The following is a 54,399-nucleotide window of genomic DNA, read 5'->3' on the forward strand; positions in this document are numbered from 1 at the left end:
ACTTCGCAATCACCACCGCACCGGAGGTCTCACTACGTGATCAAGCTGCCGCGCCGACCGTCACCAACGTCCTGGCCGGTTACACCTAGGCCGCCCCGGCCTGCTCGGCCTGCAGGGCCCGGACGACGACCTCGCGCCGCTCGGGCGGCAGGTCCTTCAACTGCCCGGCCAGCCGGTTCATCCGCCGGCCGACCGCCCGCCGGGTGCCCACGCCCGGGGTGGGCTGCAGCTGCCGGACCAGCGCGGTCATGTCCTCCCCCGTCGAACCGTCGGAGTGCCCGTTGGCGGCCAGCTCCTGCTCGGCCGCCGCGGTCGCCGCGTCCTTCTCCTCGCTCATCCCGATCGGGCCGACCCGGCGGCCGTTCAGGAACTGGGCGATCACCGGCTCGTCGGAGGTGAGCATCAGCTCGCGCGGGCCGAAACCGACCAGCCGGCGCTGGAACAGCATCCCCACGTTGTCCGGCACCGTGCGGGCCAGGTTGATGTTGTGGGTGACGATCAGGATCGTCGTGTCGAGCCGGGCGTTGATGTCGATCAGCAGCTGCGACAGGTACGCGGTGCGCACCGGGTCCAGCCCCGAGTCGGGCTCGTCGCAGAGCAGGATCTCCGGCTCCAGCACGAGGGCCCGGGCCAGGCCGGCGCGCTTCTTCATCCCGCCCGAGATCTCCCCCGGCAGCTTCTCCTCCGCGCCCTCGAGCCCGACCAGCGCCATCCGGTCCATCACGATGTCGCGGATCTGCCGCTCGCTCTTGCGGGTGTGCTCGCGCAGGGGGAACGCCACGTTGTCGTAGACGGTCATCGACCCGAACAGCGCACCGTCCTGGAACAGCACCCCGAAGTGCTTGCGCACCTCGTACAGGTCGTGCCGCGAGCAGGAGACGGTGTCCACCCCGGCGACCACGCACCGGCCGCGTTCGGGGCGCAGCAGCCCGACCATGCACTTCAGGAAGACGGACTTCCCCGTGCCCGACGGGCCGAGCAGGGCGCTGACCTCCCCGGGCGGCAGCGTGAAGCTGACGTCGCTCCAGATCTCGTGCCGGCCGAAGGATTTCGTCATCCCCTCGACCTCGACCTCGACTCCCATGGTGCTCCTCCTTGAGCGGCGTGCGGCGGGTTACCTGCTGAGTGCGGTGAGTAGATCGGCGGCGTCGGGGCGGCCGCCCCCCTGGGGCGCGCTGATCCGGTAGCGGGTGCCGCCGGCCCCGACGTAGTCCCCCGTCGCCGGGTCGTACCGGGTGGTGGTGACCTTGGCCGGCGCCTTGAAGACCAGCCCGCACCCGGCGGCGGTGGCCGAACGCCCGTCCCCGTTCGGGCACGGCGAGTTCCGCGCTCCGCGCACGGCGAGCTGGCTGGTCGCCGGCTCCTTGCACCAGGCGTCGGCGATGGACTTCGGGGTGCTGGTGTCCGAGCCGGGCCGGTGCGGTTTCACGAAGCCCTTCCGGCAGCCCTTCGGGTCCTGGATGTTGAGCCGGAAGTTCAGGTTCCCGCCGAGCTTGCCGGGCCCGGAGCCGGTCGACAGCAGGGAGGCGTAGGTGGCCGGCAGCAGCACCAGCAACTGCCGGACCCCCGCGTCGTACACCGTCAGAACCTGGCCGGTGGAGCCCAGATTGGCCAGCACCAGCGGCAGTGTGGGGTGCAGCCCCTGGACGACGTCGCTCAGCTCGTCGATCACCGCCGGGCCCTGGGCGATCAGGGCGCGCAGGTCGCCGTCGCTGAGTTTGAGCGTCCGGGTCAGCAGGGCCAGGTTCTTCGACGTGGCGACCACGTCGGGGGCGATGGCGAGCTGGGTGGCCAGCACCGGGCCCAGGTTGTCGATCAGCGCCTTGGTGACGTCGAGGTTGTCGGTGGCGGTCGTCATGAGCGCGCTGCCGCTGTCGATCAGGGTGCCGATGTCGTCCTCCCGCCCGCCGAAGGCGGCGGCGACCTCGTCGACGGTCCGGCTCAGCTGTTTCGGGTCGACCGACTCGATCAGGGCGTTGGCGTCGGCCAGCACCGCGCCGGCCTCGATGGGCACGGCGTCCGGAGCCGCCGGGACGACGTCGCCCGCCTCGAGCAGGCCGGGCCGCCCCTTCGCGTCGGTCGGCGGTGCGAGGTCGACGAACTGCTCGCCGATCGCGTTCATGCTGTGCACGCGGGCCACCACGTCGGAGGGCACGTCAGCCGAGCGGTCCACGGACATCCGGACCACGACTCCGTGACCGCCGAGGTCGATCCCCCGCACCTTGCCGACCGTGACCCCGCGGTACGTGACCAGCGAGATCCCGCTCAGACCGCCGGTTCTGGGCAGGGTGGTGGTCACTTCGTAGCGACCCCACCCGACCAGCTGGAGCACCTGGGCGTAGCGCAGCGCCACCACCGACACCGTGATCGCAGCGACCACGGCGAAGATGGTCAGCTGGAGCCGGACCGTGCGCGAACCGGCCATCAGGTCCCCTCCCGGGTCGTGGGCGCGAACAGCTGGGTGGTGCTCGGGGTCGCGTCGCCGCTACCGTTCGCCCCGCGCACGGCGACGGTCGACGACCCTCCGGCTCCCGTCCTCGCGCCGCCGCTGAAGTTGTTCAGCAGGGTGCGGGTCTTGACGTCGACCTCGGGGTAGATGTTCTGGTAATCGCCGAAGACGGAGCGTTTGATCATGCTGGTCGGGTAGATCAGCGTGGGCAGCATGTCGAGCGCGGGCACGATGTCGTCGCCGGCGTCGGCGACCCCTTTCAACGCCGGGACCAGCCGCCGGACCTCGCGCACCAGCCCGTCCTGGTTGGCGGCCAGTACCGGGGTGAGGACCGTGTTCAGGTCCGTGACGGTCGTCAAGGTCTTGGTCAGCTGCGGCAGCTGGGCCTGCAGGGCCGCCAGGCCCGGGGCGAGCGCGGGCAGCGCCCGGCGCACCGTCGTCCCCTCGGCCGCCAGTGTGGCGCCGAGCCCGTCGAGCTGGCTGAGCAGCTTGTCGATCCGGCCGCGCTGGTCGTTCAGCTCGGCGGTCACCCGTTGGAGGCGTTCGAGCAGCCGCCGGATCTCGGGGCCGCGCCCGTCGAGCGCGTAGTTGAGTTCCGTGGTGATGGTGCGGATCTGGCCCAGGCCGCCGCCGTTGAGCAGCGTCGACAGGGCGATCAGCAGGTCCTCGGTCTCCGGATAGGCGCCCGTGTGGGCGAGCGGGATCGTGCTGCCGGGGGTCAGTCTCGGCATCGCGGCCGGGTCGGCCCCCCGGGCCGGGGTGGGGGCGAGCAGCTCGAGGTACTGGGCGCCCAGCAGGCTCTTGGTCGCGACCCGCGCCTGCGCGTCGGCCGGCAGGGACACGTCGGGCTGCAACCGCACGGTGAGTTCGGCGTTCCAGCCCTCGAGCCGGATGGCGGTGACCGCGCCGACGGTGACGTCGGCGACCTTCACCTCGGCGTTGCGGACCAGGTTGTGCACGTCGCTCATCTGCACCTGGATCTCGTACCCGTCGCCGCCGCTGCCGGCCGCGAAGGGCAGTCCGCCTGAACAGCCGGTGAGCACGAGGGCGCAGACCACGGCGGTGAGGGCCTTCATCGCGTCATCAGCTCCTTCAGGTCCCCGGTGACGGCGGCCTTCCGGGCGCTCGGCGTGGAGGTGTCCAGGAACGGGAACAGCTTCAGCAGGGCGTCGCACAGCGCGGAACCCGTCACCCGCGAGACCAGGAAGCAGACCACCTGTTTCGGCCCCTCCAGGTAGGGGAACGCCAGACCGGCCGTCGTGGCCTTGCTCTTCGGGTCGTACATCGCCAGCGTGTTCGACAGCGACACCGGCGACGTCTGCAGCGTGTCGGCGATGTCCTGCCGCCGGTCGACCAGCAGCCGGCTGGTGACCTGGAGCTGTTCGATGTTCTTCTGCAGCAGCGGCCCGTCCTCCGCCAGGTACGACTTCAGCTGCGGCATCACATCGTTCAGGTCCTTCAGGGCCCCGGACAGGTCGCGGCGGTTGGCGGCCAGCAGCGCGGTCAGGGTGTCCATCTGCCGGGCGAACAGCGTGATCTGGGCGTCGCTCTCCTTCAGCGTGGCGGTGAACTGCGCGAGATTGCTCACGGTGCCGTAGATGTCGCCGCGGTTGCGGGCCAGGACGTCGAGCGCCTGGGACAGCTCCTCGATGGTGCCGTTGATCGACTTGCCCCGGCCGTCGAGGTTCTTCGACGTCACGTCGACGGCCCGGCCCAGCGGCCCGCTGCCGTCGGCGGAGTCGGGGCCGAGGTCCTTCGCGAAGTTGTCCAGGGCCTGTTTCAGCTCGTCCCACTCCACGGGGACCGACGTGCGCTTCGAGCCGATCACCGTGTCGTCCTGCAGCACCGGACCTTTCGTCCAGGCCGGGGTGAGCTGGACGTACCGGCTCGACACCAGGCTGGGCGCGACGAGCACGGCGTCCGCGTCCGCGGGTGCCTTCACCCCGCCGTCCAGCGTCATCCGCACGTGCACACCGTCCGGTTCGGGGGTGATCGCGTCCACCGTGCCGACCCGGACGCCGAGCACCCGGACCTCGTCGCCCGGGTACAGCCCGACCGCCCGGGTGAAGACGGCGGTGAACTGCGTGCCCCGGTGAGCCCAACGCCCGGCGCCGACGAGGAGGGCGACGACGAGCGAGGTCACCAGGAGGACGGCCACGATCTGGCGTGGCTGCGCGGCGCGCGTCACGGGTTGCCCGCCGTCTGCGGGAAACCCGCCGGCGTCAGGTTGCCCACGTAGGCCAGGAAGAACGGGCCGTTGCCGACCGCCTCGCCCAGCGACCGGATGAAGGGGCCGAGCCGTTGCAGGCTCAGGTCCAGGTCGGCCCGTCGCTTGTTCACCAGGGCGAGCGTCTTCGACAGCTGCTTGAGCGCCGGGTGCAGCCGGGTCCGGCCCTCCTGGACCAGCAGCTGGAGCTGGTCGACCGCGGAACTGAGGTCGGTGAACAGGTTCTCGACCGCCTGCCGCTGCTGGAGCACGGTCCGCAGCAGGGTGTTCCCGTCGTCCACGAGGGCGATCAACGCGTCCCGGCGCTCGGCCAGCACCTGGGTCAGGTTCTGGGTGCGCTGCAGCAGGGTGGTCAGCTGCTCGTCGCGCGAGGCGATCGTGTCGGACAGCCGGCGGATGCCGTCCAGCGCCGCCGCGAAACTCTCCGGGGTCCGGGCGAACACGTCGGTCCCGGTGTCGAGCGCGTCGGCCACCTTCCCGGTGTCGATGTCGCGCACGTTGGTGGTCAGGTCGGCCAGCGTGCGGGTGATGTCGTAGGGGGACGTCGTCCGGTCCCGCGGGATGCGCGCCCCGGACCTGAGCGGGGCCGAACCCTCCGAGGAGAGCGCGACGTACTTGCGCCCGAGGACGGTCGCCGTCTTGATCGCGGCCCGGCTGCGGTTGCGCAGCGGCAGGTCGTCGTCGACCCGCATGGTGACGAGAACCGTGGCCCCCTCGAGCCGCACGCCGGTGACGCTGCCGACCGTCGTCCCGGCCATCCGCACCTCGTCACCCGGCGCCAGCCCCCCGGCCTCCCCGAACACGGCCTGCAGCTGGTCCGTGCCGAACCGGCTGATGATCGTGCTGGAGTTGAGCGCGACGGCCAGCAGCACGAGGACGGCGACGCTGCCGACGACGCCCAGCCGGAGGTGGTCCCGCTCCCTCACTCCTTGCACCTCGGCTGGTCGAGCACCTGCATCGGCACGGTGACCGTCGGGCCCAGCTCGTCGAAGGTGAGCCCCAGACCGCACATCCAGAAGTTGTAGAAGGTGCCGTACGACCCGGCGCCCGACATCCGCAGGTAGGCCTTCGGCAGCTCCTGCATCATGCCGTCGAGCCTCGTGCTGTTGGCGGGCTTGTTCACCGTGGCGGTGACCCGGCGCAGCTGATCGGCGGCGTCCATGAGCGGCGGGCGCAGCGCCGAGAGCAGGTCGGTGGCCTGGGCGGCCACGGCGTCGGTGTCGCGCAGCCCCTTCGCCAGGACCTTGCGGTCCGCGTTCATGGCGGCCACCAGCCGGTGCGCACTGTCCAGGGACGCGGCCAGGGTGCCCTGCCCGTCGTCCAGCGAGGCGATCCCGGCCGACAGGTTGTCGATCACCTCGCCGATCACCTCGTCCCGGTCGGCGATCGCGGCGGTGAAGCTCGCGACGTCCTCCAACAGCATCAGCACCGTGCTGCCCTCCCCCTGCAGCACCTGGATGAACTCGGTCGACAGCCGGTTCACCTGCTCGGGCGAGAGGCCCTGCAGCAGGGGCTGGAAGCTGCCGAACAACTGGTCGAGGTCGAGCGCCGGCTGGGTGCGCGCGACCGGGATGGTGGCACCGGGAGCCAGCGCAGCACCCGGGGGCGCGGCGTCCGGCTGGTACAGCGAGAGGTACCGGCGGCCGGTCAGGTCTTTGTACCGGACGGCGACGTTGGTGCTCGCGGTCAGCGCCACGCTGCGGTCGATCGCGAACCGCACCAGCGCCTGGCCGGAGTCGGTGACGTGCACGGAGTCCACCCGGCCGATCGGCACCCCGGCGATGCGCGCCTCGCTGCCCGGGGTCAGCCCGGACACGTCGGTGAAGACCGCCGAGTACTCCTCGGTGTCACCCGGCAGATTGTTGGAGAGTGTGCTCCACGTGCCGTAGGCCAGCACCGCGGCCACGACGAAGAAGACGACCATGCTCAGCACGGCACCGCGGCTCGCGGTCGAGCGCGGCCTCACGGGGTGATCCCGTCGTCGAAACGCAGCGGCCCGATGGGGTTGTCGTACCCGCGGTTGGGCAGCCCGTAGCAGTTCGGACCGGTGTCGATGCCGACCTTCGGCAGGTCCTCGGGGTACTTGTACGGCTCGATCCGCGGCAGCAGGCTGACCTGGCTGACCACGCCCGGGTACTTCAGGAAGGCGGGCAGCGCCTGCCGGTCCATCTTCGCCGCGCCGCGGATGAAGCACTCCATCATCGGCGCGTAGCGGTTGAGCGTCGCCGTGGGCCGGTCCAGGTTCTTCGTCGCGCTGCCCAGCGGTCCCGAGGCGTCGACGGCCAGCGCCGTGGTGTCGCCGGTGGCCACCTGCAGCTCCCTCAGGAACGTCCCGATGGCCGGCTGCCGGCTCGTCAGCGTGCCGCTCGTGGTCCGGAAGTCGTCGAGGGCGTCGACCAGGTCGGGGTAGGCCCTGCGGTAGCTGGGGATCAGTTTCGTGGCCAGCGTGACGTCCTGCTCGGCCTGGTCGAGGCTGGGTTCGATGCCGGCCAGGAACCTGTCGGCGTCATCGAGGCTCCGCCCGAGCTTCTGCCCGCGGCCGTCGAGCCCACCGGCCACCGCGGTCAGCGCGGCGTTCACCTTCTGCGGCTGCACCGTGTCGAGCAGGTCGACGATGTTCTCGAACACCTCGTTCGACTCCACCGGCCGACCGGTCGGGCGCAACGTCGAGCCCTCCACCACGTGCTGCGCCGACGGCCGGGCCGGCAGTTCGAGCTCGACGTACTTGGCCCCGAAGATGGTGGTCGGCTTCAGTTCGACGAGCGTGTTGTCCGGGACCTCCTCGGCCCGCCCGGAGTCGATCCCGAGGGTGATGTCGGCCGTGTCGCCCGAGGCGCTGATCTCCCGCACGGTGCCGACCTTGACCCCGAGAATGCGCACCGGGGCGCCGGTCTCGAGCAGCAGGCCGGCCCGCTGGGTGCGCAGGTGGACGACGATCTCGTCGCTGAACGCGCCTCGGTAGCCCGCGTACACACAGATCACCACGAGCACGGTCAGGGCGGCCATCAGAGCCCCGATGACCCGGTCCGTCTGCCGGATCCGGCGGTCGGCCGTCTCCATCCCGCTCATCCCGCTCATCCCGCTCATCCCGCTCATCCCGAGATCTCGATCACCGAGTGCCCGTACAGGGAGACCGTCAGCAGCAGGTCGATCACCATGACGACGATCAGCGACGTGCGTACCGCCCGGCCGACGGCCACCCCCACGCCGACCGGACCACCGGACGCGTTGTAGCCGTAGTAGCTGTGGATCAGGATGATCGCCACGGCCATCACGGTCAGCTTGACCATCGAGATGAGGATGTCGGACGGGGCGAGGAAGACCTGGAAGTAGTGGTCGTACGTGCCGTCCGGCTGTCCGTTGATGGTCGTGGTGACGAACTTGGTCGAGGCGTAGGTCATGATCAGGGCCAGCGTGTACAGCGGTATGACGGCGATCAGCCCGGCCACGATCCGGGTCGAGACCAGGTAGGCGACGGGCCGCACCGCCATCGTCTCGAGCGCGTCGACCTCCTCGGAGACCCGCATCGCCCCCAGCTGGGCGGTGAAACCCCCGCCCACGGTGGCGATCAGCGCGATCGCCGCGATCAGCGGCGCTCCCTCGCGGGTGTTGATGTAGGCCGAGGTGAACCCCGACAGGGCGGCCACGCCGACCGTGGACAGCTGCGAGTAGCCCTGCAGGCCGATCTCGAACCCGATGGCGATGGTCAGGAACGAGATGATCACGATCGTGCCGCCGATCGCGGCCAGGGCCCCGCTCCCCAGGCTGACCTCGCCCAGCAGCCGCCGGATCTCGCCCGGGTAGTTCCGGATCGCGAACGGGATCTGCAGCACGGCCTCGCGGTGGAACCGGGCCTGCCGGCCCATCGATTCCAGCGTGCCCAGTGGACGACGCAGCGGCCGGCGCAAGGGGTTGGCCATGGCGCTACCGGAACTGCAGGTAGACGGCGCTGATGAGCGCGTTGAGCACGAAGAGCAGCACGAAGGCGTAGACGACGGTCTGGTTCACCGCTTCGCCCAGACCCTTGGGACCGCCCCCGGCGATCAGCCCGCGGTGACAGGCGACCAGGGCCGCGGCCATCCCGAACAGGGCGGCCTTGAACTCGCTGATCAGGAAGTCGGTGCCCGTGGTCAGCAGGGTCAGGTTGGCCACGTACTGCCCCGGCGAGGCCCCCTGCACCACGACCGAGAAGAAGTAGCCGCTGGCCAGCCCGACGACACAGACCACGGCGGTCAGGGCGACGGCCACCACCGTGCCGGCCACCACCCGGGGCACCACCAGCCGGTGGATCGGATCGATGCCGAGCACCTCCATGGCGTCGATCTCCTCGCGGATCCGGCGGGCCCCGAGGTCGGCGCACATGGCCGTGGCCCCGGCCCCCGCCACGACGAGAACGCTGCACAGCGGCCCGATCTCGCGGACCACGGCCAGTCCGGCCCCGGCCCCCGCCAGGTCGGTCGCGCCGAGTTGGATGAGCAGCTGGTTGATCAGGAACACCGTGATCGCGCAGAACGGGATGGTCAGCAGGATTGTCGGCACCAGCGTGACCCCGACCAGGAACGTCAGCTGGGAGACCAGCTCGTTCCACTGGAACGGACGGCGGAACAGCGCCGCCCCCGTGCGCAGCGCCGTGTCGAAGAAGCTGCCGACCGGCGTGACGGCGGCCCGCGCGAGTTCCCTGGGCTGCAGGGCCATCACACGCCCCGCAGGTCGGCGACGCGCCAGTCACCACCGGCCCGCTGCATGGTCACGCGGACCCGGCTGAGATCGAGACTCTGCTGGGCGAGGCTCTTCTCGCCCGCCTTCCCACCCGCCTTCCCGCCGGTCTTCTCGCTGGTCTTCTCGGGCAGCGCCGACGTCGTCTGGTTGACGAACAGCAGGACGACCACCGTGTCGCCGGAGCGGGTGACCACCGACGATCCGGTCACGGCGGCCGAGGTGACGACCTGCCGCTCGGTGGCCACCGGGGCGACGGTGCCGGTGGCGACGCCGTCGAACTGGGTGGCGAACGAGCCCGTCAGGTACGTCCGGGCCCGGGCGAAATCCGCGTCCAGGTGCCGGTAGTCGTAGGAGAGCACGGCCGGGACGGCGGCCCGCGCGGCCCGGGTGGCGGCCGCCGACTCGCGGTCGGCCTGGCTGGCCGATCGCAGGGCCAGGCCCTGGACGGCGGCCAGCACCACGAGCGCGAGTGTCACCAGGGCGAGAACGGGGGTGAGCCGGCCGCGGCCGGCGGGCGCCGGTCCACGCTCGTCGGCCTCGTCCCGGGTGTCGTCGTCCTCGTCATCGACGTAGTCCTCGAGGTCGTGCTCCAGGTCCAGGCTCATCCGTACTCCCCTCCTAGGAAACGAATTCCAGGTCGGAGACGAGCCACCGGTCGCCGACGTGCGACATCCGCGCGCTCATCCGGTAGTGCCGTACGGCCGGGGCCGCGGAGGCCGAGGTGACGGTGGCGTCGGCGGCCAGCAGGACCACGGCGGAGTCGGCGTCGATGCTGCTGATCCCACTCTCGACGATCACACCCTGCGACGTGACGTCCTGGGCGGTGAGCACCTGCTGCAGGGCCCCGGAGGACTGGGCGATGTCCGAGGCGAACGGTTCCGCCGCCCCGAGCCGCAGCCTCTCCAGGCTGGCGGCGGCGGTGCCCTTGGACACCGTGGTCAGGGCCAGGACCTCCTGCCGGGCGGCCGCGACGGCGGCCGCACTGTCCGCGGCCCGGCCGTCGTGCTCGCGGGACCGCCAGGTGGCCCAGCCGGAGAAGCCGGCCGCGCACAGGGCCACGACCATCAGTGCCGCCGGAACGGCCGCCGGGCGACGCACTGTCGTCAGGCGTGTCGGAATGTTCATACGACAAGGCCCCTTTCCGAAGTCGTCGTCGGCCCCGGCGCGTCGACGCTACGAGCATCCGGCGGCCCCGGTCAAGGTATGAACCGAATTCGGATTCTAAGAATTGCCCGCGAGCCGGGGCTCTTGCGCTGGCCACCGCCCTGACGCGATATTGAACCTAGAACCTGAGTTCAGTATCTGGTCGTGATCCGGCGGTGTCGGCAGAGGGAGTCGGTGTGGAGGAGAGCCTGCGCTCCGCGGCCGCCGAACTCCTGCTCGAGGCCTACCGGACCGGCGTCCCCGTGGCCCCGCTGGTGCAGACCCACCCCGGGCTCGACCTCGACGACAGCTACGCGATCCAGGTGCTGCAGGCCCGGGCCTGGGTGGCCGGCGGGGCACGGGTGGCCGGGCACAAGGTCGGCCTCACGTCGGCCGCCATGCAGCGCCAGATGGGCGTCGACCAGCCGGACTTCGGGCACCTGCTCGACAGCATGTTCCACTCCGAGCACCTCCCGATCCCGACGTCGCACTTCCTGCAACCCCGGGTCGAGCCCGAGGTCGCCTTCGTGCTCGGCCGCCCGCTGTCGGGCCCGGGCGTGACCGCCGCCGAGGCCGTCGCCGCCGTCGACCACGTCCTGCCCGCGCTGGAGATCATCGACTCCCGGATCCGGGACTGGCGGATCGGGCTGCTCGACACCATCGCCGACAACGCCTCCTCGGGCGGCGTCGTCCTCGGCAGCACGCCGGTCCCCCTCGGCGCGGTCGACCTGCGGCTGTCCGGCTGCGTCCTGCGGGTGGACGGCGCGGTGGCCGGCACCGGGGCGGGGGGTGCCGTCCTCGGGTCGCCGGTCACGTCGCTGGTCTGGCTGGCCAACACCCTGGGTGCGCGCGGGGTCTCGCTCGAGCCGGGCCACGTCGTCCTGCCCGGCTCGATCACCGCGTCGGTGGCCGTACGCCCGGGCTCGACCGTCACCGCCACCTTCGGCGGGCTCGGCAGCGTCACCGCGAACTTCAGTCCCGACCCAGATCCTGTGGAGGCAGCATGAGTACGGCCGTCGCGGCCATCGTGGGGTCCGGCAACATCGGCACGGACCTGATGGTCAAGCTGCAGCGCACGGACGCCCTCGACCTGCGGTACATGGTCGGCGTCGACCCCGACAGCGACGGGTTGCGCCGGGCCCGGGCCGCCGGGGTGGAGGCCAGCCCCGAGGGGGTGGACTGGCTGTTGCGACAGGACCCGTTGCCGGACATCGTGTTCGAGGCGACCAGCGCCTACGCGCACCGGGCCAACGCCCCCCGCTACGCCGAGGCCGGGATCACCGCGGTCGACCTGACGCCCGCCGCCATCGGCCCGTACGTGTGCCCACCGGTGAACCTCGAGTTCCAGCTCGACGCGCCCAACCTCAACATGATCACCTGTGGTGGCCAGGCCACGGCGCCGATGGTGCACGCGGTGAGCAGCGTCGTCCCGGTGCTCTACGCCGAGATCGTCGCGTCCATCGCCTCCCGCTCGGCCGGCCCGGGCACCCGGGCCAACATCGACGAGTTCACCCGGACGACGTCCACCGGGCTGGAGGTGGTCGGCGGCGCCGACCGGGGCAAGGCGATCATCATCCTGAACCCGGTCGAACCGCCGATGATCATGCGCAACACCGTCTTCTGCGCGATCCCGGCCGAGGCGGCGGCCCCCGGCGACCTGCAGGATGCGGTCACCGCCTCGATCGGGGCCATGGTCGACCGGGTCCGCGAGTACGTGCCCGGCTACACGTTGCGCGCCGACCCGCAGTACGACGAGGCCCGCGACGTCTGGAACGGGATGGCCCGGGTGGCCGTCTTCCTCGAGGTCCGCGGCCGCGGCGACTACCTGCCCGACTACGCGGGCAACCTCGACATCATCACGGCGTCGGCCGCCCGGGTCGGGGAGCTGATCGCCACGCATCGGACCACGGCGAGGACGGGAGTAGTCGGATGAGCGGGACGCCGGAACTGCGGATCACCGACTCCACGCTGCGGGACGGGTCGCACGCCATGCGGCACCAGTTCACCGAGGAACAGGTCCGGGCCATCGTGCACGCCCTGGACCGTTCCGGGGTGCAGGTGATCGAGGTGGCCCACGGCGACGGCCTCGGCGGCTCGAGCTTCAACTACGGGTTCTCGAAGGTCGACGAGTTCCAGCTGATCGCGGCGGCCGTGGAGGAGGCCCACCAGGCCAAGATCGCGGTCCTCATGCTGCCCGGGGTCGGCACCGTCGAGCACCTGAACCGGGCCTGGGACTGCGGCGCCCGGGTGGCCCGGATCGCCACCCACTGCACCGAGGCCGACACCGCCGTCCAGCACTTCGGGGCCGCGCGGGCCAAGGGCTTCGAGACGGTCGGCTTCCTGATGCTGTCGCACCGCACCACGCCCGAGAACCTGGCCCGGCAGGCCCGGATCATGGTGGACGCGGGCGCCCAGTGCGTCTACGTGGTCGACTCGGCCGGGGCCCTCGTCCTCGGGGACGCGCAGGCCCGGATCCAGGCCGTGCTCGACGAGGTCGCCACCGAGGCCCAGGTGGGATTCCACGGCCACCAGAACCTCTCGCTGGGCGTCGCGAACTCGGTGCTGGCCTACCAGACCGGCGCCCGGCAGATCGACGGCGCACTGTGCGCGCTCGGCGCGGGGGCCGGCAACTCGCCGACCGAGGTGCTGGCCGCCACCTTCGACCGGCTCGGCATCCCGACCGGCGTCGACGTGCAGGAGGTGCTGGCGGCCGCCGAGGACGTCGTGCGCCCGACGATCCCGCGGCTGCCGTTCATGGACCGGGCCTCGATCGTGCAGGGCTACGCCGGGGTGTACTCCAGCTTCCTGCTGCACGCCGAGCGGGCCGCCGAACGGTACGGGGTGCCGGCCCACGAGATCCTCCAGCGGGTCGGCGAGGCCGGGTACGTCGGCGGCCAGGAGGACATGATCATCGACGTGGCGCTCCAGCTGGTCCAGGAACGCGAGCACGGGGTGCTGTCGAGCAGCGGCGCCCGATGAGCGCGCCGATCGCCGACGCCGTGGGGCTGGCCCTCGGCCCCGACGGCCTGATCACCGAATACCTCACCGCGGCAGCCGAACTGGCGCCGGACGTCGCACTGCCGCCGGAGGTGGCGACAGTCACCCCGAGCCTGGCCTTCCTGCTCGGCGACCCGCTGCGCGGGCCGGGGGTGACGTCGGCGGGTGCGCTGGCCGGCGTCCGCTCGGTGCACGGGGCCCTGACGGTGCAGGACGACGGGGGCCGGGTCCGCGGCTTCCTCACCGGCCCGGTGGGCGTGGCGACCGACCGACCAGGGGGCCTCGACCTCACGCTGGAAGGCGTGCTCGTGGTCGTGGACGGCGCGGTGGTCGACTCGGCCACCGGGGCCGCGGTGCTCGGGCACCCGGCCCGGGCGCTGGCCGCCGCGGCGAACGCCCTGGGCCCGCAGGGGGTGACCCTGGAGCGCGGCTGGCTGGTGCTGACCGGGGGGCTGACGGCGCCGGTCCCGGTCCGCCCGGGGGCCGTGATCGCCTGCGAGTACACGCATCTGGGCGCCCTCGGGGTGCGGGCCGGCGCCTAGACCTGGTGCTCCAGCTCCTCCATCCGCGGCACGAGCAGGTCGATGAACCGGTCGACCACCTGGTACACCTGCGGCATCACGCCGCCCTGGTAGACGACCTGGGTGACCATCGAGTTGATGATCGACCAGAGCATGATCGACACGTCCTGCGCCTCGTCGGGCGGCCACAGGTCGAACTCGGCGGCCAGCGACTCGTGCGCGACCTGGTTGAACCGCACCAGCAGGGCCCGTGCGTTGGCGTCACCGCTGGCCTGCAGCAGTACGTGCACCTTGAAGAACTGCGGCTGCGCCGCGAAGGCCCGCAGCACGGCGTGCACGCGATGCCGGACCCGCTCGGCCGGCGCCAGCCGGGAACTGCGCCGGGGGCGGGCCTTCTCGAACGCGGCCCACTCCCCCAGCACCGCCGCGTAGAGGTGCTCCTTCGACGAGAAGTACCGGTACAACGTCCCGAGGGCGACACCAGCGTCGGCCGCCACGTCCCGGATCTGGATCCGCTCGTACTCCTGCTCCTCCAACGCCCCCAACGCCGCCCGCACGATCTGCTCACGCCGCGCCAGCTGCCACGCGGGCAGGCCGTCCACGGACACCCCGTTGGACGTCTGGCTGGTCGTCTGACTCGAGGCCTGGTCGACCACGGCGCTCACCCTCTCCGGCCGGGCGGGACGACGGCGGGCCCGCCGTCGCCGTGGAACGTGAGGCCGCGTTGCGCCATCTCCCGCACCAGGTCCGGGACGTCGAACGGGGGCCCGTGCGCCGCGGCCAGCCGGTCGGCCTCGGCGACGAAGGCGGCCACCCCGATCGCATCGATCGCGGCGAACGGGCCGCCCAGCGCGAGCGGGAACCCCACGCCGAGGGTGGCCCCGAGGTCGCCGTCCCGGGCCGAGGTGAGCACGCCGTCGGCGAACGCGCGGGTTCCCTCGACCAGCTGCGCGTACAGGATGCGGGTGCCCACGTCGTCGAGCGCGGGTTGCTCGGCGGCGCGCGGGAAGAGCTCGGCCAGGCCGGGCCAGAGCACGGCCTCGCCGTCCGGCCCGTAGTCGTAGAACCCGTGGCCGCTCGTGCGCCCGTGCCGGCCCCGTTCCACGAGCAGCCCCACCGGGCCGGGCTCCGGCGCGGGCCGCCCCTCGTCGAGGGCCCGTTGCCGCGCGGCGTGCACGCTGACGTCCAGGCCGATCGAGTCGGAGATGGCCAGGGCCCCCATCGGCATCCCGACTCGCCGCGCGCCCTCCTCGACCAGGGCCGGGTCCACCCCGGCGGTGACCATCCGCAGGCTCTCGGTGATGAACGAGCCGATGAACCGTGAGGTGAAGAAGCCGGGAGCGTCGTTGACGACGATGGGGGTCTTGCCCAGGGCCCGGGCCAGGTCGAGCGCGGCCGCGAGCGTGTCGTCGGAGGTGCGCCGACCGCAGATGATCTCCACGAGCGGCATGCGCTCGGCCGGGGAGAAGAAGTGCATCCCGAGGAACCGCTCCGGGCGGCGGCTGAACTCGGCCAGACCGGTGATCGGCATGGCGCTGGTGTTGCTGGCCAGGACGGCGTCGGCCGGCAACACCTGCTCGACCCGGCCGATCACGTCGCGCTTCACGGCCCGGTCCTCGAAGACCGCCTCGATCACCAGAGGCAGTCCGGCCAGGTCGGCGTAGGAGTCGGTGGCCGTGACCCGGGCCAGGACGGCGTCGGCCTCCGCCGCGGGGCGCCGCCCCTTGAGCACATCCCGCCGCAGGCGGGACTCGACGTACCCGCGCCCCCGCTGGGCCGCGGCGTCGTCACGATCGAGGAGGACGACGTCCAGCCCGGCCTGCGCGGCGACCAGCGCCAGCCCGGCGCCCATGGTGCCCGCCCCCAGAATGCCCAGACTGCTCATGGCTGGTCCCGCGGCGTCCCGGCGGCCGGGAACGACACCGTCGCCTCGCCCGGCATCAGCACCTCACCGGCCGCGTTCGCACCGGTCAGCTCCAGGTCGACGACGACCCGGTCGCCGTCGTGGTGCACGGCGGTCACCGCCCCCGAGAAGGTGAGGGTCTCGCCGGCCACGGCCGATCCGCGGTTGCGGGACCCGAACCGGACCAGTCGCGCCGACGGCCCGGCCCAGTCGGTGACGACGCGGGCCAGCCAGGCGGTCTGCAGGGCGCCCTGGACCAGGACGCCGGGATGCCCCTCGACGTCGACCGCCCAGCCGCGGTCGTAGTGGATGCGGTGGCCGTTGTAGACGGCCGCGCTGAAGAAGAACAGCTGCTCCGGGCCGGGGGTCACCGTGAGGACGGGCAGGCGGTCCCCGGGGCGGAGGTCGGCGACCCGGACGTGCTCGCGCTCGCGTTCCGGCCCAGGGGCGGTCACGGCAGGGCCAGGACGGTGTCGGTCGCGCGGGCCAGCAGGGCGCCGTCCCCTCGGGTGTAGACCGTCTCGGCCACGACGACCACGAAGGCCCCCGAGCGGCCGGCCTTCTGCTCGACCGAGCGGATGCGACGCACCGCCGTCACCTGGTCGCCGGGGTGGGCCGGCTCGCCGAACTCCCACGACTCACCCCCGGCCATCAGGCGCGGGGTGTGCGGCAGGGGCACCGTGCCGAGGAAACCGGCGGGGACGCCGTCCGGGCGCAGCTGCTCGACGTCGACCACCCCGAGCACGGCCACCGGCAGGAAGAGGGGCGGGGCGACGATGTCGCGGTACCCGTGCCGGCCGGCGAACTCGGCGTCGAAGTAGAGCGGGTTGCGGTCGCCGACCGCGGCGGCCCAGCGCTGGAACTCGCGCGCGATCACCGGACCGCTGCGCCGCGAGACGACCGTGCCGACGGTGGCGCGAGCCGCATCGGGGACGAGCTCGGGCGCGGCGACGGCGGCCGCACCCTTGATGTCCACGGCGTCGAGCGTAATAGAATCGGAGTCTTACTTCAATGAGCCCAAATGCGCTTATCCAGCGCGAACAATGGAGGGTCACATGGCCGAGGCGTACCTGGTGGGCGCCGTCCGGACCCCGGTGGGACGACGGGGTGGCGGGCTGGCCGCCGTGCACCCGGCCGACCTCGGCGCGCACGTGCTGACCGAGCTGATGGCCCGCACCGGGCTGGACCCGGCCGCGGTGGACGACGTCGTGTTCGGCTGCGTCGACACCGTGGGACCCCAGGCGGGCGACATCGCGCGCACCGCCTGGCTGGCCGCCGGGCTGCCCGAGGAGGTGCCCGGCGTCACGGTCGACCGGCAGTGCGGTTCGTCGCAGCAGGCCGTGCATTTCGCGGCCCAGGCGATCCTGAGCGGCACGTCGGACCTGGTGGTCGCCGGCGGCGTGCAGAACATGTCCCAGATCCCGATCGCGTTCGCCATGACCGCGGCGGAACCGCTCGGCTTCACCGACCCCTTCAGCGGCTCGGTCGGCTGGCGGCGCCGCTACGGCGACCAGGAGATCTCCCAGTTCCGGGCCGCCGAGCTGATCGCCCAGAAGTGGGGGCTGTCCCGGGAGCGGATGGAGGCCTTCGCCCTGGAGAGCCACCGGCGCGCGCTGCGCGCGATCGACGAGGGCCGGTTCGCCCGCGAGACCGCACCCCTCGGCGACGTGACGGTCGACGAGGGCCCGCGCCGGGACACGACGCTCGAGCGGATGGCGGGGCTGAAGACCCTGCGCCCGGGCGGCCGCCTCACCGCGGCCCTGGCCAGCCAGCTGTCCGATGCGGCCAGCGCCGTCCTGGTCGCCTCCGAGCGCGCGGTGCGCGAGCACGGCTTGAGACCGCGGGCCCGCATCCACCACCTGAGTGCGCGCGCCGCCGACCCCGTCTACATGCTGACCGGTCCCATCCCGGCCACGGAGTACGCGCTGCGCCGGGCGGGGTTGACGCTCGACGAGATCGATCTGGTCGAGATCAACGAGGCGTTCGCGAGCGTCGTCCTGGCCTGGGCCGACGAGACCGGGGCCGACCTGGAGCGGGTGAACGTCAACGGTGGCGCGATCGCCCTCGGGCACCCGATCGGCGCCACCGGCACCCGGCTGATGACGACGCTGCTGCACGAGCTCGAACGCACCGGCGGGCGGTACGGGCTGCAGACGATGTGCGAGGGCGGTGGTCAGGCCAACGTGACGATCATCGAGCGGCTCTGAGCGTCACCCGAGGAGTTCGGTCACCGCGAACACGTCGTCCGGGTCGCGCCCCGCGAAGTAGGGGTCGAGCTGGACGGCCAGTTCCTCGGCCGTCCAGAGCTCGCCCGCGGCGGTGAACCGGCGCGCGACCGTAGGCGGCGCGAGGTGGGCGACCCCCCCGCCGTGCACCACGAACACCTGGCCGTTCACGGCCTCGGCGGCCGGCGAGGCCAGGTAGGCCACGAACGGCGCCACGTGTTCGACGGACAGCGGGTCGACGCCGGCGGCCGGCGGGTCACCGAAGACCCCGGCCGTCATCGCGGTCCGGGCCCGCGGGCAGATGACGTTGGCGCGCACGCCGTACCGGGACAGCCCGCGCGCGGCCGCCACGGTCAGGGCGGCGATCCCGGCCTTGGCCGCCGCGTAGTTCGGCTGGCCGGGCGCCCCGAACAGCCAGGCCTCCGAGGCGGTGTTCACCAGCCGGCCGTAGACGGGCGCCCCCGACAGCTTGGACCGGTCGCGCCAGTAGGCCGCAGCCGCCCGCGAGACCACGAAGTGCCCGCGCAGGTGCACCCGGACCACGGAGTCCCACTCGTCGTCCGACATGCCGAACAGCATCCGGTCGCGCACGAAACCCGCGTTGTTGACCACCACGTCGAGCCGGCCGTGCCCCTCGACGGCCGCGGTCACGAGGTCGTGCGCGACCTGCGTTTCCGCCACGTCGCCGAGCACGGTGCGGACCTTGACGCCCAGCGCCTCGGCCTCCTGGGCGACGTCGGCCAGGGCGGGCGACACGTCGCCGAGCACCAGGTCCGCCCCGGCGGCGGCCAGGGCCAGCGCCTCGGCCCGCCCGAGTCCGGCCGCCGCGCCGGTCACCACCGCCACGCGCCCGTCCAGCCCGACGTCGGCCATCCGGCACCTCCGCAATTAGAACCGAGTTCAGAAAGTAGCACGGCCGGGGTTCCGCAGATCAGGAACGCGTTCTATTTTCTTGGCAGGAGACATCTGCCGTCCCGAGGAGACCGCCGTGCCCCAGCCCGTGATCGTCAGCGCCGTCCGCTCCCCGATCGGCCGCCGTCGCGGCCACCTCGCCGGCCTGCATCCCGCGCAGCTGCTCGGCGCCGTCCAGCGGGCCGGCGTCGAACGGGCGGGCCTCGACCCGGTGGACGTCGAGCAGGTCGCGGGCGGCTGCGTGACCCAGTTCGGTGAGCAGTCGCTGAACATCACCCGCACGGCCTGGCTGTCCGCCGGGCTGCCGTACACCACGGGCGCCACCACCCTCGACAGCCAGTGCGGTTCGGCCCAGCAGGCCACGCATCTCATCGCCGGGTTGATCGCGGCCGGGGCCATCGAGGCCGGGATGGGCTGCGGCGTCGAGATGATGAGCCGGGTCGGGCTGGGCGCCAACGTCGGTGGCGCCACCCGCTACCCCGACGACTGGGACATCGACATGCCCGACCAGTACCGGGCCGCCGAGCGGATCGCGCGGCACCGCAACCTGTCCCGGGCGGACCTGGACGCGTTCGGCGTCCGGTCCCAGACCCTGGCCGCCACCGCCTGGGCCGAGGGCCGGTTCGACCGCGAGATCGTCCCGCTCGACGCCCCGGAACTGGACGCCGAGGGGCAGGTGGTCGGCAAGCGCCGGGTCGAGCGCGACCAGGGGCTGCGCGAGACGACGCTCGAGGGGCTGGCCGCACTGAAACCCGTTCTGGAGGAAGGCTTCCACACCGCGGGCACGTCGTCCCAGATCTCCGACGGGGCGGCGGCCGTGGTGCTGATGGACGCCGACGCCGCCCAGGCCCGGGGCATCCGGCCGCGGGCCCGGATCGTCGCCCAGGCGCTCGTCGGCGCCGAGCCGTACTTCCACCTCGACGGGCCCGTGCAGTCCACGGAGCGGGTGCTGGCCAAGGCCGGGATGAGCGTCGGCGACATCGACGTCTTCGAGGTGAACGAGGCGTTCGCCTCGGTCGTGCTGTCGTGGATGGCGGTGCACCGGCCCGACCCCGACCGGGTCAACGTCAACGGCGGCGCGATCGCGCTCGGGCACCCGGTGGGCAGCACCGGGGCCCGGCTGATCACCACGGCCCTGCACGAACTGGAACGTCGCGACGCCGAGACCGCCCTGATCAGCATGTGCGCGGGCGGCGCCCTGTCGACCGCGACGATCATCCAGCGGCTGTAGGTATCGCCCAAGATCATCGCTGGAGCGTCACTTCGTCGGGTCAGACCCGACTTTCTGCGCCTTCTGCGGTGATCTTGGTCCGGCAAGGATCGGCCCGGACGCGAGCACGACCAGGCACACCGCGAAGCAGGTGGCGGCGTAGGCGCGACCCTCGATCGGCACCCTGGACCAGGCGTGCAGCCAGAGCCCGGCGAACACGACCAGGTAGACGACTCCGGCCGTCACGGGGAACGGGTCCGGCTCGGCCACCGCGACCGGGTGCGCACGTCGGTCGGCCACGACGGTCAGCACCGCCGCGACCAGCAGCACCGCGGGGATCGCCCACAGGGCAACGGCCTCCGCGACCGGTGACGGGTCGGGTAGGCGCGAGACGACGCCGTAGGGCAGCGCGGGCAGGGTCATGAGCACCGGGGCCAGCACGCCGACGGCCACGACCCGGACGGCGAACGGGCCGCGGGCCGGGCGGGCCAGCAGCCGGTCGGTCAGCACGGCCACCCCGAACGGCGAGGCGGCGGCGAACACGGCCAGGCTGCTCAGCGGGACGTCGCCCAGCAGCGGCGTGTTCGTCGGCGCGTCCGGGTTCCAGGCCCACCAGTGCAGCCGGGGGCCGATCATGTCGAACACCTCGTAGAAGGCGTGGAACACGACGGCCACGCAGGCGGCGCCCGTGAGCGTCCCGTGCCGGGCGAGCAGCCCCGTCCGCTGGACCAGGGCGTAGGCCAGGTAGGTCAGGGCGGGGTACAGCGCCAGGATGTAGAGCGGCAGCCGGTCGTGCAGGAACTGCACGGTGAACACGTTGTGCACGAAGATCAGCCCGACCTCGCCGTCCAGCCCGAACCGGTCGGGGAAGTACAACGGCGGTTCCAGCACCAGCACGTACACCACGCTCGCGCACCACAGGCCCAGGTTCGTCGGGTCGCCGAGCCGCCGCCACCGGCGCACCGCGTGGGCGAGCGTGAGCAGGGCACCGACCACCATCAGCGCTTCGACCACGGGCATCGTGCCGTCGGCCGGGTCGAGCGGCGAGCGGACCGAGACCCAGGCCGACGAACAGTCCAGACCGCCCAGCGCCCGGGCGGTCTCGACGTACCCGGGCGTGCACCCGCTCACGCGCGCGTGCCGGTGTAGTAGCGGTGGACCTCCCAGCCCTCGTCATAGCGGCGCAACCACTCGTCGGCGAACCTGGGCGTCGCCTCCCGGGCCGGCTTGTGGTGCGGCACCTGGGAGCGCAGGAGGCGGTAGGCCATCACCAGCATCTCCGCGTTGGACGCCGGGGCGAACGGGGACGGCGGGTGGATGCCGACGCGGTCGCGCCACGAGGCCGGCAGGGGCAGCCGGTTGACGACCTCCTCGCGGCGCACGCCGTCGGGTGAGACCTCGGCGTACTCGGCCCAACGGTCCTCCCGCGGCACGTGCTTCACGAAGCCGCGCAGGATGTCGCGGTAGACGCCCATCACGTGCCGGAACACCTGCCGGACGATCGTGGTCCGGTAGTACGGGTTGGGCACCACGGCGTCGCACACGATCAGGGCCGAGCTGCGGTGCTCGACCTCCTCGACGAAATGCCACAGGAACAGCGAGGCCACCCGCTCGTCCCCGGGGCGGAACAGCTGGTCCTCGTGGTCGAGCATGACCTTGAAGATGGGCGTGAAGGTGGCCTCCAGGTCGGCCGTGTAGGCCAGGCACCACTTCAGCGGTTTCGTGGCCACCAGGTGGTCGTACGAGGCCACGGCCTCGTCGAGCGTCTCCTGCAGGCCCGGGTGGCGGCGGATCAGACAGGCCACGTGCTTGCGGTGGTTGTTGGCGTGCTGCGCCTCCTGGCGCAGGAACGCCTCGGCCTCCGCGGCGGCCGCCGGGTCGGTGATCAGCGGCATCGCCTCGCGGGTGGTGGCCACGATGAACTTCTCGAAGGCTACGGCGATGAAGCTGATCGCGTTGGCCATCATCCCGAACTTGGGCCGCTCGGGCAGCCACTGGAACGGGATCGTCTCGTCGAAGCCGAAGTTGATCTTCCTGATCTGCAGGTCCGTCATGGCTCGCCCTCCCGGCGCCGCGAGGATTCCAGCTGCGGATTCGACACCTGTCGATGAGGATTGACACGTGTCAAAGCACTTTCTAGAGTCTGTTTCAGTCGTTGTCCAGCCCTGGGAGCCCGCCGCATGAGACTCGAGCAGCTCGACCGCCGCCGTCCCGGCCAGGGCGACCGCCGGCGCGAGGCGTTGCTCCAGGCGATGGACGAACTGCTGCGCGAGAAGGACTTCCCCGAGATCGCGGTCGGCGAGGTCACGCAGCGGGCGGGCGTGACCCGCTCCGCCTTCTACTTCTACTTCGAGAGCACCGCGGCCTGCGTGGCCGCTCTCGGCGCGGCGATCTACGTCGACGCGATCGCCGCCACCGGCCACCTGAGCGACCACACGCTGCCGCCGGCCCGCCGCCTCACCATGCTGATGGACGAGCTGCTGGCCTCCATCGTCGAGCACCACTACCTGTACCGGGCCACGCTCGAGGCGGCCCGCCGCAGCCCGGCCATCCGCGAGCTGTGGGACGGCTACCTGGAGTCGTTCGTGACCCCGGTCGCCGCGTTCGTCCGGGCCGAACGCCGGGCCGGGGCCGCCCCGGCCGGGCCCGACGCGACCCTCCTGGCCCGGCTCCTGCTGGACCTGAGCGACCGGGCGCTGGAGTCGGTCGACGCGGGCGACCCGGCCGGCACCCGGCGCACCGCGGACGCACTGGCCACCGTCTGGCTGCGCACCGTCTACGGCACCACCGACCAGATCCGCCGCCGCCCACCGACCGCTTGACCGGACTGAAATCCGATTTCAGAATCGTTGCGAACGACCAGATCTGCCGCCCCAGTCAGGGAGGACCGCCGTGGCCGCCGTTTTCGTCATCGTCGACCGGGACAAGTGCACCGGCCTCGGCATCTGCGAGTCACTCGACGACCAGCGTTTCGAGATCGCCGACGACGGGTCGCTGATCGTCCACGACGACGAGGGGAGCGAGACCGACCGCCCCCTCCTGGAGGAGTGCGTGGCCTCCTGCCCGACCGGGGCCCTCCGGCTGGCCGAGAGCCGGCCGTGAACACTCTGCTGGTGGTCGGCGGGTCGCTGGCCGGGTTGCGCGGCGTCCAGGCCGCGCGAGCCGACGGCTTCGACGGCCGCCTTCTGCTCGTCGGGGCGGAACCCCACCTGCCCTACGACCGTCCCCCGCTGTCCAAGGAGTTCCTCGCCCTGCACGGGACGACGCGCTACTTCACCGAGGAGGCGCACCTGCGCGACGACCTGGGTGTGGAGCTGCGCCTCGGCGTCCCCGCCCGCGCCCTCGACCCCGTGCGCCGCACGGTGCAGGTCGGTGACGAGGACCTGCCCTACGACGCCCTGCTGATCGCGACCGGCTCGGCCCCCCGGCCACTGCCCCGGATCGAGCCGCGCGACGGCGTCCTGACCCTGCGCACGCTCGACGACGCCCACCGGCTGCGCACCCGGCTCACCCGCGACGCCCGGGTCGTGATCGCCGGGGCCGGCTTCATCGGCTCCGAGATCGCCTCCGCCGCCCGGGCGCACGGCGCCCGGGTGACCGTGGTGGAGGCCTCGGCCACCCCGTTGGAGCGGGCCGCCGGGCCGGAGGTCGGAGGCGCCCTGGCCGGCCTGCACCGCCGGCACGGCACCGACCTGCGGCTGGGCACCACGGTCACGGCCGTGCACGGCACCGGCCGGGTCGAGGGCGTGCGGCTCAGCGACGGCACGGAGCTGGCCGCCGACGTCCTGGTCGTGGGCATCGGCGCGGCCCCGGCGACCGGCTGGCTGCTGGGCTCCGGCGTCCGGCTGCACGCCGACGGCGGGGTGGTGTGCGACGGGTACCTGCAGACCACGGTTCCGGGGGTGTACGCGGCCGGGGACGTCGTGCACTGGCCGAACCCGCTGATGGACCTGCCCCTGATGCGGTGCGAGAACTGGACCGCGGCGGCCGAGCAGGGCGCCGCGGCGGCGCGCAACGCCGTCCGGACCCAGGGCCGCGCCGAGGTGCGCACGCCCTTCGAGACCGTGCCGTACGTGTGGAGCGACTGGTACGGCCAGCGCATCCAGTTCGTCGGGCGCCCCGCCGACGACTGCCGCGTCGTGCTCGGCGACCTGGACGGGCCGACGTTCCTCGCGTTGTACCGCGCGGGCGAGCGCGTCGTCGGGGCCGTCGCCCTGAACCAACCCGGGAAGATCATGAAGTACCGGCGGCTGATCGCCGGGCGCGGCACCTGGGCCGCGGCGCTCGACCTGTACCCGACGGCCGCCTGATGGTGACCTCGCGCAGCGCCGTCCTGCGGGCGCCCGACGCGCCGTACCTGCTCGAGGACGTCGAGCTCGACGCGCCCGGGCCCGACGAGGCCCTGGTCCGGGTCGTGGCCTGCGGCATCTGCCACACCGACGACTTCGGCCGCAGCGGGCTGCTCGGCGAGCACTTCCTGCCGGCCGTGCTCGGGCACGAGGCGTCGGGGGTCGTCGAGGAGGTCGGGCCGGGGGTGACCCACGTCCGGCCGGGTGACCACGTCGTCCTGACGTTCGATGCGTGCGGCACCTGCACCGCCTGCGTGAGCGCGAACCCCACCTGCTGTTCGGAGTTCGAGCTGCGCAACCTGACCGGCGCCCGGCCCGACGGCAGCCAGGCGGCCCGCGACGGCACGGGCGCACCGCTGACCAGCCGCTGGTTCGGGCAGTCGGCGTTCGGCCAGTACGCCGTGGCCACGGCCCGCAACCTGGTCACCGTGCCCGACGACGTCCCGCTGGAACTGCTCGGTCCGCTGGGCTGCGGCATCCAGACCGGGGCGGGCACGGTGCTCAACGTGCTGCGGCCGGGCCCCGGGTGCAGCATCGCCGTGTTCGGCACCGGCGCGGTCGGGCTGTCGGCGGTGATGGCGGCCAAGCTGGCCGGGGCCGACGAGATCGTCGCGGTCGACATCCGGCCGCAGCGGCGGGAACTCGCGCTCGAGCTCGGCGCGACGCGGGTGGTCGACGGCGGCGACCCGGCTCTCGCGGTGGCCGTGCGGGGTGACGGGCCGGGGCTGGACTGCACGTTCGACACCACCGGGCTGGCTGCGGTGATGACCGCGGCCGTCGAGGTGCTGCGCCGGCCCGGGACCGCCGCGCTGGCCGGGGCGGGGTTGGAGCTCCTGACCGTGCACCCGGCGTTCCTGGCCGGCAAGACGGTCACCTACGTGTACGAAGGCGGTGGGCTGCCCAGGGTCCTCATCCCGCAGCTGGTCGAGTGGTGGCGGGCCGGGCGGTTCCCGTTCGACCGGCTGGTGCGCACCTACCCGTTGGCCGCGATCAACGAGGCCGAGGCCGACGCGCAGGCCGGTCGCACCGTCAAACCCGTACTGCTCATGCCCCCGGTCACGCCTCCAGGCGAGGGGTGAGCAGGTCGAGGAACGCGTCGACCACCTCGTGCACACGGGTCACCGGGCCGCCCTGGTAGAGCACCTGCGTGATCATCGAGTTGATGATCGACCAGAGCATGATGGCCACGTCGTGCGCCTCGGCGTCGTCGAGCATGTCGAACTCCGCCGCGAGCGAGTCCTCCGCGACCTGGGCGAACTGGGTCAGCAGCTCGCGGGCGTTGGCATCACCGCTGGCCTGCAGCAGCACGTAGACCTTGAAGAACTGCGGCTGCCGGTGCAGGGCCCGGATGACCGCGTGCACGCGCTTACGCACCCGCTCGGCCGGGGCGGCCTTGGAGCGGCTCGGGCGGGCCCGGTCGAACGCGGCCCACTCCCCCAGCACCGCCGCGTACAGGTGCTCCTTCGACGAGAAGTACCGGTACAACGTCCCGAGGGCGACACCGGCGTCGGCCGCCACGTCCCGGATCTGGATCCGCTCGTACTCCTGCTCCTCCAACGCCCCCAACGCCGCCCGCACGATCTGCTCACGCCGCGCCAGCTGCCACGCGGGCAGACCCTCGACCGACACACCGCCCGCGCTCGTGCGCTCATCCTGTTCAGACATCGGGAAGACGCTACTCGATCCTTGCCGGACGGGCCCGCGCCTGGCACGCTAACCAGAACGTGTTTCAGTTTTTCTGGCCGCGAGGGAGCGTGTCCGTGGAGCCATGGTCGGACGAGGTCGACGTGCTCGTCATCGGGGCCGGGATGGCGGGGACGGCGGCCGCCCTGGAAGCCGCCCGCGGCGGGGCCCGCGTGCTCGTCCTCGACCGGGGCGGGCGGCTCACCTGCACCAGCGCCATGTCGGGCGGGCACTTCTACCTGGGCGGTGGCACCCCGGTGCAGGAGGCCACCGGCTGGAGCGACACCCCCGAGGCGATGGCCGCCTACCTGCGGGCCATGTCGCCCGAGTGCGACCCGGAGAAGATCCGGCTCTACGCCGAGGGCAGCGTCGAGCACTTCACCTGGCTCGAGGGCCTCGGCTTCGCGTTCGAACGGTCCTTCTACCCGCACAAGGCCGTCGTCCAGCCCGGCACCCAGGGCCTGATGTTCACCGGCAACGAGAAGTGCTGGCCGTTCCGCGACCTCGCCCGGCCCGCGCCGCGCGGCCACAAACCCCCCGTGGAGGGCGATCTCGGGGGTGGCGGCCTGGTCGTCGGGCTGGCCCTGGACCGGTTGGCCGACCTCGGGGTCGAGGTCCGGTACGACACCGGAGCGACCGGGCTCGCGGTGGACGACGGGGGCCGGGTGGTCGGGGCCCGCTGGCAACGCTTCGCGGAGACCGGGGCGGTCCGAGCGGGCGCCGTCGTCCTGGCCGCCGGTGGTTTCGTACTGAACCCCGACATGGTCCGCGAGCACGCACCGCGGCTGGAGGCGCTGTTCCGGCGCGGCCTGCCGCTCGGCAACACCTACGACGACGGGCTGGGCATCCGGCTGGGCGAGTCGGTGGGCGGGGTGGCCGACCACATGGAGGGCGCCTTCTTCACGGGCCCCTTCTACCCGCCCGAGGACAGCCTGAAGGGGATCGTCGTGAACGCGCTCGGCGAGCGCTTCGTCGCCGAGGACGTCTACCACTCGCGGATGTCGTCGTTCGTCTTCGACCAGCCCGGGCAGACCGCCTACCTGATCTTCGACTCCTCGACGATGGTCGAGCCGGCCTACGGGTTCCAGCCGCTGATCGACGGCTGGGACACGGTCCAGGAGATGGAGCAGGGGCTGGGCATCCCCACGGGCCGCCTGGTCGCGACCCTCGCGGCCTACAACGCGGCCGCGGTGACCGGCGACGACCCGCAGCTGCACAAGGCCACCGAGTACGTCGTCCCGCTCGACCGGGGCCCGTGGGGGGCCTACGACCTGACGCCGGGCGCCTGCTTCTACGCCGGGTTCAGCTGCGGTGGGCTGCGGGTGGACGTCGACGGGCGGCTGCTGCGGGCGGACGGCACGACGGTCGAGGGCGTGTACGCGGCCGGTGCCTGCGCCTCGAACATCGCCGTGGACGGGCGGGGCTACTCGTCGGGGACGCAGTTGGGCGAGGCATCGTTCTTCGGGCGCCGGGCCGGGCGGCACGCGGCGCGGGCCACCCTCAGCGCAGGTACGCGGTGAGCGCCTCGATCAGGCCCCGGCGGGCGACCTCCAGGTCGACGTACGAGCCGAGGTACTGCTCCTCGTGCAGGCCCCGGACCGCGCTGGGCAGGAACGCGCGCACCCCCTGCAGCCGCGCCTCGTCGACGTCCAGCCCCTCGAACGCACCGCGGACGGCCAGCTCCCACTTGGCGTCCCAGCCCGCGAGAGCCGCCGCGGTGAGCGGATATTCGGCCTCCAGCGCGGGCCGTGACCGGGGCAGCGCCATCCGTAGGTTGTGGGTGGCGCGCAGGGCGGCCCTGTCCATCGCGTCCCAGATCAGCCCGAACACGGCCTCGACCCGGTCGGGCAGCTCGACCGCCGTCTCGGGCACCGGCAGCAGGTCCCAGCCGCGCGCGGCGATGCTCTCGATCACGGCGGCCCACAACGCGTCGCTGTCGCCGAACTGGTGCTGCACCGTGCCCCAGGTCAGACCCGCCTCACGGGCGACCCGGTTGGCGCTGACCGCATCGGGCCCGCCCTCGGCGAGGCAGCGGACGGCGGTCCGCAGCAGGGTCTCGCGGGTCTGCTGGCCGCGCCGGTTCAGCCGGGTGCCCTTGGCGTTCACCGCTGACGGCTGCACGGCGCTGTTCTCGGTCACCAGCACAGGTTTTCATGTCCGGCTCCAAATCGCTCGGAGGTCCCGTGGACAGCGTTGACGTACTCGTGGTCGGCTCGGGTGGGGCAGCCCTGACCGCGGCCGCGTTGGCCGCGCACGCCGGGCTGCGGACCCTGGTCCTGGAACGCACCGGGCTGGTGGGCGGCACGTCCGCCTACTCCGGCGGGGCCTGCTGGCTGCCCGGGACGCGGGTGCAGCGCCGGGCCGGCGTCGCCGACTCCACGGAGTCGGCCCGCGAATACCTCGGGGCCGTGCTGCACGGGCCCGACCCCGTGCGGCTGGAGGCGTTCCTGGCCCACGCGCCCGAACTCGTGACCCGCCTGGAGGACGACCTCGGCATCGGCTTCGAGTGGCTGCCCTTCCCCGAGTACTACGACGCGCCGGGCCGGGTGCCGGGCGGCCGGTCGATCCAGCCGGTGTCGGTGCCCCGGGCCGATCTGCCCGCCGAGGTGGCGGCGCTGGTCCGGCCGCCGGTCGAGCGGGACCGGGCCGGGCGGCCGGGCCGCGCCACCCTGACCGGGGGCCAGGCGCTGGTCGCGCACCTCTTGAGGCGACTGCTGGCGGACGGCGGGCGCGTGGCCACCGGGCACCGCGTCACCGGGCTGCTGGTCGAGTCCGGCCGGGTGACCGGCGTGGTGGCCGAGACCGTCGCGGGTGCCGTGGACCTGCGCGCGGAGCACGGTGTCGTTCTGGCCTGCGGAGGTTTCGAGGGGCACCGGGCGCTGCGTCAGGCCTACGGTGTGCCGGGCGACGCGGCCTGGTCGATGGCCCCGGTCGGCACCAACACGGGGGAACCGCTGCTGGCCGCCGTGCGGGCCGGGGCCGCCACCGCCGGTCTCGACCAGGCCTGGCTGTGTCCCGGGCTGCTGCAACCCGACGGGCGCGGATCGTTCACGCTCGGCTTCCGCGGCGGCGTGATGGTCGACGCGCAGGGCCGCCGGTACGCCAACGAGGCCCTCCCCTACGACCGGTTCGGCCGGGCGATGGCCGCCGATCCGGCCCGGCGGCACTCCTGGCTGGTCTTCGACTCCCGCGAGGGCGGCGGGCTGCCCGCGCTGGCCATGCCCGAGGGCGACGTGGCCGACCACCTGGCCGCGGGCACCCGGGTCTGCGCCGACTCGATCGAGAAGCTGGCGTCGACGATGCGCGTGCCGGGGGCCACGCTGCAGGCGACCGTCGAGCGCTTCAACCGTTTGGCCACCGCGGGCCACGATGACGACTTCGGGCGGGGCGTCGACGAGTACGACCGGTTCTTCGCCCCCGTCGGGTTCGCCCCGCTGGACGAACCGCCCTACTACGCCGCCCGTTTCGTGCTCTCCGACCTGGGCACCAAGGGCGGGCTGGTCACGGACGCCGCGGGTCGGGTGCTGCGCGGCGACGGGTCGGCGCTGCCCGGGTTGTACGCGACGGGCAACACCGCCGCCAACCTGGTCGGCGACCGCTACCCGGCTCCCGGCGTCCCGCTGGGCACCGGCATGGTGTTCGGTTCGCTCGCGGTGCTCGACATCGCGAAAGGAGGCACCGCATGAGCGCTGATCAGCCTCGCGAGGGGCGCATCCCGGACGGGAGTTCCTTCCTGCCCGGCGGTTTCCGGTTCAGCGACGTCCCGACGGAGGAGATCGACCGGCTGGAGGCGGAACTCGTGCCGCTGGCCGACAGCGTCCGGGCCCTGGTCGACGCGACCATCCGCAGCACCGTCGACCTGGACGAGATCCGGCGCGCCCGGGCCGAGGTGGACGCGGTCACAGCCCGGCTGCGGGCCGCGCAGATGGAGGGCCCGGCCGGCGTCCACTTCAACGCCGAGGGCAAGGCCTGGCACTGGGGCAACGCGGCCGTGGGCGCCCGCAACGCCGTCGCCCCGCCGATGCCCGTGCGCCGCGACCCCGACGGTGTGACCCGTGCCGACGTCGAGCTGGGGGCCGCCTACGAGGGGCCGCCCGGCAAGGTGCACGGCGGCGTCACGGCGCTGCTGCTGGACCACCTGATGGGCGTGACCGCCAGCGACGGCAGCCGCCCGACGATGACCGGCACCCTCACGATCCGGTACGAGCGGGCCACCCCGCTGGGCACCGTGCACCTCGAGGGACGGATCCGCGGCGAGGAGGGCGTCAAGGTGTTCGTCGAGGCGCTGGTGCTGGACGACGAGGCTCGGGTCTGCGTCCGCGCCGAGGGCGTGTTCGTCGTCCCGCGGTGGGCCCGCCAGTTCGCCGGGCTGCCCGAGGAGTCAGGAGACTAGGTCGTCCTCGGGGCGCAGGGCGGCCAGGTTGGCGGCCACCTCGCGGCGCCAGTTCTCGTTGGCGCGCGTCGTGTCGACCTCGAACTCGAACCGGTCGGTCATCGCCGGGGTGACCTCGGCGCGGTCGACGTAGAACTGCTGGTACCAGCGGCGCAGCTGGTAGACCGGGCCGTCCTGCTCGCACAGCAGCGGGTTCTCGACCGGCGCCTTGTTCAGCCAGATGTGCACGTCCTGCAGGAAGCCCTGGCCGAACATGGTGGTGAACCGCTGCGCGATGTAGTCGGCGGTCTTCTCGTCGAGGCCGCGGGCCTTGCGGACCGACAGCCCGTACTGCAGCTTGAACGAGTTGTGCGACGTGGGCACGTGGCAGTTGATCAGCACGACGTCGGTGCTGAACCCCTTGTACTCGCTGGTCAGCCAGTTGACCATGTACGACGGCCCGAAGTAGGTGGCGACCGACTTGAGGATGCTGTTCTCGTCGCCGTAGCCCTCGCCCGCCTTGTCGGGGCGGCCCTGCGACTCCATGAACTGCGAGGCGGTCTGCCCCTCGAAGACGTTGCGGAACGTGGTCGGGAACGCGAAGTGCACGTAGAAGAAGTGGGCCATGTCCACGACGTTGTCGATGATCTCACGGCAGTGCGCGGTGGGGACGTCGAGCACCGTCCACGTCCAGTCGGTCCACTCATCGGTGCCGATGCCTTCGAGCACCGGGGGGAGCTCGTCGAAGTCGGCCGGGCCGCCCTCGGCGTCGTGCCAGACCATCACCTGCCCGTTGCGCACGACCGTGGGGTAGGTGCGGGTTCGGGCCCGGGGCGGGACGCGCCGCGCGTACGGGATGGCCTTGCACTTCCCGTCACCGCCCCACCGCCAGTCGTGGAACGGGCAGGCGATCTCGTCGCCCTTGACGGTGCCCTGGGTCAGGTCGCCACCCATGTGCCGGCAGTACCCGTCGAGCACGTTGAGAGCGCCCTCGCCGTCCTGCCAGACCACGAGCTTGCCGCCGAACGCCTCGACGGCGTGCGGCTTCCCGTCGGCGAAGTCGCGCTCGAGGCCCAGGCAGTGCCAGCCGCGCGCGTACCGCTCGGGCGTGAACGCACGGTCGAGCTCCCGGACCTCCGCCATGACGACTCCCTAGGATCATTGAGGTAACTATGACAATGTAGCTCCCAGCACCTGACATCTCCACCCGTCGGGGGCGAAAACGCTGTGCTACCAACGGAGGGAGCCACCATGCGGCATGGCATCGTGCTGTTCGCCAGCGACCGGGGCATCACCCCCGCCGACGCGGCGCGGGCCGCGGAGGACGCCGGCTTCGACACCTTCTACGTCCCGGAGCACACCCACATCCCGGTTCGACGGGAGGCCGCCCACCCGGGCACGGGCGGGGCCGAACTGCCCGACGACCGCTACTCGCGCACGCTCGACCCGTGGGTCGCACTGGCCACCGCGGCACAGGCCACGACCCGGATCGGGCTGGCCACGGCGGTCGCGCTGCCGGTCGAGTCCGACCCGATCACGCTGGCCAAGACGATCGCCACGCTCGACCACCTGTCCGGCGGGCGGGTCACGCTCGGCGCCGGTTTCGGCTGGAACACCGACGAACTCGCCGACCACCACGTGCCGGCCGCCGGGCGGCGCGAGGCACTGCGCGAGTACGTCGAGGCGATGCGCGCCCTGTGGACCCAGGAGGTGGCGGCCTACGACGGCGAGTACGTCTCGTTCGGCCCGTCGTGGGCGTACCCGAAACCCGTCCAGGCGCACGTCCCGCTGGTGATCGGCGCGGGCGGCGGCCCGAAGACCTTCGCGTGGATCGCCCGGTCCGCCGACGGCTGGATGACGACCCCGGTCGAGACCGACCTGGCGCCCAAGGTGTCGGCGCTGCGGACGGCCTGGGCCGAGGCGGGGCGCGAGGGTGATCCGGCCGTGCACGTGCTGGCCACGTCGGGCCCGCGCCCGGAGCTGCTCGCGGGCTGGCGGGAAGCCGGTGTGACGGAGGCGATGTGGGGCCTGCCCGACAGGCCGGCCGACGAGATCCCCGCGTTCCTCGAGCGACTGGCCGGCAAGTTGGGTCTTGCAAGAAATCAGATCACGTTCTAGTTTAGACACGTGTCCAGTCACGTGTCGGAGTTGACGCGGCGGCGGGCGGGTGACCGCCCCGAGCGCGTCGAGCGGTTCTGCCGCGCGGCGGTCGAGGAGCTCGAACGCGTGGGACACGACCGGCTGACCATCCGCGCGGTCGCGGCCCGGGCCGGGGTCTCCCCCGCCAGTGCCTACACCTGGTTCGCCTCCAAGGACCACCTGTTCGCGCACCTGTTTCACAAGCTGCTGGCGGAAGCACCGACCATCCTCCTCACCGGAACGACTGCGCGCACACGACTCTCGGAGACCATCCACCAGTTGTCCGGGCTGATCGCCGGAGCACCCGCGGTCAGCGCCGCGGCGACGCAGAGCCTGCTCGGTGCCGACCCGGAGGTCGCACGGCTGCGCCCGCAGATCGGCGCCGTGTTCCTCGGCCGGTTCGCGGCCGCCCTGGGCGAGGGTGGCGACCCGCGCGTCCTGGACGCCGTGGCCTTCGCGTTCTTCGGTGCCCTGCTCCAGGCCGGGATGGGTGAACTCGAGTACGCCGGGATCGGGCCGCGGCTCGACGGCGTGCTGGCCGTGCTGCTGGACGGTGACGCGTGAACGTCTCGACCCGGGCGCTGACGTTCGATCCGTGGGACCACGCCCAGATGGACGACCCCTACCCCACCTACGCCCGGCTGCGGGCCGAACAACCGCTGTACCACAACGCGGAGCACGACTTCTGGGTCCTGAGCCGGCACGCCGACGTCAGCGAGTCACTTCGCTCCGACGGGGTGTTCAGCAACGCCATGGGGGTCTCGCTGGACGCCAGCGCGTGGGGCCCCGAGGCGCACACGGTCATGTCCTTCCTGGCCATGGATCCGCCCCGGCACATGCGGCTGCGCGGTCTGGTCTCGAAGAGCTTCACGCCCAAGCGGGTCGCCATGCTCGAACCCCAGGTCCAGGCGCTGACCGAGCGGTACCTCGACGAGGTGCTCCCCCGGTCGGGAACGGCCGAGCTCGAGTGGATCGAGTCCTTCGCGGGCCGACTGCCGATGGACGTGATCTCCGAACTGGTCGGCGTCCCGGAGTCCGACCGGGCCGAGCTGCGCCGCCTGGCCGACCTGCTCGTGCTGCGCGAGGACGGCCTGCGCGACGTACCGCCCGCCGGCCTCCAGGCGGCCTTCGACCTCTTCACCTACTACGGCGACCACGTGGCGCACCGCCGCCGCCACCCGGGCGACGACCTGACGTCGGCGTTGCTGAGCGCCGAGGCGGACGGCGACCGGATGAGCACCGAGGAGATCGTCGCGTTCCTGTTCCTCATGGTGGTGGCCGGCAACGAGACGACCACGAAGTTGCTGGGCAACGCGCTGTTCCACCTGAGCGCCAGCCCCGCCCAGCGGGACCGGGTGTTCGCCGAGGGCGGCTCCGGCCCGGATGCCGGCCCCGCCCTCGTGCGGCCCTGGATCGAGGAGACCCTGCGCTACGACAACTCGACCCAGCTCGTCGCCCGGCACCTGCTGGCCGACGTGAGCCTGCACGGGGTCACCGCACCCGCGGGCGCGCGCCTGCTGCTGGCCTACGGCTCGGCCAACCGGGACGCCACCGTCTTCCCCGACCCCGACGTCTACGACCTCGACCGGCCCCGCGAACAGCTCGCTCGACTGCTGAGTTTCGGCGGGGGGCGGCACTTCTGCCTCGGTTCGAATCTGGCCCGGCTCGAGGCCCGGGTCGCGCTCACGGAACTGGTGCGCCGGGTGCGGTCGGTCGAGGTGCACCCGCAACGCTGCGTCCGTTTCTACTCCTCCAACGTGCGCGGCTTCGCCTCCGTCCCGATCACGGTGGAGGCCCGATGAGCGAGCGGCCGGCCCGCCGTCCCGCGGTGGTGACCGGGGCGTCGTCCGGCATCGGTGCGGCCACCGCCCAAACGTTGGCGGCGACCGGGTACCCGGTCGCACTGGGCGCCCGGCGTATCGAGCGGTGCCAGGAGGTGGCGGCGAGGATCCACGCACACGGCGGGGAGGCCGTCGTCCACCCCCTGGACCTCACCGACCCGGCCTCGGTCGAGGCGTTCGCCCAGGCCGTCACCGACGATCTGGGGACGGTCGAGGTGGTGGTCTCGAACGCGGGCCGGGTGGCGCCCGGGGTCGTGCACGAGGTGGACGCCGCCACGTTCGCCGCCGAGCTGGACCTGAACCTACTCGGCGCCCACCGGCTGGTCCGCGCCTTCGTCCCGGGCATGGTCGAGAGGCGGCGCGGGGACGTCGTCTTCGTGTCCTCCGACGTGGCGGTCCGGTCGCGGCCGTTCATGTCGGCGTACACCGCGGCCAAGTGGGGGCTGGAGGGCATGGCCCACGCCATGCAGATGGAACTGGAGGGCACCGGGGTGCGGGCCAGCATCGTGCGGCCCGGCCCGACGTCCAGCGAGATGGGCAGCGACTGGGACGCCGTCGAGGGCGGGCGCACCATCGAGGCCTGGGTCCGGTTCGGGCAGGCCCGGCACTCGAGCTTCCTGCCCCCGGAGGCGGTGGCCGGGGCGATCGCGGCGATCGTGAACGCGCCACCCGGAACGCATCTCAACCTGGTCGAGGTCACCCCCGAGGCACCCGTGGAGGACCGATGACCCTTCTGACGGACAAGGGCCTGGACGACGTCCCCGAGGTGTCGGGGCGGGCGGACGACGGGTTCGGCCACCTCCAGGAACTGCGCACCGACCCGATCGGGCTGATGCGCCGCCTACGGACCGAGTGCGGTGCGGTCGGACGGTTCCGGCTGGTCGACCGCGACGTCGTCCTGGTCAGCGGTGCGGACGTGAACGAGGCGTTCTTCCGGGCTCCCGACGAGGTGCTCGACCAGGCCGAGGCCTACCCGTTCATGACCCCGATCTTCGGCAAGGGGGTGGTGTTCGACGCCAGCCCGGAACGCCGGCGGGAGTCGCTGAAGAACCAGGCCCTGCGCGGCGAGCACATGAAGGGGCACGCCGCCACGATCGAGCGCGAGATCCGGCGGATGGTCGCGGGCTGGGGCGCCGAGGGCGAGATCGACCTGCTCGGGTTCTTCGCCGAGCTGACCATCTACACGACGTCGGCCTGCCTGATCGGGGCCCGGTTCCGCGAGCAGATCGACGGCCGGTTCGCCGAGCTCTACCACGACCTCGAACGCGGCACCGACGCCTGGGCCTACCACGACGCGTACGCCGACCTGGAGGCGTTCCACCGGCGCGACGCCGCGCGGGTGGCCCTGGTCGAACTCGTTCAGGACATCATCGACCGGCGCGCCGCCGAGCCCCCGGTGCCGCGGGACGGCCGAGACCTGCTGGACGTTCTGGTCTCGCTGCGCCAGGACGACGGGTCGCCGCACTTCTCGGCCGACGAGATCACCGGGATGTTCATCTCGATGATGTTCGCCGGGCACCACACCAGCTCGGGCACCGCGGCCTGGACGACGATCGAACTGCTGCGCCACCCGGTCTGGCGCGAAGGGGTGGTGGCCGAGCTGGACGAGCTGTACGCCGACGGTTCGGCGGTGAGTTTCCAGGCGCTGCGCGCGATCCCGGCGCTCGAGGCGGTGCTCAAGGAGACGCTGCGCCTGCACCCGCCGCTGATCCTGCTGCTGCGGGTGGCCCAGGCGGAGTTCGGCATCGGCGGGTACACACTGCCGCCCGGCACGATGGTAGGCGCCTCGCCGCGGCTGTCGAACCGTCTGCCCGAGGACTTCCCCGACCCGGACGCCTTCGACCCGGGCCGCTACCTCGACCCGCGGCAGGAGGACCTGACCAACCGCTGGACGTGGATCCCGTTCGGGGCCGGGCGGCACCGCTGCGTCGGCAACGCCTTCGCGATGATCCAGTTGAAGGCCATCTTCTCGGTCCTGCTGCGGGACTACGAGTTCGAGCTGAGCCAGCCGTCGGAGACGTACCGCGACGACTGCTCGAAGATGGTCATCCAGCTCGAGCGCCCGTGCCGGGTCCGCTACCGCCGGAGGGCGCGGTGAGAGCCGTCGCCGACCTGGACCTCTGCCAGGCCCACCAGATGTGCCAGTCCGAGGCGCCCGACGTGTTCGGGTTCGACCCGGCGGCCGACCGGGTCGTCGTCCTGCGCCCGGGTCTCACCGAGGCCGACCGGGCGGCCGTGACCCGGGCCGTCGCCTACTGCCCCGCGTTCGCGCTCACCCTGGTCGAGGAGGACTGATGGGGTTTCGTCGCCGCGACATCGAGGCGCTCTGGCGGCGGTGGCTGAGCGCCAACCGCACCGCCGAAGCGGAACGGGACTGGGCGCCGCTGGCCGATTTCTACGCCCCGGACGCCACCTACGGCTGGATGTACACGCCCGACGAGCACTTCATGGCCGTCGGCCGCGAGGAGATCCGTCGCTACGCGCTGGGCACCGAGATGGCCGGGTTGGACGGCTGGCACTACGACTACCAGGCCACGGTGACCGACGACGTGGCCGGCATGGTGATCGGGTTCTGGAAGCAGCGGGCCGGGATCCTGGACGACGAGGGCCGCGAGTACGAGATCACGGGCATCGGCGGCAGCTGGTTCGGGCTCGGCGAGAACGCCCACGGCGCGCTGGAGTTCGCGTGGCAGCGGGACTGGTTCGACCTGGGCTCGACGGCGCACACGTTCCTGGCCATCGTCGCCTCGGGTCGCGCCCCGCAGGGGTTGGTGGACCGGATGTCGCTGGACGGGAAGTCGCAGCCCGGCCACTACACGCTGAAGGACCTGCCCTCGAGTGTCTGGCCGCCCCCGGTCGAGGCGGGGGCCCACGTCACCCGGGAACTGTCGTGACCGCCCCACCCAGGCTGCTGATCGACGGCCGCCTCGTCGAGTCGTCGTCCGGGGCGACGTTCCCGATCGTGAACCCCGCGACCGGCAGCGAGATCGGCCGGGTCCCCGACGCCACCGCCGCGGACGTCGACGCCGCCATCGCCGCTGGCCGGCGGGCCTTCGACACGACCGACTGGGCGACGAACCACGCGTTCCGGGTGCACTGCCTGCGCCAGCTGCACCGGGCCCTGGTCGAGGAGGGTCCGGCGATGCGGGCGCTCACCACGGCCGAGGCCGGCGCTCCGCGCTTCCTGACCGAGGGGCCGCAGTACGACATCCCGGTCGAGGGGCTGCGCTGGACGATCGACCTGGCCGAGACCTACCGCTGGGAGACCGATCTCGGCGAGGCCCGGCCGATGGGCGTGCCGACCCGGCGGACCGTGCGGCGGGAACCGGTCGGCGTCGTCGCCGCGATCACGCCGTGGAACTTCCCGCACCAGATCACCCTGGCCAAGCTGGGGCCGGCGTTGGCGGCCGGGAACACCGTCGTCCTCAAACCGGCTCCCGACACCCCATGGGGCGCCTGCGAGATCGGCCGGCTGGCCGCCGAACGCACCGACCTCCCGCCGGGCGTGCTCAACGTGGTCACCCCGCACGACGACGCCGTGGCCTCGGCGCTGACCACCGACCCGCGGGTCGACCTCGTCTCGTTCACCGGGTCGACCGCGACCGGCCGGGCGGTCATGGCCGCCGCCGCCCCGACCCTGAAACGGGTCTTCCTGGAGCTGGGCGGGAAGTCGGCCGCGATCGTGCTCGACGACGCCGACCTGCGCAGCGCCGTCGGCGGGGTCGCGTTCGCGGTCTGCGTGCACGCCGGGCAGGGGTGCGCGCTCAGTACCCGGCTGCTGGTCCCTCGCGACCGGTACGCCGACGCCGTGCAGGTGGCGGTCGAGACGATGGAGCTGCTCGCCCCCGGCGACCCGGCCGACCCCGGAACCGTCTGCGGGCCCGTGGTCTCCGCCGCCCAGCGCGACCGGGTGCTCGGCTACCTGCGCCTGGCCGAGGAGGAGGGCGGCTCGTTCGCGACCGGTGGCGGGGTCGACGATACGAAGGACGGCGGGTTCTGGATCCGGCCGACCCTGGTGACCGGCCTGGACAACTCGGCCCGGGCCGCGCGCGAGGAGATCTTCGGGCCGGTGCTGGTGGTCATCCCGCACGACGGCGACGACGACGCGGTGGCCATCGCCAACGACTCCGACTACGGACTCTCGGGTTCCGTCGACTCGGGGTCGCTGGACCGGGCCAAGGCGGTCGCGGCCCGCCTCCGGACGGGGACCGTGGCCGTGAACGGCGGCCTCTGGTTCTCCCCCGACGCACCGTTCGGCGGGTACAAGCAGTCCGGCCTGGGCCGGGAGATGGGCGTGGCCGGCTTCGAGGAGTACCTCGAGACCAAGCTCGTCGCCGAACCGGCGACGTGACGGAAGGGGCGCGAGGATGGGCCGTTTCGAGGGGCGGGTGGCGATCGTGACCGGCGCCGCGCAGGGCATCGGCGAGGCCTACGCGCTGTCGTTGGCCGCCGAGGGGGCGGCGGTGGTGATCGCCGACCTCAACGAGACCGGCGGCCACGCCGTCGCCGCGAAGATCGTCGCCGACGGTGGACGCGCCCTGTTCGTCCGCACCGACGTCTCCGACGCCGCCTCGGCCACCGCCTGCGTCGAACGCACGGTCGCCGAGTTCGGCGGCCTCGACCACCTCGTGAACAACGCGGCCATCTACGGCGACATGGCCTTCGACCTGCTGATCACCGTCGACTGGGACTACTACCGCCGGTTCATGTCCGTGAACCTCGACGGTGCGCTGGTGATGACCCGGGCCGCCTACCCGCACCTGCAGGCCCGCGGCGGCGGCACGATCGTCAACCAGAGCTCGACCGCCGCGTGGCTGTACTCCGGCTTCTACGGGCTGGCCAAGGTCGGCATCAACGGGCTGACCCAGCAGCTGGCCCACGAGCTCGGCGGGATGAACATCCGGGTCAACGCCATCGCCCCGGGCCCGACCGACACCGAGGCGACCCGCAAGCAGGCCGGCGACGCCGCTCGGCAACTGGTGAAGGGCCTGGCCCTGAAACGGCTGGGCCGGCCCGACGACCTGGTCGGCGCCTGCCTGTACCTGCTCGGCGAGGAGTCGGCGTGGGTGACCGGTCAGGTGCTGAACGTGGACGGCGGGCAGGTGTTCCGGTGACGACCGTGGGTTTCGTGGGGCTCGGCAGCATCGGAAAGCCCATGGCCAAGCGCCTTCTGGACCACCCGGGAGGCCTCGTCGTTCACGACGTGGCCCCGGAACCCGTCGCGGAACTGGTCGCGGCCGGCGCGTCGAGGGCCTCGGGTCTGGCCGACCTCGCCCGGCGCTGCGACGTGGTGTGCGTGATGGTGCGGGACGACGATCAGGTGCGGGACGTCGTCCGCGGACTCCTCGAGGGCGCCGCGCCGGGGCTGGTGGTCGGCGTCCACTCGACGGTGGCGCCCGGCACCCCGGGCGAGCTGGCCGCGGCGGCCGCGGAGCGCGGCGTCCGGGTGCTCGACGCCCCGGTCAGCGGCGGCGCCATGGGCGCCGCCGACGGGACGCTCGCCGTCCTGGTCGGCGGGGACGACGAGGCGTTCGCGGCGGCCCGGCCGGTGCTGGAGCGGCTCGGGACGATGGTCGTGCACGCGGGCCCGGTGGGCGCCGGGACCCGGCTCAAACTGGCCCGCAACCTGCTGCACTTCGTCTCCTTCACGGCGGCCACCGAGGCGCAGCGACTGGCCGAGGCGACCGGCCTCGACCTGGTCGCGCTGGGCCGGGTGGTGCGGCACACGGACGCGATCACCGGCGGCCCGGGCGCGATCATGCACCGCGCCACCACCGCGCCGCCGGCCCCGGACGACTTCTGGGCCGGGGTGTTCGGACACGTGCGCGCGCTCGGCGAGAAGGACCTGCGGTTCGCGATCGACCTGGCGGACGACGTCGGCGTGGACGTCCCGCTGGCCCGGCTGGCGCTGGACCGCCTCGGGCCGGGCCTGGGTCTGCCTCTGGCGGAAGGGACACGCCCATGACCACCCCGGATCCCGGGCGGCGCGCTCGCGGCCTGCAGCGGATGAGCGAGGTCTACGGCTGGGAGTTCCTGGACGGCCCCGGCGACTTCTTCGGCTACACCGCCGACCATCTGTTCGCGGACATCTGGTCCCGTCCGGGGCTGTCCGACCGGGATCGGCGACTGCTGCTGATCGGGTTGCTGGCGGGCACCAACCAGCCCGACGTGCTGGGCATCCAGGTTCCGGCCGCGCACCACGCGGGCGAGCTCGACGACGAGGCCCTGCGCGAGGTCGTGATCTTCCTCTGCCACTACGCGGGCTGGCCGGTCGGGGCCCGGCTCAACACGATCGTCGAGGAGACGATCGGCCGGGCCCGCCGGGAGGAGCGCTGATGGAGACCGTCCAGGCCCTGCTGCGCGACCTCGCCGGGACCGACGGCCCCGGCCTGAAGGCCGGTGAGCGGGTCTGGACCTGGCGGCAGGTCGTCGCCGAGTCCGGTCGCCGGGCCAACGCCGTCCGGGCCCTGCTGGACGACGAGCGCCCCCCGCACGTCGGGGTGCTGCTGGAGAACACCCCCGAGATGGTGTTCGCGCTGTCGGCGGGTGCCCTGGCGGGTCACGTGAGCGTCGGCGTCAACTCGACCCGGCGGGGCAGCGCGTTGGCGGCCGACGTGCTGAAGGCCGACTGCCAACTCCTGCTGACCGACGAGCGAGGACGGAGCGCCCTCGACGGCCTCGACCTGCCCGGCGTCCAGGTGCTCGACGTCGACGGCCCCCACTGGGCCGCGGCGGTGGCCGAACAGCCCGACGCCGTCCGCGACCCCCGCGAGGTCGCTCCCGACGACACGTTCATGCTGATCTTCACCTCCGGTACCAGCGGGGAGCCGAAGGCCGTCCGGGTGGGCCACGCGATGACCGTGCTCTCCGGCCGGAACCTCACCCGCCGCTTCGCTCTCGGCCCGGACGACTGCTGCTACGTGTCGATGCCCCTCTTCCACAGCAACGCCGTGATGGCCGGTCTCTCCCCGGCGCTGTGCAGCGGCGCCGCGATCGCCCTGGCCCCGCGGTTCTCCGCGAGCGGCTTCCTGGCGGACGTCCGCCGCTACGGTGCGACGTACCTGAACTACGTCGGCAAGCCGCTGGCCTACGCGCTGCGCACGCCGCCGCGGCCGGACGACGCGGACAACCCCCTGCGCGTGGCGTTCGGCAACGAGGCGTCGGACCGCGACATCGCCCGGTTCGCGGAGCGGTTCGGCTGCGAGGTGGCCGACGGGTTCGGGTCGACCGAGACCGCGGTGATCATCAGCCGGGAGGGAGGCTGCCCACCGGGGTCGATCGGCACGCCGTGGCCGGGCGTGGCCGTGTACGACCGGCGGACCCGCACCGAGTGCCCGCGCGCGGTCCTCGACGCCACCGGCCGGGTGACCAACCTGGAGGCGGCGGTCGGCGAGCTCGTGAACACTACGGGCGCCGGGTTCTTCGGCGGCTACTACAACGACGACGCGGCGACCGCCGAGCGGATGGACGGTGGGATGTACTGGTCGGGCGACCTCGCCTACCGCGACCCCGACGGGTACGTGTACCTGGCCGGGCGGACCAGCGACTGGCTGCGGGTGGACGGTGAGAACCTGGCCGCCGGCATCGTCGAGCAGATCCTGCTGCGGCACCCCGGGATCAGTCAGGTCGCCGTCTACGGCGTCCCCGACCCCGACGCCGGTGACCAGCTGATGGCCGCGGTGGTGCCCGCCGCCGAGGGCCTGGACCCGCCCGACCTGGAACGGTTCCTGGACGCCCAGCAGGACCTGTCCACCAAGGCGCGGCCGCGCTACGTCCGGATCATGTCCGAGCTGCCGAGCACCCCGACGAACAAGGTCCTGAAGCGTGAACTGATCCATCAGGGAACGGCTTTCGACGACGAGTGCTGGGTCCGCGAGGAGCGCGGCACTGCGTACGCACGGCGGGAGCCCGTGCGGTGAGCGACGTCCTGGTGGTGACCGGGACCGGCGGGATGGGCCGGGAGGCGGCCCGGCGCCTGGCCCCCGGGCGGGTCACGCTGCTGGCCGACCGCGACCCCGAGGCCCTGGAGACGGCTCGCGCCGACCTGGCGGACCGGGGCCACGACGTGCGCAGCTGCGCCGTCGACGTCGCGGACGCCGACTCCGTGCGGCACCTCGCGACGACCGCCCAGGCCCTCGGCGACGTCCGGTACCTCGTCCACACGGCCGGGGTCTCCCCCGAGCAGGCGGACCCCGCGCTCATCCTGCGCGTCGACCTGCTCGGCACGGCGCTGGTGGTCGACGCGTTCGGTGCGGTCGTCGCGCCCGGCGGGGCCGGGGTCGTGATCGCCAGCATGATCGGGCACATGGGCCTGGTCCGGGTGCCCCGGGACGACGCCGCCGCGCTGGGTGAGCGGCCGCCCGAGGAACTGCTCGACATGCCCATGTGCGCCCCCGACCGGTTCGAGAACTCCCAAATGGCGTACGGTTTCGCGAAGCAGGCCAACCTGCTGCGGGTGCGACGGGCGGCGGTGACCTGGGGCCGCCGCGGGGCGCGACTCAACTCGGTCAGCCCGGGCATCGTCACGACCCCGATGGGTGAGCAGGAGCTGGCCGGCCCGTTCGGCGCCTACATCCGCGAGCTCGCCGACACGTCCCCGTCGGGCCGGGCCGGGACCGCGGAGGACGTCGCGGGCGTGGTCGAGTTCCTGCTGTCGCCCGCGGCCGGGTACGTGACCGGCACCGACGTCCTGGTCGACGGCGGGGTGATCGCGGCGATGCGCGTCGGAGCCGGTCATGCCTGAGAGCCGTTACGCCGCACTCGATCGCGCGCAGCTGGCCGTCCTGGTCCCGGAGCTCCTGCTGTGCGGTCAGCTGATCGATCGCTCCGGGATGGCCTGGTGCATCCAGGCGCTCGGCCGCGAGGGGATGGCCGAGGTCGCGATCGAGGAGTGGGCGGCGGCCAGCCCGATCTACACCCGGCGGATGCAGCGGGCGCTGGGCTTCGAGGGCGACGACGTGGTCACGATCTTCAAGGGGCTGCAGCTCGACATCGGCGCGCCGCCGCAGTTCATGGACTTCCGGTTCAGCGTGCAGGACGCCCGGCACGGAGCGTTCCACCTCGACCACTGCGGCGCCCTGATGGACGTCGAGCCGATGGGCCCCGACTACGTGCGCTCCATGTGCCACGACATCGAGGACCCGACGTTCGACGCCACCGCGGTCGCCACCCACCCGCGGGCGCAGATTCGCCCGGTGCACCGGCCGCCGCGCACGCCCGCCGACCGGCACCCGCACTGCGCCTGGACCGTGGTGATCGACGACGCCCACCCGGAGGCCCTCCCGAGCGTGGGCTGCCTCGAACTGCGGGACTCGCACGCGGCCGGGCTGGCCCTCGGCCCGATCGACCCCGCGGACGACGGCCGCGCCGACTACACGGGGCCGCTGCTGTCCGACCTCGACTTCGCGGCCTTCTCGCACTCCGCGCTGGTCCGGATCGCCGACGAGGTGGCGCTCCAGATGCACCTCCTGAGCCTGGGTTTCGCACGCGCGCTGCGGCACCGCTTGCCCGGCCCCGAGGTGACGGCGATCGCGACGAAGCAGCTGACCGGCATCGCCGGCCTGGCCGCCGGACGCATCCATGCCGCACTCGGACTCCCCCCGAACGAGGCCGGCGCCCTCCAGCTGCTGGCGCTGCACCCCGCTCTCAACCCCGCCGCCTACGTGCGGCTGGAGACCACCGGCGACGCGCTCGTCGTCCACGAGTCCCCGGCCCACGCGGACGGCGGCTGGCCCACCCGGTACGGCCCGCACTCCCCCGAACCGCTGCGGGCCATCGTCCACGCGGTTGACGAACACCTGGACGTCGACATCGAGGGCACCGAGCGGGCCTGGACGGTGCGGATCCGCCGGCACGCGCAGCCGCGCCCCGAGAGCGACGAGGTGGCGGTGACCCGGTTCAGCACCGGCAGCGGCTTCACGTTCGCGCCGCGCCGGTCGCTGCCCATCACACCCGTCTGAGCACCCGCAACGAGCCGCAGCCGGTCAGCTCCTCGAAATCGCCCGAGTCGAGCGCCCTCCGGTAGATCCGGTAGGGCGCCTGCCCGCCGTCGGCGGGGTCGGGGAACACGTCGTGGATCAGCAGGACGCCGCCGGGCCGGACCCAGCGCGACCAGCCGTCGTAGTCGGCCTGGGCCGCCTCGTCGGTGTGCCCGCCGTCCACGAACAGCACGTCGACCGGCCGCCCCCACAGCCGGGCCACGACCGCGGACCGGCCGACCATGGGGACGACGACCTCCTCCAGGCCCGCGCGGGCCAGGGTGTCCCGCAGCACGGGGAGGGTGTCGATGCGGCCCCCGGCGTCGGCCAGCGACGCGTCGTGGTACTCCCAACCGAGCTGGTGCTCCTCGGAGCCCCGGTGGTGATCGACGGTCACCACGGTGCCGCCCGCCACCGAGGCCGCATGCCCGAGGTACACCGTCGACTTGCCGCAGTAGCTGCCGATCTCCACGACGATCCCGCCCGTCGGCAGGTGCGCGAGGGTGGCGGCGTGCAGCGCCAGGCCCTCGTCGACGGGCAGGAAACCCTTCACCCCGTGGACGATCTCGGCCAGCGCGCTCGGAAAGGTCGTCGAGTCGTTCAACGTGTCGCCGGGCACGTGCACACCTCCTCGTGAGGTACCGGCGCCAGCCCGGCGCCGCGGAACAGCCCGCTGCCGCGCGTGGTCCGGGTCAGGGCGTCGACGGCCAGGATCACGGTGGCCCCGGTCCAGGTCGTGCGTTCCACGGGCCAGTTCTGCGCCTGCGCCCACGGCTCCCCCGGGTTGCAGGCCAGGCCGGTCCAGTACGAGCCGTCCTCGGCGCGCAGGTGCTGCATGGCGGCCAGCTGCGTGCGGGCGTGATCGGGGCGGCCCGCGGCGTCGAGAGCCAGCACCAGCTCACAGGTCTCGGCCCCGGTCACCCAGGGGGCGTCGTCCACGCACCGGATTCCCAGCCCCGGGACGACGAAGTCGTCCCAGCGGGCGGCCAGCCGGCGCGCGGCGGCCCCGCCGCGGACCACGCCGCCCAGCACCGGGTAGTACCAGTCCATCGAGTACCGGCTCTTGTCGGCGAACCGTTCCGGGTGGCTGCGCAGCGCGTGCCGCACCCGGGCCGCGGCCAGCTCCCACTCGGGCTCCAGCCGGCCCTGCAGTTCGGCCAGCGCGACCGCGCACCGCAGGCTGTGGTGGATGCTGGCGTTCCCGGTGACCAGCGCCTCGGGCTGCACCACGCCGAACGCGTCCCGGGACCAGCGGAACTCGCCACCCGGCGCCTGGAGCTCGAGCACGACCTCGACGGCCCGGCGGACGGCCGGCCACATCCGGGTCACGAACGCCCGGTCGCCGGTCACCGACCAGTGGTGCCAGACCCCGGTGGCCAGGTAGGCGCAGAAGTTCGCGTCGGTGGCCGGGTCCTCGACCGTTTCGCTGGTGTCGCCGACGTACTTCGTCGCCCAGGAGCCGTCGGCGCGCTGCGCGTCGAGACACCACCCGTAGGCCCGCCGCGCCTCGGCCAGCCGCCCGGCCGCGGTCAGCCCCATCGCGCTCTGCACGTGGTCCCACGGGTCCGTGTGCCCACCCTGGAACCAGGGCACGGCGCCCGAGCGCTGCTGCGCGGCGGCGATCGAGGTGGCGGTCTGCGCGACCTCGGCGGCGGTCAGGACGGCGCTCACCGGGCCTTCCGGAAGTACAGCGCCACGCTCTTGCCGATCAGCGGGTTCAGCGCCCGCTCGGTCAGCCGGGTCATGGCCGGCCCGGACATCATGTCCCACACCAGGATCCGGTGGTAGGCGCGGACCAGCGGGTGGGTCTCGCGGCGCACCCCGACCGCGCATTTGAGCCACCAGTACGGTGCGTGCAGGGCGTGCGCGTGGTGCCGGTGGGTGGCCTCGGGGCCGTTCCGCTCGACCTTGCGGCGCAACTCGTCGGCCCGGTAGATGCGCACGTGGCCGCCCTCGTTGGCGTGGTACTCGTCCGACAGCGCCCAGCAGATCCGTTCGGGCAGCCATCGGGGCACCGTGACGGCCAGCGTGCCACCGGGTTTCAGGATCCGGACCAGTTCGGCGATCGCCGCCTCGTCGTGCGGCACGTGCTCGAGGATCTCGGAGGCCAGGACGACGTCGAAACCGCCGTCGGGGTAGGGCAGGTGCAGGACGTCGGCCACCTCGGCCCGCGCGGCACCCCCGGCCGGCACCTCACCCGCCTCGGCCATCGCCGCGAACATGTCCGCGACGTCCTTCATGGCCACCTCGTCGAGGTCGACCGCGGTCACGTCGGCCCCGCGCCGCAGCGCCTCGAACGAGTGCCGCCCAGCGCCCGCCCCGACGTCCACGAACCGGGTGCCGGGGCCCACCCCGAGCCGGTCGAAGTCCACGGTCAGCATGCCTGCTCCCTCGCCAGTTCGTACGCCTCGACGGTGGCTCGGGCCACCGACGTCCAGCTGTAGCGCTGCAGGGCCCTCGCCCGACCGTCCCGAGCCAGCCGGGCCCGTTCGGCGGGCGAGTCGAGCAGTCCCTCCAGGGCGCTCACCAGTGCCTCGACGTCCCCCGGCTCGACCAGGACGGCATCGTCGCCGACCACCTCGGGCAGGGCACCCGCCCGGCTGGCCACGACGGGGGTGCCGCAGGCCAGCGCCTCGACCGTCGGCAGCGAGAACCCCTCGTACAGCGACGGCACGCACATCACCTCGGCGGAGGCCATCAGCGCGGCCAGCTCGTCGTCGCTCAACCCGCTCACGACCGTGGTGCAGTCGCCGAGACCGAGCTGTTCGATGCGTCTCTCGGTCGGCCCGCCCGGCTCCAGCGCGGAGACCAGGTGCAGCTCGACGTCCCGTTCGACCCGCAGCTTCGCCACGGCGTCGAGCAGGTGCCCGACCCCCTTCAGCGGTCTGTCGGCGCTGGCCACGGCCACGATGCGGCCGGGCACCCGGGGGCCGCGCGGCCGGAACGTGTCGGTGTCGACGCCGAGCGGGACGACGTGGAAGCGGCCGGCGGGGATGCCGAAGTCGTCGACCGCGTCGGCGGCCGCGATGTCGGAGACACCGATCAGCACGGGCAGCCGCCGGGCGACCCGGGCCTGCATCCGCACGAACCCGTACCAGCGGGCGACCGAAAGCCGTCTCAGGCCGCGGGCTTGCGCGAGTTCGACCTTCCGGTCCCGGCTGATCGGGTGGTGCACGGTGGCGACCAGCGGCGCGCGACGCCGGATGGACAGCAGGCCGTAACCGAGGCACTGGTTGTCGTGCACGACGTCGAAATCGGCTCGGCGGCGGCGCACCACGCGGGCCGCGCGGAGGCTGAAGGTGAGCGGCTCGGCGAAGCAACCGGTCGCCGTGAGCGCCCACTCCAGCCAGTCGTGGCGGCTCCAGCCGCGTTCGGGGCGCGGCAGCCGCAGCTCGCCGTCGGGCCCGACCCGGCCGAACACGTCCAGGGAGGGCACTCTCGTCAGCGTGACCCGCGGGTCGAGGGCCTCCGGGTAGGGCTGGCCGGAGAACACCTCGACCTCGTGACCGAGGTCGACCAACCCCTGGCTGAGGTACCGGACGTACACCCCCTGACCCCCGCAGTGCTCCTTGCTCCGGTACGACAACAGTGCGATGCGCACCAGCGACTCCCTTCGCTGCGGGGCGCGGCCCGGGAGACCCGGACCGCCCGGGAAGTGTAACGGATTCTAGTTATTTGGAACAGGTTGCGGGTCGGGGGCTTTGCCCTTCAGACTTCCGACCTCGGAAGATCGACGACGATCGGACTCCACGCCGTGGCCGCAGTCTCGGATGTGCTCGCACCGTCCCACCGGCGGTCCCCGCGCGTCCGGTCCCGCCGCCGGGGCTCCCGTCGTCCGTCCACGGCCCGCCTCGGGCTGCTCGGCGCCGGGGTCTTCCTGCTGGTCCTGGCCGCCCTGCTGCCGTTCTACGCCTACCCGCGGCTCGCCGTCCTGCCCGCCGACCCGGCCGCCGACCAGGTCCAGCGGGCCACCGACGCGACCGTGCTGGTGCCCGACGCCGACGCCGCGGCCGGGGCCCGCCTGGTCCGCCACACGCCGGTGGCCATCAGCACCCACGTGGGCGCCGACCCCGGGTGGCATCCGGAGGGCACGGTGGTCTGGCAGCTCGCCACCCAGGTCACGCAGGGGCCGGGCGCGCAGCTGGTGGACGCCCGGGTGGAGACGATCTCGCTCGACCGGCGCACCGCGCGGGCGGTGAACTGCTGCGGCGACAGCCTGGTCACCGACGCCGGCGACGCGGCGGGGACTCCCCTGCGGCACACCGGCTACCTGACCTTCCCGTTCGACACCCAGCCGCGGACCTACCCGCTCTGGGACAACCAGCTGCAGACCGCCCGCCCGGCCCGCTACCTCGGCGAGACCCGCCGGGCCGGCCTGCGGGTGTCCGTGTACCGGGCCGTCACCGAGTGGACGCCGGTCGGCACCCAGGAGCTGCCGGGAGCCCTGTTCGGGTTGTCCGACGCCTCGGTCCGGGCCGTCGCCTGGTACGCCGACGTGCGCGACTACTTCGTCGAACCCACGACCGGTTCCACGGTGGAGACGGTCGAGAAGCTGCGCCGCGAGTACCGCTACGACGACCGCACCCTGACCGCTCTGTCCGCCGATCTGCGCAGCGACCCGCTGCCCGCCCACCAGCTCGACCAGGTCCGCACCGGGGCCGCCGTGCTCCCCTGGCTGCGCAGCCGGGCGGCCGTCGTGCTCGTGCTGTGCGCCCTGCTCATGCTGGTTTTCCACACCCGTCACGCGCGAACTGCCCTCGGGTGATCTCTGTTCGTTAGGGTTTGCCCGGTGAACGGGGATCATCGTGAGACGTCGTGCCGGGTAGTCCTGCTCCTGGCCGCGCTGCTGACGCTGGCCGCCTGCACCGGCGGTTCGCCGGGCACCCCGCCGCCTTCAACCGCCTCGGGGACGACGTCCGCCTCGGTCCCCGCAAGCCCCGCACCCACCGCTCCGGTCCAGGAAGCGACCCCGTCGAGCGCCGTCGAGTTCGTGAAGTACTTCTGGGCGCTCTACAACTACGCCTACGCCACCTACGACACGAAGCCCCTGGAAGCGATCAGCGACAAGAAGTGCGACTCCTGCAAGAAGCTCATTGAAGACGTGCACCGGATAGCCGCCGATGGCACGGTGATCAAGGGCTTCGAGCTCACTGTCCTTGAGGCCGTTTCCCCGGACATCGAGGTCAAGACTGGAACGCTCGTGGTGGCCTCTCTTCAACAGCAGAAGGGAACAGCCGTCGCTCCTGACGGCTCTTCCACAGCATTGCCCGGCTTCAAGAGCGTTCGCAGCACCACCGCCCTCAGATGGGATGGGACCTGGCACATCGAAGCCCTCAACACCGAGTCGAAGACTTCGAAGCCATGGCCGTCCGAGTAGGGGTGGTGTTGCTTATCGTCCTCCTGGGGGCGCGTCTGGAAACAGGCAGCATTGCGATGGCCGCGACTCCGGGACCGATCAACGTCAATACGTCTTTCGACGGGAACGAGGCGGAGACCACGGGCCAGAAGCACGTGGAGCAGTCCTTCGGAACCAACGAGACGCTTCCGACCAAGCCGCGAACCTGGACCTCCCATCAGGCCATCTGCTCGACCAAGGCCACCCTGGCGACGGCCGACGCCTGTCACCGCTCGACCACCTTGTGCCCCGACCCGGACCAGGCGCCGTACTGGGTGATGACCGCCCGCGGCATCCGTCGTCCGGGGCCGGGCAACTGGACGAACACCGGCCGCTTCGTGTGCCTGACCGACGCCGAGAACCCGGAACCGGTCCTGGGCGCAGCACAGTTCCGGAAGTTGCCGATCCCGGCGGCGGCGTTGAACATCCAGCCCGACCCCGACACGGCCGGCCCGACGCTGGTCAACATCGCCACGAACCTCTACACGACCCGCAAGGTCCAACTGCTGGACACGACCGTCCTGGGGCAGCCGGTCCGGGTCCGCGCGACGCCGGCCTCGTACGCCTGGACCTACGGCGACGGAGAGTCCCTGACGACCCGAGCGACCGGCGGCCCCTATCCGGACCTGTCCCTCGGCCACGTCTACGCCCGGCCCGGACATTACGAGGTGGGCCTGGCCACGACGTTCACCGGTGAGTACTCGGTGGCCGGTGGCCCCTGGCAGCCGGTCGAAGGCACCGCGGTCGTCGCCAGTGACCCACGGGACCTGACCGTCCTGCAGGCGCGCAGTCAGCTGACGAGCTGAAGCGCCTCTTTCGCGAGGTTGCAGGCCTGGCACAACCCCTGCCCGTTGACCGCGGACGTCGAACCACCCCGGGCATGCGGGTGCACGTGGTCGATCTGCCGGATCGGCGCATCGCACCACGGCGTCCGGCAGTACTGGTCTCGGGCCACGATGAACCGGCGCAAGCCCGGCGGGAAGGTCCGCGACCTGCCTTCCATCTGGACGAGTTCCCCGGTCTCGGGCCTCCCCCACAGCCGCCTGACCTGTCGTGCGACGTGTTGATCGGGCGGATCGGCCAGGGCCCGGGCCAGCGGCGCCGGGATGGGACCGTAGCCGTGCACATGTGCCGGCTCGTCGGTGACACCGGTGAGCGCCCGATCCGAGATGACCAACTGCACCTCCACCGGAATCGACTCCGGCGTCTCAGTTCCCAGAACCCGGGCCACGAGCGTGTCGGCCATGACCTGGCCTCGGCCCCGCTCGTCCCGCGCATCGGCCGTCGCCGAGTCGGCGACCCGCGCCAACGCCGCGTAGACGGCCACGCCTTCGGCCACCGGCAGCGTCGCCGTGACCACCGTCATGCAGTCGGGCGCCGGACGGATCGTGACCCGCCGACCCACCTCGGCGTTCTTGGCCCGCTTGTAGGCGAGGCCCGGCTCGAGACGCTGCCCGATGCGCCGGGCCTCCCGCTCGACGCCGGCGTCACCCAGCCCCTCGATGCGGTGCGCGAGTTCCTCGTCGAGGTCGGCGCGCGACTCCCGCGACAACAGGGCCGTCTCCCGCACGACGAGGGTGGCCCGCCACTGACTCGTGCGCCCCTGCTCGAGAGCTGCGAGCGTGTGCGGCAACTCGTCGACCAGGCAACGCGCCACCCCGACCAGGCGCGACGCCTTGTGCGGTGAAACGTGCAAAGCCTCGGCGACTCTCGCGTTCACCGCCCGACGCGCCTCGCGGTCCGGCTGCCCCGCCGCCCGGCGCCGGTCACGCACCGAGGCGTCGTAACCGGCCATCACCCGCGCCTGCACGGCCGCGACGGCAGCGCTCACCTGCTCCAACTGACCGAGCACCGCCAGCCGCTCGGCATCGTCCGACGGCAGGACCGAACCGGTCAGCCAGCCGACGAAACCCTGCAACTGCTCGACGGTCACGAAGTCGGGAACCGGCTCGGGCTCCGGCAGGTCCGCCGAGTCGAACGAGATCATGAGGTTCTCGGGCAGGTCCAACGCACGCAGGAGCGCGACCACGTTCGGGTCCTCCACGTCCGCCAACGGCATGCTCGTCCCCCCCCCCCCGATGATGTAGAACACTTGTTCGATCCACATCAATCGTGGCACACCGGGCCGCCACCTACAAGCCCCGAAAACATCTGTGGATGAAAGCTTCTCCGCTAGATCCAATCGTCGGGGTGCGACCAGCTGAACCATGGCTCGGGCCCGGCGGGCGCCACCTCGGTGGACGTGTAGCGGCCCCGGTGGAACAGCAGCGGACGCCGGTCTCCGGCCCCGCCCAGCCGGGCCACCCGGGCCAGCACGACGTAGTGGTCGCCGGCCTCGGTGACCGACTCGACGTCGGCCTCGACCCAGGTCAGGGCGTCGGTGAGGACGGGCGCCCCGCCCGGGGACGGCGTCCAGCCGACCCCCTCGAACTTGTCGGGCCCACCGCGCCCGAACCGGGCGCTCACCTCGGCCTGGTCCCAGGCCAGGACGTTGGCGACGAACCGGCCCGCCCGCTCGATCGCGGGCCAGGTGCGCGAACCCCTCGTCGGGCAGAACAGGACGAGCGGCGGGTCCAGCGACACCGCGGCGAACGCCTGGCAGGCGAACCCGGCCAGCTCGTCGCCGTCCCGGGCGGTGATCACGGTGACGCCCGTGCAGAAGTGACCCAGCACCTCGCGGAACGTCCCCGACGAGACCGCCCGCCCCACAACGGGTTGCACGCTCACTGGAAGCCGACGCTGAAGTCGTGGCCCCACAGGCTGACCGCGGTGCTCTCCCGGGCGATCCAGTCGTCGTCCTCCACGGTCCGCCCCTCGGTGCCGAACTCGACGTCGAAGCCGCCCGGCGTCTTCATGTAGAACGACAGCATCAGATCGTTGACGTGCCGCCCGAGAGTGGCCGACATGGGCACCTTGTGGCGGCGCGCGCGGTCGAGCGCGAGCCCGACGTCGTCGGCCTCCTCGACCTCGACCATCAGGTGCACGATGCCGCTGGGCGTCGGCATGGGCAGGAACGCGAGCGAGTGGTGCCGCGGGTTGCACCCGAAGAACCGCAACCACGCGGGTTTTCCGCCCGGCTCCCGGCCGACGGCCTCCGGGGGCAGACGCATCGAGTCGCGCAACCGGAACCCGAGGACGTCGCGGTAGAAGTGCAGCGCCTCCTCGTCGTCCCGGGTGGAGAGCACGACGTGCCCGAGCCCCTGCTCACCCGTGACGAACCGGTGCCCGTACGGGCTGACCACGCGGCGGTGCTGCAGCGCGACCCCGTGGAAGACCTCGAGCGTGTTGCCCGAAGGGTCCTCGAAGATGACGACCCGGCCGACCTTCCGCTCGGCGCACTCCTCGGGAGTGCCCTCCTTCCAGGGCACCCCGGCCTGCTCGAGCCGGCGGACGACGTCGGCCAGGCCGGCCTCGTGCTCCGCCTCCCAGCCGGAGGCCACGAGCGCGTCCTTCTCCCCCGGCACGATCACCAGGCGAGCCGGGAAGTCGTCCATCCGCAGGTACAGGGCGCCCTCGACGGTGCCCTTCCCCTCGACCATGCCCAGCACCTTGAGGCCGTACGTTCGCCAGGCGTCCATGTCGGTTGCCGAGACACGGAGGTACCCCAGGGAGCGGATGCTCATCGGGTACCCCCCTCGGCCAGGAAGTCACGGGTCAATCTGTTGAACTCCTCGAACCGCTCGACCTGGACCCAGTGCCCGCAGCGCGGGAACACGTGCAGCTGGGCGTTCTGCAGCAGCTTCAGCGCGACCAGGGCCCCGTCGAGCGGGTTGACCCGGTCCTCCCGGCCCCACAGCAGCAGCGTGTGGTGGCGCAGCCGGAACGCGTCCCGCCAGAGCATGCCGTCGACGAAATCGTCCGGCCGGAAGAACGATTCGCCCATCGCCGCCATCGCCGCCAGCGACTCGGAGGTGCTGGCCACCGCGAACCGCTCGGCGACCAGCTCGTCGGTGATCATCGACTGGTCGTAGACCAGCGCGCGCAGGAAGTCCCGCAACCGTTCGGGACTCGGCCCGGGCGGGGCCGCGAACCGGGACAGCCGGCGCACGCCCTCCGTCGGGTCGGCCGAGAACACGTTCAGCCCCAACCCGCCCGGGGCCATCAGCACGAGGCGCCCGACCCGCTTCGGGTACTCCAGTGCGAACCGCACGGCTGTGCCGCCACCGAGGGAATTGCCCACCAGGTGGACCTTCTCGAGGCCCAGCGCGTCGAGCAGCCCGGCCAGCGCGTCGGCGCTGAACCGGAAGTACTGGCCGTGCTCGGTCGGCTTGTCGGACGCGCCGAACCCGGGCTGGTCGACGGCCAGGGTGCGGAAGGTGCGGCCCAGTTCGACGATG

At 72.6% G+C, this 54,399-nt stretch carries 59 protein-coding genes (1 of these 59 only partly in view); 30 read left to right on the forward strand and 29 right to left on the reverse strand.

Features of this window, described 5'->3' with window-relative positions; all coding sequences use genetic code 11:
• Positions 1-85: 85 nt before the first annotated feature.
• Genes ACIB24_RS21730 through ACIB24_RS21780 form a run of 11 tightly spaced genes read right to left on the reverse strand, consistent with a single transcriptional unit; the run spans position 86 to position 10,520 of the window.
• Complete coding sequence (locus ACIB24_RS21730) at positions 86-1,084, reverse strand: ABC transporter ATP-binding protein (RefSeq protein ID WP_398284301.1); 999 nt, start codon at positions 1,082-1,084, stop codon at positions 86-88.
• 30 nt (positions 1,085-1,114) lie between these two features.
• Positions 1,115-2,425: an MCE family protein gene (locus tag ACIB24_RS21735; protein ID WP_398284302.1), complete on the reverse strand. Its 1,311-nt coding sequence runs from the start codon at positions 2,423-2,425 to the stop codon at positions 1,115-1,117.
• A complete protein-coding gene (locus ACIB24_RS21740; RefSeq protein WP_398284303.1) occupies positions 2,425-3,525 on the reverse strand; it encodes an MCE family protein in 1,101 nt (366 codons plus the stop codon). Before ACIB24_RS21740 ends, ACIB24_RS21735 begins: the two co-directional genes overlap by 1 nt.
• Entirely contained in the window at positions 3,522-4,637 is a 1,116-nt protein-coding gene (locus ACIB24_RS21745; protein ID WP_398284304.1) for an MCE family protein, read from the reverse strand. The genes ACIB24_RS21740 and ACIB24_RS21745 overlap by 4 nt, the downstream gene beginning before the upstream one ends.
• Positions 4,634-5,602, reverse strand: a complete 969-nt coding sequence (locus tag ACIB24_RS21750) for an MCE family protein (RefSeq protein WP_398284305.1) — start codon at positions 5,600-5,602, stop codon at positions 4,634-4,636. The genes ACIB24_RS21745 and ACIB24_RS21750 overlap by 4 nt, the downstream gene beginning before the upstream one ends.
• A complete protein-coding gene (locus ACIB24_RS21755) occupies positions 5,599-6,642 on the reverse strand; it encodes an MCE family protein (protein ID WP_398284306.1) in 1,044 nt (347 codons plus the stop codon). Before ACIB24_RS21755 ends, ACIB24_RS21750 begins: the two co-directional genes overlap by 4 nt.
• Positions 6,639-7,772 carry an MCE family protein gene (locus ACIB24_RS21760; RefSeq protein ID WP_398284307.1) on the reverse strand — a complete coding sequence of 378 codons (1,134 nt, stop codon included), beginning with the start codon at positions 7,770-7,772 and terminating at the stop codon, positions 6,639-6,641. Before ACIB24_RS21760 ends, ACIB24_RS21755 begins: the two co-directional genes overlap by 4 nt.
• Entirely contained in the window at positions 7,769-8,596 is an 828-nt protein-coding gene (locus tag ACIB24_RS21765; protein WP_398284308.1) for an ABC transporter permease, read from the reverse strand. The genes ACIB24_RS21760 and ACIB24_RS21765 overlap by 4 nt, the downstream gene beginning before the upstream one ends.
• Before the next feature lie 4 nt (positions 8,597-8,600).
• Positions 8,601-9,371 (reverse strand): MlaE family ABC transporter permease, encoded by a 771-nt coding sequence (locus ACIB24_RS21770; protein ID WP_398284309.1) that lies wholly within the window; start codon positions 9,369-9,371, stop codon positions 8,601-8,603.
• Positions 9,371-10,000 carry a hypothetical protein gene (locus ACIB24_RS21775; protein WP_398284310.1) on the reverse strand — a complete coding sequence of 210 codons (630 nt, stop codon included), beginning with the start codon at positions 9,998-10,000 and terminating at the stop codon, positions 9,371-9,373. The genes ACIB24_RS21770 and ACIB24_RS21775 overlap by 1 nt, the downstream gene beginning before the upstream one ends.
• A gap of 13 nt (positions 10,001-10,013) precedes the next feature.
• The gene (locus ACIB24_RS21780; protein WP_398284311.1) at positions 10,014-10,520 is read right to left on the reverse strand and encodes a hypothetical protein; all 507 of its coding nucleotides are present in this window, start codon (positions 10,518-10,520) and stop codon (positions 10,014-10,016) included.
• 215 nt (positions 10,521-10,735) lie between these two features.
• On the opposite strand from ACIB24_RS21780, the gene ACIB24_RS21785 reads away from it, so the two are divergent.
• The 4 genes from ACIB24_RS21785 to ACIB24_RS21800 are packed head-to-tail and all read left to right on the forward strand — an operon-like array spanning position 10,736 to position 14,077.
• Entirely contained in the window at positions 10,736-11,545 is an 810-nt protein-coding gene (locus ACIB24_RS21785; RefSeq protein WP_398284312.1) for a 2-keto-4-pentenoate hydratase, read from the forward strand.
• Positions 11,542-12,471 (forward strand): acetaldehyde dehydrogenase (acetylating), encoded by a 930-nt coding sequence (locus ACIB24_RS21790; protein ID WP_398284313.1) that lies wholly within the window; start codon positions 11,542-11,544, stop codon positions 12,469-12,471. The genes ACIB24_RS21785 and ACIB24_RS21790 overlap by 4 nt, the downstream gene beginning before the upstream one ends.
• On the forward strand, positions 12,468-13,517 hold the full coding sequence (dmpG, locus tag ACIB24_RS21795; protein WP_398284314.1) for a 4-hydroxy-2-oxovalerate aldolase: 1,050 nt from the start codon (positions 12,468-12,470) through the stop codon (positions 13,515-13,517). The genes ACIB24_RS21790 and dmpG overlap by 4 nt, the downstream gene beginning before the upstream one ends.
• On the forward strand, positions 13,514-14,077 hold the full coding sequence (locus tag ACIB24_RS21800; RefSeq protein WP_398284315.1) for a 4-oxalocrotonate decarboxylase: 564 nt from the start codon (positions 13,514-13,516) through the stop codon (positions 14,075-14,077). The genes dmpG and ACIB24_RS21800 overlap by 4 nt, the downstream gene beginning before the upstream one ends.
• Here the strand turns inward: ACIB24_RS21800 and ACIB24_RS21805 are convergent.
• The 4 genes from ACIB24_RS21805 to ACIB24_RS21820 are packed head-to-tail and all read right to left on the reverse strand — an operon-like array spanning position 14,074 to position 16,935.
• Complete coding sequence (locus tag ACIB24_RS21805) at positions 14,074-14,712, reverse strand: TetR/AcrR family transcriptional regulator (protein ID WP_398284316.1); 639 nt, start codon at positions 14,710-14,712, stop codon at positions 14,074-14,076. The two genes, ACIB24_RS21800 and ACIB24_RS21805, sit on opposite strands and share 4 nt — an antisense overlap.
• A 5-nt stretch (positions 14,713-14,717) precedes the next feature.
• Positions 14,718-15,941, reverse strand: a complete 1,224-nt coding sequence (locus ACIB24_RS21810; protein ID WP_398284317.1) for a 3-hydroxyacyl-CoA dehydrogenase — start codon at positions 15,939-15,941, stop codon at positions 14,718-14,720.
• A complete protein-coding gene (locus ACIB24_RS21815) occupies positions 15,938-16,414 on the reverse strand; it encodes an acyl dehydratase (protein WP_398284318.1) in 477 nt (158 codons plus the stop codon). Before ACIB24_RS21815 ends, ACIB24_RS21810 begins: the two co-directional genes overlap by 4 nt.
• Positions 16,411-16,935, reverse strand: coding sequence for an FAS1-like dehydratase domain-containing protein (locus ACIB24_RS21820; protein ID WP_398284319.1), 525 nt, complete (start codon positions 16,933-16,935; stop codon positions 16,411-16,413). The genes ACIB24_RS21815 and ACIB24_RS21820 overlap by 4 nt, the downstream gene beginning before the upstream one ends.
• 79 nt (positions 16,936-17,014) lie before the next feature.
• On the opposite strand from ACIB24_RS21820, the gene ACIB24_RS21825 reads away from it, so the two are divergent.
• A complete protein-coding gene (locus ACIB24_RS21825; protein ID WP_398284320.1) occupies positions 17,015-18,166 on the forward strand; it encodes an acetyl-CoA C-acetyltransferase in 1,152 nt (383 codons plus the stop codon).
• A gap of 3 nt (positions 18,167-18,169) precedes the next feature.
• Here ACIB24_RS21825 and ACIB24_RS21830 read toward each other — a convergent pair whose 3' ends face one another.
• Positions 18,170-19,057 (reverse strand): 3-oxoacyl-ACP reductase, encoded by an 888-nt coding sequence (locus ACIB24_RS21830; RefSeq protein ID WP_398284321.1) that lies wholly within the window; start codon positions 19,055-19,057, stop codon positions 18,170-18,172.
• 115 nt (positions 19,058-19,172) lie between these two features.
• Here ACIB24_RS21830 and ACIB24_RS21835 point away from each other — a divergent pair, with 115 nt between their 5' ends.
• The gene (locus ACIB24_RS21835) at positions 19,173-20,327 is read left to right on the forward strand and encodes a steroid 3-ketoacyl-CoA thiolase (protein ID WP_398284322.1); all 1,155 of its coding nucleotides are present in this window, start codon (positions 19,173-19,175) and stop codon (positions 20,325-20,327) included.
• 27 nt (positions 20,328-20,354) lie between these two features.
• On the opposite strand, the gene ACIB24_RS21840 is transcribed toward ACIB24_RS21835, so the two are convergent.
• Entirely contained in the window at positions 20,355-21,437 is a 1,083-nt protein-coding gene (locus ACIB24_RS21840; RefSeq protein ID WP_398284323.1) for a DUF7802 domain-containing protein, read from the reverse strand.
• Positions 21,434-22,360, reverse strand: coding sequence for a metal-dependent hydrolase (locus ACIB24_RS21845; RefSeq protein ID WP_398284324.1), 927 nt, complete (start codon positions 22,358-22,360; stop codon positions 21,434-21,436). The genes ACIB24_RS21840 and ACIB24_RS21845 overlap by 4 nt, the downstream gene beginning before the upstream one ends.
• A 126-nt stretch (positions 22,361-22,486) precedes the next feature.
• On the opposite strand from ACIB24_RS21845, the gene ACIB24_RS21850 reads away from it, so the two are divergent.
• The 4 genes from ACIB24_RS21850 to ACIB24_RS21865 all read left to right on the forward strand — a co-directional run bounded on the left by ACIB24_RS21850 (position 22,487) and on the right by ACIB24_RS21865 (position 25,734).
• Positions 22,487-23,128, forward strand: a complete 642-nt coding sequence (locus ACIB24_RS21850; RefSeq protein ID WP_398284325.1) for a TetR/AcrR family transcriptional regulator — start codon at positions 22,487-22,489, stop codon at positions 23,126-23,128.
• Between the two features lie 70 nt (positions 23,129-23,198).
• Positions 23,199-23,408: a ferredoxin gene (locus tag ACIB24_RS21855; RefSeq protein ID WP_398284326.1), complete on the forward strand. Its 210-nt coding sequence runs from the start codon at positions 23,199-23,201 to the stop codon at positions 23,406-23,408.
• The gene (locus ACIB24_RS21860; RefSeq protein WP_398284327.1) at positions 23,405-24,616 is read left to right on the forward strand and encodes an NAD(P)/FAD-dependent oxidoreductase; all 1,212 of its coding nucleotides are present in this window, start codon (positions 23,405-23,407) and stop codon (positions 24,614-24,616) included. Before ACIB24_RS21855 ends, ACIB24_RS21860 begins: the two co-directional genes overlap by 4 nt.
• Positions 24,616-25,734, forward strand: a complete 1,119-nt coding sequence (locus ACIB24_RS21865; protein WP_398284328.1) for an NAD(P)-dependent alcohol dehydrogenase — start codon at positions 24,616-24,618, stop codon at positions 25,732-25,734. Before ACIB24_RS21860 ends, ACIB24_RS21865 begins: the two co-directional genes overlap by 1 nt.
• On the opposite strand, the gene ACIB24_RS21870 is transcribed toward ACIB24_RS21865, so the two are convergent.
• Entirely contained in the window at positions 25,712-26,320 is a 609-nt protein-coding gene (locus ACIB24_RS21870) for a TetR/AcrR family transcriptional regulator (RefSeq protein ID WP_398284329.1), read from the reverse strand. The genes ACIB24_RS21865 and ACIB24_RS21870 overlap by 23 nt on opposite strands.
• An 89-nt stretch (positions 26,321-26,409) precedes the next feature.
• Between ACIB24_RS21870 and ACIB24_RS21875 the strand changes: the two genes are divergently transcribed.
• On the forward strand, positions 26,410-27,858 hold the full coding sequence (locus ACIB24_RS21875; protein ID WP_398284330.1) for an FAD-binding protein: 1,449 nt from the start codon (positions 26,410-26,412) through the stop codon (positions 27,856-27,858).
• Here ACIB24_RS21875 and ACIB24_RS21880 read toward each other — a convergent pair.
• On the reverse strand, positions 27,839-28,477 hold the full coding sequence (locus ACIB24_RS21880; RefSeq protein WP_398284331.1) for a TetR/AcrR family transcriptional regulator: 639 nt from the start codon (positions 28,475-28,477) through the stop codon (positions 27,839-27,841). The genes ACIB24_RS21875 and ACIB24_RS21880 overlap by 20 nt on opposite strands.
• A 44-nt stretch (positions 28,478-28,521) precedes the next feature.
• On the opposite strand from ACIB24_RS21880, the gene ACIB24_RS21885 reads away from it, so the two are divergent.
• Both ACIB24_RS21885 and ACIB24_RS21890 read left to right on the forward strand, forming a co-directional pair.
• Positions 28,522-30,024, forward strand: coding sequence for an FAD-dependent oxidoreductase (locus ACIB24_RS21885; RefSeq protein WP_398284332.1), 1,503 nt, complete (start codon positions 28,522-28,524; stop codon positions 30,022-30,024).
• Positions 30,021-30,731 (forward strand): PaaI family thioesterase, encoded by a 711-nt coding sequence (locus ACIB24_RS21890; RefSeq protein ID WP_398284333.1) that lies wholly within the window; start codon positions 30,021-30,023, stop codon positions 30,729-30,731. The genes ACIB24_RS21885 and ACIB24_RS21890 overlap by 4 nt, the downstream gene beginning before the upstream one ends.
• Here ACIB24_RS21890 and ACIB24_RS21895 read toward each other — a convergent pair.
• A complete protein-coding gene (locus tag ACIB24_RS21895; protein ID WP_398284334.1) occupies positions 30,720-31,853 on the reverse strand; it encodes a Rieske 2Fe-2S domain-containing protein in 1,134 nt (377 codons plus the stop codon). The genes ACIB24_RS21890 and ACIB24_RS21895 overlap by 12 nt on opposite strands.
• Positions 31,854-31,961: 108 nt before the next feature.
• On the opposite strand from ACIB24_RS21895, the gene ACIB24_RS21900 reads away from it, so the two are divergent.
• Genes ACIB24_RS21900 through ACIB24_RS21965 form a run of 14 tightly spaced genes read left to right on the forward strand, consistent with a single transcriptional unit; the run spans position 31,962 to position 44,649 of the window.
• Positions 31,962-32,828, forward strand: coding sequence for a TIGR03619 family F420-dependent LLM class oxidoreductase (locus ACIB24_RS21900; RefSeq protein WP_398284335.1), 867 nt, complete (start codon positions 31,962-31,964; stop codon positions 32,826-32,828).
• Positions 32,829-32,837: 9 nt separating this feature from the next.
• On the forward strand, positions 32,838-33,413 hold the full coding sequence (locus ACIB24_RS21905; RefSeq protein ID WP_398284336.1) for a TetR/AcrR family transcriptional regulator: 576 nt from the start codon (positions 32,838-32,840) through the stop codon (positions 33,411-33,413).
• Positions 33,414-33,460: 47 nt separating this feature from the next.
• Positions 33,461-34,651: a cytochrome P450 gene (locus ACIB24_RS21910; RefSeq protein ID WP_398284404.1), complete on the forward strand. Its 1,191-nt coding sequence runs from the start codon at positions 33,461-33,463 to the stop codon at positions 34,649-34,651.
• Complete coding sequence (locus tag ACIB24_RS21915) at positions 34,648-35,418, forward strand: SDR family oxidoreductase (protein WP_398284337.1); 771 nt, start codon at positions 34,648-34,650, stop codon at positions 35,416-35,418. Before ACIB24_RS21910 ends, ACIB24_RS21915 begins: the two co-directional genes overlap by 4 nt.
• Positions 35,415-36,788: a cytochrome P450 gene (locus ACIB24_RS21920; RefSeq protein WP_398284338.1), complete on the forward strand. Its 1,374-nt coding sequence runs from the start codon at positions 35,415-35,417 to the stop codon at positions 36,786-36,788. The genes ACIB24_RS21915 and ACIB24_RS21920 overlap by 4 nt, the downstream gene beginning before the upstream one ends.
• Positions 36,785-36,985 carry a ferredoxin gene (locus ACIB24_RS21925; RefSeq protein ID WP_398284339.1) on the forward strand — a complete coding sequence of 67 codons (201 nt, stop codon included), beginning with the start codon at positions 36,785-36,787 and terminating at the stop codon, positions 36,983-36,985. The genes ACIB24_RS21920 and ACIB24_RS21925 overlap by 4 nt, the downstream gene beginning before the upstream one ends.
• Complete coding sequence (locus tag ACIB24_RS21930; protein WP_398284340.1) at positions 36,985-37,584, forward strand: nuclear transport factor 2 family protein; 600 nt, start codon at positions 36,985-36,987, stop codon at positions 37,582-37,584. Before ACIB24_RS21925 ends, ACIB24_RS21930 begins: the two co-directional genes overlap by 1 nt.
• Entirely contained in the window at positions 37,581-39,041 is a 1,461-nt protein-coding gene (locus tag ACIB24_RS21935) for an aldehyde dehydrogenase (protein WP_398284341.1), read from the forward strand. Before ACIB24_RS21930 ends, ACIB24_RS21935 begins: the two co-directional genes overlap by 4 nt.
• A gap of 16 nt (positions 39,042-39,057) precedes the next feature.
• On the forward strand, positions 39,058-39,804 hold the full coding sequence (locus tag ACIB24_RS21940; protein ID WP_398284342.1) for an SDR family oxidoreductase: 747 nt from the start codon (positions 39,058-39,060) through the stop codon (positions 39,802-39,804).
• The gene (locus ACIB24_RS21945; RefSeq protein ID WP_398284343.1) at positions 39,801-40,655 is read left to right on the forward strand and encodes an NAD(P)-dependent oxidoreductase; all 855 of its coding nucleotides are present in this window, start codon (positions 39,801-39,803) and stop codon (positions 40,653-40,655) included. The genes ACIB24_RS21940 and ACIB24_RS21945 overlap by 4 nt, the downstream gene beginning before the upstream one ends.
• Positions 40,652-41,026 carry a carboxymuconolactone decarboxylase family protein gene (locus ACIB24_RS21950; protein ID WP_398284344.1) on the forward strand — a complete coding sequence of 125 codons (375 nt, stop codon included), beginning with the start codon at positions 40,652-40,654 and terminating at the stop codon, positions 41,024-41,026. The genes ACIB24_RS21945 and ACIB24_RS21950 overlap by 4 nt, the downstream gene beginning before the upstream one ends.
• Positions 41,026-42,609: an AMP-binding protein gene (locus ACIB24_RS21955; protein ID WP_398284345.1), complete on the forward strand. Its 1,584-nt coding sequence runs from the start codon at positions 41,026-41,028 to the stop codon at positions 42,607-42,609. Before ACIB24_RS21950 ends, ACIB24_RS21955 begins: the two co-directional genes overlap by 1 nt.
• On the forward strand, positions 42,606-43,433 hold the full coding sequence (locus tag ACIB24_RS21960) for an SDR family oxidoreductase (RefSeq protein ID WP_398284346.1): 828 nt from the start codon (positions 42,606-42,608) through the stop codon (positions 43,431-43,433). Before ACIB24_RS21955 ends, ACIB24_RS21960 begins: the two co-directional genes overlap by 4 nt.
• Positions 43,426-44,649 (forward strand): hypothetical protein, encoded by a 1,224-nt coding sequence (locus ACIB24_RS21965; protein ID WP_398284347.1) that lies wholly within the window; start codon positions 43,426-43,428, stop codon positions 44,647-44,649. Before ACIB24_RS21960 ends, ACIB24_RS21965 begins: the two co-directional genes overlap by 8 nt.
• Here ACIB24_RS21965 and ACIB24_RS21970 read toward each other — a convergent pair.
• The 4 genes from ACIB24_RS21970 to ACIB24_RS21985 are packed head-to-tail and all read right to left on the reverse strand — an operon-like array spanning position 44,636 to position 48,268.
• On the reverse strand, positions 44,636-45,286 hold the full coding sequence (locus ACIB24_RS21970; RefSeq protein ID WP_398284348.1) for a class I SAM-dependent methyltransferase: 651 nt from the start codon (positions 45,284-45,286) through the stop codon (positions 44,636-44,638). The two genes, ACIB24_RS21965 and ACIB24_RS21970, sit on opposite strands and share 14 nt — an antisense overlap.
• Positions 45,268-46,338 (reverse strand): prenyltransferase, encoded by a 1,071-nt coding sequence (locus ACIB24_RS21975; RefSeq protein ID WP_398284349.1) that lies wholly within the window; start codon positions 46,336-46,338, stop codon positions 45,268-45,270. The genes ACIB24_RS21970 and ACIB24_RS21975 overlap by 19 nt, the downstream gene beginning before the upstream one ends.
• Positions 46,335-47,048, reverse strand: a complete 714-nt coding sequence (locus tag ACIB24_RS21980) for a class I SAM-dependent methyltransferase (RefSeq protein WP_398284350.1) — start codon at positions 47,046-47,048, stop codon at positions 46,335-46,337. The genes ACIB24_RS21975 and ACIB24_RS21980 overlap by 4 nt, the downstream gene beginning before the upstream one ends.
• Positions 47,042-48,268: a glycosyltransferase family 4 protein gene (locus tag ACIB24_RS21985; protein WP_398284351.1), complete on the reverse strand. Its 1,227-nt coding sequence runs from the start codon at positions 48,266-48,268 to the stop codon at positions 47,042-47,044. Before ACIB24_RS21985 ends, ACIB24_RS21980 begins: the two co-directional genes overlap by 7 nt.
• 171 nt (positions 48,269-48,439) lie before the next feature.
• Here ACIB24_RS21985 and ACIB24_RS21990 point away from each other — a divergent pair, with 171 nt between their 5' ends.
• From ACIB24_RS21990 to ACIB24_RS22000, 3 genes are read left to right on the forward strand one after another with little or no spacing between them, the layout of a single operon-like run.
• The gene (locus tag ACIB24_RS21990; RefSeq protein WP_398284352.1) at positions 48,440-49,432 is read left to right on the forward strand and encodes a porin PorA family protein; all 993 of its coding nucleotides are present in this window, start codon (positions 48,440-48,442) and stop codon (positions 49,430-49,432) included.
• Between the two features lie 24 nt (positions 49,433-49,456).
• Positions 49,457-50,044 (forward strand): DUF6318 family protein, encoded by a 588-nt coding sequence (locus tag ACIB24_RS21995; protein ID WP_398284353.1) that lies wholly within the window; start codon positions 49,457-49,459, stop codon positions 50,042-50,044.
• Positions 50,045-50,100: 56 nt separating this feature from the next.
• Positions 50,101-50,868, forward strand: a complete 768-nt coding sequence (locus ACIB24_RS22000; RefSeq protein ID WP_398284354.1) for a PKD domain-containing protein — start codon at positions 50,101-50,103, stop codon at positions 50,866-50,868.
• On the opposite strand, the gene ACIB24_RS22005 is transcribed toward ACIB24_RS22000, so the two are convergent.
• From ACIB24_RS22005 to hsaD, 4 genes are all read right to left on the reverse strand, one after another.
• The gene (locus ACIB24_RS22005; RefSeq protein ID WP_398284355.1) at positions 50,853-52,121 is read right to left on the reverse strand and encodes an HNH endonuclease; all 1,269 of its coding nucleotides are present in this window, start codon (positions 52,119-52,121) and stop codon (positions 50,853-50,855) included. The genes ACIB24_RS22000 and ACIB24_RS22005 overlap by 16 nt on opposite strands.
• A 113-nt stretch (positions 52,122-52,234) precedes the next feature.
• Positions 52,235-52,783 (reverse strand): 3-hydroxy-9,10-secoandrosta-1,3,5(10)-triene-9,17-dione monooxygenase reductase subunit, encoded by a 549-nt coding sequence (hsaB, locus tag ACIB24_RS22010; RefSeq protein WP_398284405.1) that lies wholly within the window; start codon positions 52,781-52,783, stop codon positions 52,235-52,237.
• A 2-nt stretch (positions 52,784-52,785) separates the two neighbouring features.
• Positions 52,786-53,685 carry an iron-dependent extradiol dioxygenase HsaC gene (gene hsaC, locus ACIB24_RS22015; protein WP_398284356.1) on the reverse strand — a complete coding sequence of 300 codons (900 nt, stop codon included), beginning with the start codon at positions 53,683-53,685 and terminating at the stop codon, positions 52,786-52,788.
• Positions 53,682-54,399, reverse strand: partial view of a 4,5:9,10-diseco-3-hydroxy-5,9,17-trioxoandrosta-1(10),2-diene-4-oate hydrolase gene (gene hsaD / locus ACIB24_RS22020; protein ID WP_398284357.1) — the 3' portion only. Its footprint extends 182 nt past the window's final position; 718 of the gene's 900 nt are visible here — the last part of the coding sequence; the start codon falls outside the window, past its right edge; its stop codon occupies positions 53,682-53,684. The genes hsaC and hsaD overlap by 4 nt, the downstream gene beginning before the upstream one ends.

It is taken from the genome of Spongisporangium articulatum, from assembly GCF_044465595.1.
Lineage (GTDB): Bacteria > Actinomycetota > Actinomycetes > Actinomycetales > Kineosporiaceae > Spongisporangium > Spongisporangium articulatum.

Excerpts from the sequence above, each read along its gene's own strand:
- ACIB24_RS21775 (WP_398284310.1), bottom strand. The coding sequence starts at position 10,000 with ATGAGCCTGGACCTGGAGCACGACCTCGAGGACTACGTCGATGACGAG.
- ACIB24_RS21890 (WP_398284333.1), top strand. The coding sequence starts at position 30,021 with ATGAGCGCTGATCAGCCTCGCGAGGGGCGCATCCCGGACGGGAGTTCC.
- ACIB24_RS21920 (WP_398284338.1), top strand. The coding sequence starts at position 35,415 with ATGACCCTTCTGACGGACAAGGGCCTGGACGACGTCCCCGAGGTGTCG.
- ACIB24_RS21955 (WP_398284345.1), top strand. The coding sequence starts at position 41,026 with ATGGAGACCGTCCAGGCCCTGCTGCGCGACCTCGCCGGGACCGACGGC.
- ACIB24_RS21735 (WP_398284302.1), bottom strand. The coding sequence starts at position 2,425 with ATGGCCGGTTCGCGCACGGTCCGGCTCCAGCTGACCATCTTCGCCGTG.
- ACIB24_RS21770 (WP_398284309.1), bottom strand. The coding sequence starts at position 9,371 with ATGGCCCTGCAGCCCAGGGAACTCGCGCGGGCCGCCGTCACGCCGGTC.
- ACIB24_RS21800 (WP_398284315.1), top strand. The coding sequence starts at position 13,514 with ATGAGCGCGCCGATCGCCGACGCCGTGGGGCTGGCCCTCGGCCCCGAC.
- ACIB24_RS21900 (WP_398284335.1), top strand. The coding sequence starts at position 31,962 with ATGCGGCATGGCATCGTGCTGTTCGCCAGCGACCGGGGCATCACCCCC.
- ACIB24_RS21980 (WP_398284350.1), bottom strand. The coding sequence starts at position 47,048 with ATGCTGACCGTGGACTTCGACCGGCTCGGGGTGGGCCCCGGCACCCGG.
- ACIB24_RS21965 (WP_398284347.1), top strand. The coding sequence starts at position 43,426 with ATGCCTGAGAGCCGTTACGCCGCACTCGATCGCGCGCAGCTGGCCGTC.
- ACIB24_RS22005 (WP_398284355.1), bottom strand. The coding sequence starts at position 52,121 with ATGCCGTTGGCGGACGTGGAGGACCCGAACGTGGTCGCGCTCCTGCGT.
- dmpG (WP_398284314.1), top strand. The coding sequence starts at position 12,468 with ATGAGCGGGACGCCGGAACTGCGGATCACCGACTCCACGCTGCGGGAC.
- ACIB24_RS21790 (WP_398284313.1), top strand. The coding sequence starts at position 11,542 with ATGAGTACGGCCGTCGCGGCCATCGTGGGGTCCGGCAACATCGGCACG.
- ACIB24_RS21845 (WP_398284324.1), bottom strand. The coding sequence starts at position 22,360 with ATGACGGACCTGCAGATCAGGAAGATCAACTTCGGCTTCGACGAGACG.
- ACIB24_RS21895 (WP_398284334.1), bottom strand. The coding sequence starts at position 31,853 with ATGGCGGAGGTCCGGGAGCTCGACCGTGCGTTCACGCCCGAGCGGTAC.
- ACIB24_RS21950 (WP_398284344.1), top strand. The coding sequence starts at position 40,652 with ATGACCACCCCGGATCCCGGGCGGCGCGCTCGCGGCCTGCAGCGGATG.
- ACIB24_RS21810 (WP_398284317.1), bottom strand. The coding sequence starts at position 15,941 with ATGAGCAGTCTGGGCATTCTGGGGGCGGGCACCATGGGCGCCGGGCTG.
- ACIB24_RS21930 (WP_398284340.1), top strand. The coding sequence starts at position 36,985 with ATGGGGTTTCGTCGCCGCGACATCGAGGCGCTCTGGCGGCGGTGGCTG.
- ACIB24_RS22000 (WP_398284354.1), top strand. The coding sequence starts at position 50,101 with ATGGCCGCGACTCCGGGACCGATCAACGTCAATACGTCTTTCGACGGG.
- ACIB24_RS21915 (WP_398284337.1), top strand. The coding sequence starts at position 34,648 with ATGAGCGAGCGGCCGGCCCGCCGTCCCGCGGTGGTGACCGGGGCGTCG.
- ACIB24_RS21780 (WP_398284311.1), bottom strand. The coding sequence starts at position 10,520 with ATGAACATTCCGACACGCCTGACGACAGTGCGTCGCCCGGCGGCCGTT.
- ACIB24_RS21730 (WP_398284301.1), bottom strand. The coding sequence starts at position 1,084 with ATGGGAGTCGAGGTCGAGGTCGAGGGGATGACGAAATCCTTCGGCCGG.
- ACIB24_RS21940 (WP_398284342.1), top strand. The coding sequence starts at position 39,058 with ATGGGCCGTTTCGAGGGGCGGGTGGCGATCGTGACCGGCGCCGCGCAG.
- ACIB24_RS21850 (WP_398284325.1), top strand. The coding sequence starts at position 22,487 with ATGAGACTCGAGCAGCTCGACCGCCGCCGTCCCGGCCAGGGCGACCGC.
- ACIB24_RS21760 (WP_398284307.1), bottom strand. The coding sequence starts at position 7,772 with ATGAGCGGGATGAGCGGGATGAGCGGGATGAGCGGGATGGAGACGGCC.
- hsaC (WP_398284356.1), bottom strand. The coding sequence starts at position 53,685 with ATGAGCATCCGCTCCCTGGGGTACCTCCGTGTCTCGGCAACCGACATG.
- ACIB24_RS21870 (WP_398284329.1), bottom strand. The coding sequence starts at position 26,320 with ATGTCTGAACAGGATGAGCGCACGAGCGCGGGCGGTGTGTCGGTCGAG.
- ACIB24_RS21765 (WP_398284308.1), bottom strand. The coding sequence starts at position 8,596 with ATGGCCAACCCCTTGCGCCGGCCGCTGCGTCGTCCACTGGGCACGCTG.
- ACIB24_RS21825 (WP_398284320.1), top strand. The coding sequence starts at position 17,015 with ATGGCCGAGGCGTACCTGGTGGGCGCCGTCCGGACCCCGGTGGGACGA.
- ACIB24_RS21865 (WP_398284328.1), top strand. The coding sequence starts at position 24,616 with ATGGTGACCTCGCGCAGCGCCGTCCTGCGGGCGCCCGACGCGCCGTAC.
- ACIB24_RS21740 (WP_398284303.1), bottom strand. The coding sequence starts at position 3,525 with ATGAAGGCCCTCACCGCCGTGGTCTGCGCCCTCGTGCTCACCGGCTGT.
- ACIB24_RS21830 (WP_398284321.1), bottom strand. The coding sequence starts at position 19,057 with ATGGCCGACGTCGGGCTGGACGGGCGCGTGGCGGTGGTGACCGGCGCG.
- ACIB24_RS21910 (WP_398284404.1), top strand. The coding sequence starts at position 33,461 with ATGGACGACCCCTACCCCACCTACGCCCGGCTGCGGGCCGAACAACCG.